Source organism: Nocardia sp. NPDC056952 (assembly GCF_042674185.1).
GTDB lineage: Bacteria > Actinomycetota > Actinomycetes > Mycobacteriales > Mycobacteriaceae > Nocardia.
Genome location: NZ_JBHURA010000003.1, coordinates 513,690 through 560,005, shown reverse-complemented (window position 1 = coordinate 560,005; position 46,316 = coordinate 513,690). Strand labels below are relative to the sequence as shown.

Here is a 46,316-nt window from a genome sequence, read left to right as displayed (position 1 = left end):
GCCGGGGTCGGCAGCGAGCGACTCGACTGGGGGCGTCCGACCGTGACCGGTCGGACGCCCCTTTCCCCTCCGTGTCAGAGACCGAACGTCTTACCGATGATGTCGCGCTGGATCTCGCTCGTCCCGCCGAAGATCGTGGAGACCAGGGCGCCACGGACGTGCTTTTCCATGTCGAACTCCCGGGCATAGCCGTAGCCGCCCATCATCTGCATCCCGGCCAGTGCGACCTGCTTGGACGTCTCGGTGGCCTTGAGCTTGGCCATCGATGCTTCGCGGGCGAAGGTCTTGGTCGGGTTGGCGTCGACCGCGGCGGCCACGCTGTAGACCAGCAGTTTGGTGCATTCGATCTCGGTCGCGAGGTCGGCCATGCGGTGCCGTAGCGCTTGGAAGGAACCGATCGGCCTGCCGAACTGCTTGCGCTCACTGATGAACTGCAGCGTGTCCTCGAAGGCACGCTCGGCAGCGCCGAGGCTCATCGCGGCCAGAATGAGCCGTTCGAAGTTCAGCCCGGTCATCAGCTGACGCCAGCCGTTGCCCACCTCGCCGACCACCGCGTCCTCGGGGAGCAGGCAGTCGGTGAAGTACAGGTCGTTGGTCTCCTTCTGGTTGCCCATCAGCTCGATCGGGCTGATCTTGAGCCCCGGCGTGTTGGCGGGCACATGGAACATGGTGAGTCCCTCGTGCTTGCCGCCACTGCGATCGGTGCGCACGACCAGCAGGATGTTCTCCGAGATGTGCGCGTTGGAGCACCAGGTCTTCTGACCGTTGATCAGCCAGCCGTCGTTGGTCTTCTCCGCCTTGGCGGTGATGTTGCCGACGTCGGAGCCCGCTTCCGGTTCCGACATCGAAATCGACTGCGACGCACCACGAACGATGCCGCGCAAGACCACGTCCTTTTGCGCCGCGGTACCGAACTTGGCGTAGGCACCACCGGTGATGAGGGTCGGCCCGATCGCACCGATCGGCAACATGCCGCGCAGGCTCTCCTCGAGCAGGATGCACATGTCGACCATCGTGGCGTCGGAGCCGCCGTACTCCTCGGGCACGGTCAGGCCGAGCCAGCCCAGTTCGGCCATCTTGCCGTAGACACCCGCGTTGTGTTGCTCGGCATCATGGTGGGTGAGCGCGTCACGCTTCTCCCGGGTGCCCGCCTCACGCTTGGCGAACGCGGCGACCGCTGCCGCGAAATCCTGCTGTTCCGGGCTGAATTCGACGCCCATGGTAATGGTTCTCCCTTGCTTCGTGGTGTGGATTGAAGATCAGCTGCCGGTAACGCATCGTGGTGACGCGACGGAGCCATGTTGACGATCAGATGTTTCGCCCATCGCCGCAGTGCGGCCTTGCCCGCCCTTGGCACCCAGTGCCGCCCAGCCGCTCGCGGCTGCACGAGCTCGTGCGACGGCTCGGGCACGGCGGCCTCGTCTTCGATCGGCCCGCGGCCGAGAACCGCACCGGCCACAGGAGGGCGAGTCTCCGAGAAACTGCTTGTCAACAGCCCCTGCGACAAGGGATTCAGTCATCGACGACTTCTTTCGAAAGGAATCGGATCAACCCGTCCAGCGCACCCGATCACCGGATCGACCAGGGTGGGCCCAGCGGTTTTCGCGCTTGGCCCGATTTCGTTGACAGGAACGCTCCAGCTCGGTTAAGTTAACACCCATTCTCAATAAGTTAATCACGATTCTAGCCGGATGCAAAGAGCCCACGGGTTTCCTGCCACCGGCGCAGAACTCCCGAGCGGAGAGAGGCTCCATGCTGCGCACCCGATTCACCGAGGCATTCGGTGTCGAGCACCCCATCGTGCAGGGCGGGATGATGTGGGTCGGCCGCGCCGAACTCGCGGCCGCGGTCTCGGAAGCAGGCGGTCTCGGCATCATCACCGGACTGACCCAGCCCACCCCGCAGGCACTGCGCGAGGAAATCGCTCGGACCAGGGATCTCACCGACAAACCGTTCGGCGTGAATCTGACGATCCTGCCTTCGATCACTCCGCCGCCCTACGCGGAGTACCGCCAGGCGATCATCGATGGCGGCGTTCCGATCGTCGAGATCGCCGGCGGCAACCCGGCGACCCACCTGCCCTACCTCAAAGACGCGGGCATCAAGGTGCTGCACAAGTGCACCAGCGTCAAGCACGCGCTCAAGGCCCAGCAGGTCGGCGTCGACGCGGTGAGTATCGACGGCTTCGAATGCGCCGGTCATCCCGGCGAGAACGACACACCGGGCTTGGTCCTGATTCCCGCCGCCGCGCGTGAGATCGAGATCCCGATGATCGCTTCCGGCGGCATCGCCGATGCTCGCGGATTGGTCGCCGCGATGGCACTCGGTGCGGACGGCGTCAATATGGGCACCAGGTTCCTGTGCACGGTCGAGTCGCCCATCGCGCACGTGGTCAAGGAACAGATCGTCGCCAACACCGAGCTCGACACCAAGCTGATCTTCCGGACCTTGAACAACACTGCCCGAGTCGCCGATAACGCCGTCAGCCGCCAGGTCGTCGAGATCGAGCGCGGCGGCGGCACGTTCGACGATGTACGCGAGCTCGTCGCGGGCGCTCGTGGCCGCAAGGTCTACGAGGACGGCGACCTCGACGCCGGCATCTGGAGTGTCGGCCAGTGTCAGGGCTTGATCCACGACATTCCCACCTGCGCGGAACTGGTGGCGCGGATCGTGCGCGAGGCCGAGACCCTCATCGCAGGACGCCTGGCCAAGTCCATCGTCGAAACGGTGGCCCGATGAGCGAGAGCATTCTGGTCACAGAAGTTGGCGGCGTCCTGCGCCTGACGATCGACCGCCAAGCACGGCTGAACGCGATCGATCTCGAGGCGATGACCGAGCTGGGCGATCTCATCAGCTCGGCCGCAACTCGGCCGTCCGTTCGGGTGATCGTGCTGACCGGCGCGGGTAAAGCGTTCTGCACCGGCGCCGACCTGGCCGCCGCGGCCGCCGCGGGCGGCAACGAGGCCTCACCGCAGGTCGTGATGGACACCGCCAACGCGCTGATCCGCGCGATCATCGCCTCGCCGCTGCCCGTGATCGCGCGGGTCAACGGGCCCGCCGCCGGTGTCGGCGCGTCGATCGCGCTGGCCGCTGATCTCGTCTACGCAGCCGACAGCGCCTACCTGCTGCTGCCGTTCACCTCCATCGGCCTGATGCCCGACGGTGGAGCAACCGCGGTCGTCGCCGCCGCCATGGGTCGTGCCAGGGCCGCGGAGATGGCGCTGCTCGGCGCCCGATTGCCCGCCGCCGACGCCGCCGCGGCGGGTTTGATCACCCGGTGCGTACCCGCCGCCGAACTCGACGATCAGATCGAGGCGGTTGCCGCCCAACTGGTCGCGGGTCCTCGCCGCGCGCTGCAACTGACGAAAGCTGCCATCAACGCGGCGACGCTGACCGAACTCGACGCCGCGCTCGCGCGGGAGAAGGACGGACAGATCGAGCTGCTGACCTCCGCGGACTTCCTCGAGGGAATGACCGCGATGCTGACCCGTCGCGCGCCGAACTTCACCGGCGCCGTGCATCCGATCGCCGAACCGGCCTAACCCTTTCCGCGCCTTCGAGGAGACGACGATGTCCACAGAACCCCTGCGCTCGCGCCGCAATCACTGGATGAACCAGATCGCGATCCATGCCACCACCATCCCGGATGCTCCCGCCGTGCGGTACCTGGGCAAGACCACCAGCTGGGGTGAACTGCACTGGCGAGTGGGACGGTTGTCCGACGCGCTCGATCGGCGCGGCGTCGAGCCCGGCGACCGCGTGATGATCCTGATGCTCAACAACACCGAGTACCTCGAATCGGTATTCGCGATCAACACTCTGGGCGCCATCGCGGTGCCGGTGAACTTCCGGCTCACTCCGCCCGAGATCGCCTTCCTGGTCGCCGACAGCGGCGCCTCGGTGATCATCACCGACGCGGTGCTTGCGCCTCTGGCCGCAGCGGTGAGCGCCCAGTCACCGGATCTGAGTACGCACATCGTGGTCGGCGCATCGACCGGCGACGGTGTTCTCGGCTACGAGGACCTCATCGCCGAGACCGGCGAACCGCACGAGCCGCGCGATGTCGCCGAGGACACCGCGGCCCTGATCATGTACACCTCCGGCACCACCGGAAACCCCAAGGGCGCGGTCCTGACCCACCTGAACATGAGTTCGCAGGCGCTCACCTGCATCCGTGCCATGCGCTACAGCGCCGACGACATCGCCTTCTGCGCGTCGCCACTGTTCCACATCGCCGGATTGGGCAGTGTCGCATCGTGTTTCGTACTCGGCGCGTTGACGGTGATCCATCCGCTCAAGGCGTTCGACGCGGGCGAGGTGCTCGATGCCTGGGAGAGCGAGCGCGCGACCTCGGTGTTCCTGGTGCCGGCCCAGTGGCAGGTGGTGTGCGCCGATCCGACTGTCGCACAGCGCGATCTGCGGCTGCGGGTGATCAGCTGGGGTGCGGCCCCGGCCTCGGACACCGTGCTGCGTGCCATGGCGGAGACCTTCCCGAACGCGCTCAACGTGGCGGTCTTCGGGCAGACCGAGATGTCGCCGATCACCTGTGTCCTCGACGGCGAGGACGCGATCCGCAAGCTCGGCTCTGTCGGCAAGCCGATCCCCACCATCGCCACCCGAGTCGTCGACGACGAGATGAACGATGTCGCCCAGGGCGAGATCGGCGAAATCGTCTATCGCGGACCGACTTTGATGCGCGAGTACTGGAACAACCCGCGCGCGACCGCCGACGCGTTCGCGGGCGGCTGGTTCCACTCCGGTGATCTCGTGCGCCTCGACGAGGAAGGCTTCGTCTATGTCGTCGACCGCAAGAAGGACATGATCATCTCCGGCGGCGAGAACATCTACTGCGCCGAGGTGGAGAACGTGCTGTTCGCGCACCCACTGATCAGAGAGGCAGCGGTGATCGGCCGCGTCGACGACAAATGGGGCGAGGTCCCGGTCGCGATCGTGGCGGTGGAGGACGGCGGCGAGATCAGCCTCGCCGACCTCGAACCGCACCTGAACACCCATCTCGCCCGCTACAAGCACCCGAAGGACCTCGTGGTGGTCGACGCCCTGCCGCGCAATGCGGGCGGCAAGGTCGTCAAGCACGAGCTCCGCAAACTGCACGGCTCGACGGGCCTGACACCCGCGGTCTCCAGCTGAGATAGATCCCGACTCCGTTGCGGGTTCCGGCGGTGGTCTCCTCGGCAGCCGAGCCGAGGTGACCACCGCCGTTTCGTCAATTGGTGCCGGATTCGTTCTCGGGAACCACGTACACGCTCGGCCGCTGTTCCGGGATCCGCCCCATTGCGGGCGATACCGTGCCGATCCTCCGAAATCATCCGCCGCACGATGACATCGCGGCCGACCTACTTCTCTTGACAGCTCGCTTTACGCACGATCAGCGCCGACTGCAGATACCAGAGTCCATCGGCCGACGAAGGATCGAAGCCCGTCAGTTTGCGGATACTTTTCAGCCGGTAATCGATGGTGTTCATATGAACGCTGAGCTGCCGCGCGGTTCGGCGACGGTTCAGATTGTTATCGAGGTGCGTGCACAAGGTTTCCATCAGAATCGGATTGTCGTCGAGTGGGCTCAGTATCGCTTCGATATGCCGGCGCACAGCAGACGGCCTGGTCAACTGATATTCGACTGCCAGATCAGCGAAACGGAACAGACCGGGCGGGCGCTGAATTCTTTGCACGAGATCCAAGAGGTCGCACAGCTGATCAACAGTTTCCGGAATCTTCGCCGGCGACGCCTCCGCGCAGGTCGCGGTCATGTCGACTCCGGCCGCCGCGGACAGCACGGTCAACAACGTGTCGAGGTCCCTTGTTTCAGCCGACGGAACGAGGATGACGCCACCGCGCATATCGAGCCGCGACAACGCGCGCACCGACCCGTGGCGATCCAGAGCCGCCCGGATATTTCGAAGCATTCGCCGGACGTCCATCTGCGTGACAAATGTGTCGGACGTTCCGTCACTACCGGACGGAAAATGCACCGCCAACACGGAATAGCTCTCGGCGACCTCGAAACCGCTGCAACGCGTCACCGTCGACGTATCCTGCCCGGCGAGCAACGCGACCGCCAAGGAGTTCCTGACCCGTTGATCCTCGACGACCTCGGCCGCGAGATGGTCGGTGTAAGCGAGTGATATCGCCGCCGTCACGCTGTCGAGCATTTCGGTCGCCAGTTGGCGCACGACCGAGAGCTTCTGTTCTTCGGAGCCGACCACACTCGAGGCGATCAGCTCCAAACTAGTTGTGAAACCCTGACCGATCGCCTGATCGATCACTTCGCTGGGAACCTCGGCACGAGCTCGCGGCGACCCGGAGGTGCGGTGCCGAACGGTGTCGCCGCGTCCGCGGGGCGGAACGGTCGCCAGGGCAGTGCCCGGTAGAACATCAACAGCGGCCAGGGCACCACCGGTGACGTCACCGGCGCGCGTAGCCATGCTCTCGAGCATTCGGGAGACCAACTCGTCGGCGAGCGCCCGGACTCTGATGGAGGACTCCGCCGTGGCCACACGGGGCCGCTCAGAATCGATTCTGGGTGAATAGTCGGTAGTCATCTTCGACTTCCTCACTGCGTTCAACGTCGCCTCACGGCAGCGATGGCTGGCAAGCAGTCTCCCACGTCCAAGGCGTCAATACAAGGTTATGTTACTGCCTATTCTGCAACTGATGAGCAGGTGTCTGTCGAGAATCAGCCCCCTGGACACATCCTCCTGGACACCCACGGCCGGTAATCACACACAGATCGGCGTCCGAACTGCACATTTACAATTGGCAAGCAGGAAGGGTCGCTGTTCGATACCCCCGAGCGAACCCCGTCAAACCCGAAACAGGTCGACCCTCAAACAGATAAGTTACTGTCAATTCATCAGCTTGCCGGATGCCTCCGGCGACTGTCACCGACCACCCCATCAGTGACGTTTGCGAAACGAGGACTCCCACCATGGACGAACCGGATCGACGCAGCATGTCTGCGTCCGGAAGCGATGCCGACACCTCGGAGGAAGGCTTGCCGCCCTACGAGCGGATCGGCGGCCGCCATGCCGTGGAGACGGTCGTCGAAGACCTCTACCGACGCGTCCTCGCCGATGAGCGGTTGTCGCCGTTCTTCGCCGGCACGAACCTCACCCGAATGAAGGGTCGGCAGGTCGAATTCTTCGCCGCACTACTCGGCGGACCGGTGCCGTACGTCGGCGCATCCATGCGAACCGTTCACCGAGGGCGCGGCATCACCCCAGTCCACTTCACCCTGGTCGCAGGCCATCTCACCGACGCGCTCATCGCAGCCGGACTCGACCGAGAACTGACAGACCACGTGATCAGCGCGGTCACACCCTGGCCGGTGACATCGCCACGTCTCGGGAGTCACCCACCCCGGCGTGACCTCGACACCGCACGCGCAGAAGAGGCCGCGCCCCGATCTCACCGCGGATCGACGCGCTCGAGCTTGCGACGAAGCAGTTTGCCGGTGGCATTGCGTGGCAACTCGTCTACGAACACCACGTCCCGCGGGACCTTGTGTCGCGCGAGGGCCGCTTTGACGTGATCCTTTATCTGTTGCGCGTCGCACGAAGCACCGGGTGCGGGCACAACGAACGCGCGCAGGCGTTTTCCGAAGTCGCGATCGTCTACCCCCACGACCGCCGCCTCGAGGATGTCCGGTCGTTCCACGAGCAGGTTTTCGACCTCGAGCGGAAAGACGTTCTCCCCACCGGAGATGATCATGTCGTCGTCGCGACCATCGATGAACAGCCTTCCCGCCGCATCGAAATGGCCGACATCGCCACTGGACTGCATTCCGTCGACGATCTCCTTGCCTGTGCCGTCGGTGTAGCCGCTGAAACTCAGTGCGCTGGCCACGAAAATGGTGCCGACCACACCCGGTTCGGTGACCCGGCGGCGGTCGTCATCGTAGATCGCGACCCGGCAGCCCACGGGTGGGCGGCCGACGGTGCCGGGCGCTTCCCGCATATCGCTGGGCGTGGCGACGGCTGCCACCGCGACCTCCGTCGAGGCATACAGGTTGTAGAGCACCTCACCGAACGCCAGCGCCGTACGCCTGCTCAGGTCGGGCGAGATGGCAGATCCGGCCGCGAAGATCACCTTCAGTGAGGAGGTGTCGTATTCGGCCAGCACGGACTCGCCCAGATCGATGATGCGCTGCAACATCGTTGGTACCAGCACCAACGTGCCCGCCCGATGGTGTTCGATATCGGCCAGCGTGCGTCGCGGGTCGAATTTGCGCTGCCGCAAGACGATCGTGCTTCCCAGCGCCCAACCGAGAATCAGCTGCGAGAGACCGGTGCCGTGGAACGCCGGCGCCGCGAGCACGGTCGTACTCGCCTTCGGCAAGGGGATCCGGTCGAGGAACTGCGCCGATTGCAAGGGCGACACTTTGGCCCGCGGCGCACCTTTCGGTGTTCCGGTCGTGCCGCTGGTGAGTACCACAATCCCGCCGGGCTGCTTGGGGCTCACCGGCGGTCGGGTGTGCCGGCCCGCTCGGACATCGTCCAGCGTGGGCTGCCCGTGGTCCACCCAGCCGTCGTCCATGGTCAGAATCATTGGCAACTTCTTGGGAAGGTCGTCGAAGCGGTGAAGGAACTCGGCGTCGAGCAGGATCGCACCCACGTTTTCGCGTTCGGTCACCGACACCAACTGCGGGCCCGCCATTCCCGTGTTGAGCAGCACGATGCGCGCACCCAGTTTGCCCGCGGCGAGCAGCGACAAGACCATCCCCCGATGATCCCGGCAGAGCGCGGCCAGCACCGTGCCACTCGCGATCCCCCGCGCGACAAGGCCGTTGGCCACCGCGTTCGACCTGCCATCGAGCTCCGCGAACGTCAGCGGCCCCAGCTCGTCGACGATGGCCGTCGCGGCGCCGTTGTGGCGAGCCGCGTGCGCGAACGCGGTGGCCACAGGACCGAGCACGGTCGCATCCCTGGCAGTACGCAGCAGCTCCACCGGATGTCGAAGCTCGATCGCGCCGCTTCTGCGCAGAACCCCGACGGCGGACAAGCCGTCAGCCATCGTTCTGACCAGGGCCGCGGGCATGCTCGGGATCACTGGCATGGACACCTCCGAAGGGGTCGGGTACTCGGGACAAGCGATCGGAATCCAAGCGCCGACAGCCGATGGCGATGGTAGCCGGTGCCGGAATCATTGGTAACTTAATACCGCTGAAATCGCCGAAAAGCATTGTGGAAGACCGGCCTCGGTGAGAACATGAGCGCGTGAATCTCTCACCCTTTCGATTCGGAGGCCGGCCATGACCCGTTCAGCAAGGGCTGGTCGTCCGCGGGATGCCTCCGACGACATCGCGCGCCGGCACCGCTACCTCAACGGTGTCGGCGCGTTGCTGGGCGGCCCGGCGAACGTGATCATGCAGCTGAGCCTGCCGCCGGTCGGGCGCGGCGTAGTGGAAAGTGTTGTCGAATCGGGCAGCTACGCGACGCGGCCGGCCAAGCGCGGTCGAACCACGCTCACCTACCTCGCGGTGGCGATGATCGGAACCGACGAAGATCAGGCGGCCTACCGTGCCGCGGTGGGCACCGCGCACCGGCAGGTGCGCTCGGGACCGCACAGCCCTGTTCGGTACAACGCCTTCGACCCTCAGCTGCAACTGTGGGTGGCCGCCTGCTTGTACCGAGGCGTCCTGGACACGGTGAACCTGCTCTTCGGCGGAATGAACGAGCAGGATGCCGACGAGATGTATTGCGATGCCGCCAGGTTCGGGACAACCCTGCAGATGCCGGCCGAACTGTGGCCGGCCGACCGCGCGGCCTTCGATCGGTACTGGGACTCCATGCTCGGCGATCTGTCCTTCGACGACGAAGTCCGCACCTACTTGCTCAACTACGTTGTCGAATTGGCGGCATGGCGTCGAAGCGTGCGCGTCGCGTTCGGTCGGGCGAATCGCTTCTTCACCACCGGGTTTCTGCCACAGCAGTTCCGCGACGAGTTGGGCCTGCCATGGAGCCCGCGCAGGCAGCGAGTGTTCGAAATCGTGATGCGCACGCTCGGCCGACTGCTCGAGGTGCTGCCGGACACGTGGCGAGCTCAGCCCTTCGAGCGCTACCTGGACGACATGCGTGAGCGTAGATCCCAGGGCAAGAATCTGATCTGAGCGGAGACACACGTCGCATCGGGTCCAGATCCTCGGACGCTTCCCGCACCGCCGCGGCGACTTCGTCGACCCCGCCGGTATTCGCACTAGCCCGTTCCGGACAGTCCTGTCCAGAACAGCGCAACGGTGGTGTCGACCGCGTCGATCTTGGGAATCGGGCGACCGGCGTCGAACCAGTAGCGGGCCGCCAGGTGGCTGGCGCCGACGAGACCGAACGCGCAAGCCCGGGCACGGTAGGGATCCATCCCCACCGCGTCGAGTTCGGCACCGACCAGTGCCGCACATTCGGCCATCGCCATCCGAACCCGACCCTCGACGCTCGGCTCACTCGGAACCGGCGTGTCGAACACGAGCGTGTATCCCGCACCGTCGTCTTCGTCGACGAAGTCGAAATAGGCCGACACCGTGCGCCGCACCTTGTTCTCGTACCCGGCGGTCGTTCGGAGCGCACCACGCAGGCCATCGACCATGTGGTCCAGATACCGTTGCAGCACAGTGGAATACAGGTCCACTTTGCCCGTGAAGTGGTTGTAGAGCACCGGTTTGCTCACCTGGGCCCTGACGCTGATCTCTTCCATACTGGCGCCGTGGAAACCATGGTCGACGAAGACGTCACGCGCGGCGCGGATGACGACCTCGCGGCGACGGGCACGGGCTTCGCCGCGATCCGCGCGGGTGAGGATGTGCGCGTTCCTCACTTCGCCGCGTATCGCGGTCATCGAGCCGTACTCGTTCCCACCGGCTCAGCAGGCGATGGGCGGTCGATCATGCTCGCCACAGCCGGTTTCCCGACCGGGAGACAACGATATTGGGGACGACGGCGTTAGCGGACAGACGAGTGATGGCCAGCACCAGTTCAGCGATGTCCCCGGTCGTCAGCATCGCCGCGCGGTCGAGTTCGTCGCGTTTCCACGCGGTCATATCGGTATCGACATAGCCGGGTGAGATAGCTGTCGCACTGACACCGTTCGCGGATTCCTCCAGCGAGATGGTTTCGCAGAGCGACACCAGAGCGGCTTTCGACGCCCCATAGGCGGCCAAGCCCGGCTCCCCCGCGACACCGGTGATCGAGGCCAGCGCAACGATTTTCGCACCTGCGCCGGGGTTGTCCTTCGCCGTCTCGCGCAGCAATGGCAGGCAGTGCTGCACAAGGGTCAGGGGGCCACGAACGTTGATGTCGAACATGCGGTGGTAGCCGGCGGCGCTCATCGTCGCGACCGGACCGGCGGTACCGGTGCCGGCGCAGTGCACCAGAACGTCCAGGCGACCGAACCGGTCGGCGTGCGTGCCGGCGAGGCGCAGCAACTGTTCGGGATCGTTCATGTTCGCGATCACCGTCACTACGTCGACACCGTGGTCGGTGCGCAGCTCTTCAGCGGTGCTGTCCAGCACCGCTCCATCGCGGGCAGCGAGCGTGAGGTCGTAGCCGAGTTCGGCCAGACGCCGCGCGACTTCCGCACCGATCCCGCGCGAACCGCCGGTGATCAGGGCACAACGCCGATGGGTCATCGCTGCGCCGATCCCGTGTCAGCCGACGCCACGATCATCGAGCGGCAACGATCGGCCTGCTGCCCGAACACATCGGCGAGCAGGGCAGCGCAGGGCACCGGTGACAGTCCCCCGCCGCGCGTTCTCCGGCCAGGCGGTGGTCGACGTACGTCGACGACGACAGCGGACATCTTTGACTCCTCACGCACTGTCGCCGACGGTCGGCGACAGGTCCAATAAGTTAGCCATGATTCTCGCATACACGGGAGACCCACTCAAGATCCGGGATACGCGGCGAGTATTCGAATCTTTGCCGCTATGTTAATGCACATTCCTGATAGTTTCCGTCGCAGGCGCCGCGCGTTCGATCGCCGCTCTCCGGCAGATCGCCCGCACGGGGACGCGCCCCAGGGCACGGTCATACGTCAGTACATGCCCCTATACAGCACATTAACCCTCTGAATCGGCCAGCGAAAGCGAGAGTCGATAGCCATCGACCAGAGTCGGCGATCCAGCTCGATAGCGCTCCGTCCAGCTAAGTTACTGCCTATCCCCTCTTGGAGGACCTCAGCAGGAGGTGACCACTGCCGAACCGGCGCATGCCAAGCAACCAGGAAGAGTAGGCAGGTCACGGCACTTATCGATGCTTCGGCTCCGCTTCATGCTCCCCGATCCCGAAGGACGCCGGGCGTCAATCCGGATTCCGTGGACACAGTGCCCACTCCCTGTTAAGTTACTGACTATTCTAGGCTGATGCAGCGAAGCGAATCGAGTGTTCTCGCTGCGGCCTGGGAGTCTGAACGTGCTCAATGAGGAGTAATGTCATGGATAGACTCAATAGGCGTAATGCGCTGAAAGCCGGCGGAGTGCTCGGCGTTGTCGGCACCATCGGATTGGGTGCGATCGCACGGGCAGATCCGTGGACGTGGTCGCCGGAAGGATCGGTGGCCGGATCCGGTTCCGGCGTCGACCCGTTGACGGTATGGGATCCCGAAGCCGACGAACTCGTCGCCGGACTCGTCGACCGAGGCGAAGTCCCCAAGGTCAACGAACTGTTGCGGACCTGGACCAAGAACGGTCAGGCGCTGCCTGCCGGCTTACCCTCGGAGTTGCGCGACTTCATGGAGTACGCCCGCCGACTGCCGCAGTGGACCGACACCGGCAAGTTGGATACCGCGATCGCGTTCAACAAGAAGCGCGGACTGTATCTCGGTGTCCTCTACGGGTTCGCCAGCGGCATGATGAGCACCGTCATCCCGAAAGAGGCGCGCGCGGTCTATTACTCCAAGGGCGGCCACGATCTCAAAGATCGCATCACCAAAACCGCGAAACTCGGTTATGACATCGGTAGCGCCAATGCCTATGCCCCCGATGGGGAAATGATCGTCACCTGCGTCAAAACCCGGCTGGTGCACGCGGCGGTGCGTCACCTGTTGCCGCAGTCCCCGCACTGGGTGCACTCCGCGGAGGAGGACAAGCCGATCAGCCAGAACGACATCATGGTCACCTGGCACAGCCTGCCGACGACCGTGATGAAGCACCTCAATTCCTGGAAAGTGCCGATCCCGGCACACGAATCGGACGCTTTCCTGCACTCCTGGCAGGTCGCCGGGCACCTGCTGGGCGTACGCGACGAATACATCCCCAAGTCATGGCCCGACGCCAATTCCCAAGCGGCGCAGATCCTCGACCCCATCATCGCGCCGACGCCGGAAGGCGCCAAGCTGGCCGATCGGCTCCTCAGCCTGGGCGCCAACATCGATCTGTCGATTCTGAGCAAGCCGGTACTCGGCGCGTTCACTCGATTCCTGCTCGGCGACAAGATCGCCGACGGGCTCTCGATTCCGCGGGAACCGGTCTGGGACCCCCTGCTGCAAGTCGCGTGGGGTCCGTTCATCGCCGTGCGCGAGGGCGCGCTCACCGTGGTCCCGCCGCTCCAGGATCCCTACTGGCTCCTCGACGAATTCCTGCGCAAAGCCGCGCTGATCTATCTGGCGGAACTGCGCTTGCCGATCAGCATCGAACTCCCGACGATGAACCGCGATATGAGCAAGCCACCGCGCTGATCTGCCGGCGAAATTCTGCACCAACCCATTTCCCGGGAGTTCCCACTCCCCAGCAAGGAGCATGAAATGCGCAACGCCCTTCGTATCACCGCAGCCTCGGTCGCGGTAGCAGGCCTCGTCGCAGCCGCAGCGGGCACGGCGGTAGCCGAGACCGGCTCATCGGCAGCAGACTCGGGCTCGGCAGCGGCGAGCTCGGCCGCGGTACTGGCCGGGCAAGGTGACATCATCGGATTGATCGTCCTGCTCGGCGTCACTCCGTTTCACATGCTCACCGGTGGCATCTGCGATCTGGCGACATCGACAGGTTCGGCGAGCCCGTGCACGCCGGGAGCCAAGCACTACTGAAAGGCTCTTGTCTCCGATTGACGCGACGACAGACCCATCGTCATCGCGACGATGAGAGAACCGAAAATGCGAGACAGTTCAGTCGAACGCGCAGCAGCACCGCCGTGGACGCCGAAGCCGGTCTCGGCATCCGGAATTCGCGAGGTGCTCGACTACTTCGGGAAGTGCCCTTCGTGCGGCTATCCGGCGCGGGCCAGCACGCACACCGTCTATTACAGCGACGGATCGACCACCGCGATGGTGACCGGCATGTGCGAGTCACCCTGCGGTTGGACCGGGCCCGTCGAGCTGACCAGGATGACCGATCGCCGCCGGTTCGGTCAGCCGGATTGACGACTTCACCATGATGGCGCAGACAGAGGTTCGGCGCATCGGGCGCGAGCATCGCACCGGGTGCGCCGAACCTGCTACCTCTCAGCCCCCTCTGACCTCTCTGGCCACGGCCGCACCGCAGACCCTCCGCTGACGCCGGCCGAGGCGCGCAGACGATGTTGCCCGATGTCGTGGCACCGCAATGTAGTCGGACTACGCTGACCGCCATTGCCGCCCATCGATGCATTGAGGGGATCAAGCGTGACCAGCAGTGAATTCGCGTACACCGGGTGCGACAACCTGGAGGCGATGACCGAAGCGGTCAATTACAACAAATTTCTGATCGACTGCGTAGATAAACATGTCACGTCGCCGGACCTGCGCATACTGGACTTCGGTGCCGGTCGGGGCACCTACGCCGATATGCTGGCCGAGCGGCAGATCATCCCGGATTGTCTGGAACCCGACGCCGAGCTGCAGAAGTTGCTGCTGTCGAAAGGCTACAAGGTCGTCGACTGCGAGGCCGAGCCATCCGAAGCCGAAATGTACGGTTTGATCTATTCTTTCAACGTTTTCGAGCACATCAAGAACGACCAGGAAGCGTCCGAACACCTGACCTCGCTGTTGCGGCCCGGCGGGACGCTGGTGATCTATGTGCCCGCGCTCGAGATGCTGTTCACCTCGATGGACACCAAAGTCGGGCACTACCGGCGTTATCGCCGAACTCAGCTCAACCGCATTCTCCGTAACGCGGGTCTGGAGATCGTGGAGTCGCGCTACTGCGACCCGATCGGCTTCTTCGCCACCCTGGCCTACAAGTTCGCCGGCAGCGACGACGGCACGATCAACACACGAGCGCTGAAGCTCTACGACCGCGTGGTGTTCCCGCTCAGCAAGCTCCTGCAGGCCGTCACCGGCAAACTGTTCGGCAAGAATGTGCTGGTAGTGGCCACGAAGGCCTGATACCCCGGGCGGCAACGGATCCCGATGACCTGTTCGATGGGCACCGGGATCCGTCGCCGCGCTGGGCTATGGACAGTTCGCCAGGCTCGGTGAGGCCGTCGGCTCAGTTGGTCCGGCTGCCCACCGACTGCGCCAGGAACGGCCACGACGAGCGCAGGTCGTCCTCCCAGTATCCCCAGGAGTGTGTGCCGACAGCCCGCTCGTCCAGCGTCACCGCAATGTTCAACTCGCGCAGCCGGTTCGCGAGGTTGATGGTGCAGAAGTGCACCGCTGCTTCGATGGGACCACCGAAGGCGATCTGGACCGGGAGCGGAATCCTGCCGTCCTGGACACGCGCGTCAGCCGGTGTGTCGTGGGGTGCGCCGGGGATCCCGGTACCGGTACTCAGATAGACCTCGGTGCCGCGCAGCCCTTCCGCGTTGACGAGCGGATCATTGGCTCGCCACAAGGGGCCGTTCCGTGGGCCCCACATGTTCTCGATGCTCTGCCCGCCACCCCAGTTCTCGACCGTGATCCGGACGAATTCCTGGCCGATGGGGTCCGAGGTCTGCGCGCAACCACTGTAGGAGGCGACGCTGTTCCAGAAGCCGGGCTTGGCGATCGCCAGGTTCAGCACCGAGGTACCGCTCATCGACACACCGACTATGGTGCGGTTGCCGTCGGCCCGGAGGAACCCCTCGATCACCGACGGCAACTCCTCGTTGAGGAACGTCTGCCATTTGTTGCGGCCGAGCACCGCGTCGTCGCGCACCCAGTCGGTGTAGTAGGAGCTGGCGCCGCCGACCGGGGTCACGACGTTGACGTCCTTGTCGCGCAGGAAATCCACGGCGTCGGTCTGCGCGTCCCAGCCGCTCTGATTCGGGCCGCCTTGGGAACCGTTGAGCAGATACATCGTCGGCCGCGGGTTCTCGGTATCGGCGGCCCGCATCACCTGCACCGGGATCGGCTTGTCCATCGCGGGCGAGAAGACGGTCACCAGCTGGCGTCTGCTGTCGATATCGACTGTCGAGACCACCCCGGCCGTCTCGGGTCGGGCGACGGCGACGCTCGCAGGCAGCACCAGCGCGGCCGAGGCCAGCGCGCTCACCAGCGCAGCATTTACCGCGGCCGTACGGATCGATCGACGTGTTCTTCTCACTAGCGCGAACCTCTCGTCTACCGGATGCACTGATCGAATCAGTGCGGGTCACCCCACGGCGGACGTGAGGCATGAAGAGAGGTTCGGACTGCACCTGCCCGCGGTTTGGTGGAGCGGCCGAAATTCCGCGGGCACAGGTGTGTGCGCGGGTCAGCGGCTGAGGAACTCCTCGATCGCGGGCCAGGTGGTGTCGGCGGCGGAAACCAGTCCGAGGTGTCCGCCGCTCACCTCCACGAACTCCACCTCGGCGGCGTTGGGCAGGACATCGAGGCCGCGGCGCACCGAGGCGGCGGGCACCACCACGTCGCTGGGGCTGCCCGCCAGCAAGACCCGGCAGGTGACCTTCGACAGTTCGATCACCAGATCCGATCGCAGTCGGATCGACCCGCCGGCGAGTTCGTTGCGCAGCACCAGGCTGCGGTAGATCTGCCAGTACGAGCGACCCGGGTAGCCGGGCATGGTAGCCATGAACCGGTCGGTGGCCTCCATCCTGGCCAAAGCTTCGGTGTCGAAGGCGTTGCGGGCCAGGAACATCGGTTTGGCGAGCTCGCGGTCGAAAGCCTGGATCCGGAAGCCGAGCCGCACGAATTCCTGCGGGATGCCGCCCATCACCTTGGTCGCCACGGCCATCTCGCGACCACCGGTGACCTTGGCGAGAAGGCGCAGCGGGATCAGGAACGCGGTGCGGGCCTGGTCGATCGGTGCGGCCAGGCAGGTGATGGAGGCGATCGGCAGGTCGGCGTGGGCGGCCGCGGTCAGCAGCGCGAGCACACCACCCAGCGACCAGCCGATGATGTCGACGCCACGGCCGTCGTGTTCCTCGCTGACCCGCGCGATCGCCTCGGGCAGGATGTCGTCGGTCCAGTCCTCGAGGCCGAGATCGCGGTCGGCGTACCCGAATTCGCCGTAGTCGATGACGTAGGGCTGCCTGCCCCGGTCGAGCAGGAAGCGCACCAGACTCTGCCCCGGCCGCAGGTCGAAGCAGGCGGTGGTCACCGCGAGCGGCGGCACCAGCAGCACCGGATTGCCCGTCGCCCGCGTGGTGCGGTCGTAGCGCTTCAGGTGACGGTGTGCGCCGTCGTACACCGTCGTCGACGGTGCGGGGCGGTAGGACTCGAGTCCGCCGCCGAACGACACCGACCACACATTGCGCACCGCGCGCGGCAGATCGGCAACGATCCCCATCGGTAAACCCCTTACCTCACCAGTTACTGCCTACCGGCAGACCCACAGTTTCTTATCTTACCAGTGAGTAAGTTGTAGCTTCAGGCTGCGTGACGAGCCTTGCTCGCCGTGCGCTGCCTGCCGTGACCGGCGGACGAGGCCGTGATGGGCCGCCCGAAGAGGACCCGCAGCACGACCCGTGCGAGGGCGCCGAACCCCCGACGGCCCGCGGGCAGCGCGAGTACGCTGCGCACCGTCCGGGTCTGCGACGGTGTCACCGCGACACCCCTGAATCGGTCGTCGAGCCAGTTCAGGCTCAGCGGCGTCGACAGCGGCAGCAGCGAGATGTGCTCGCTCGCCCGGTCGCGCAGGTAGGTCACGTGCGCGCCCTGCTCGCGGTAGCGCCGCACCAGCGCGTCGATATCGCCCACCGCGATGATCTGGTCGTGCACGGCTTGCAGCACCAGCAGCGGCACCGCGGGCGCCCGGTCCCCCAGTGTGAGATCGGCGAAGACGGCCAGCATCGCCTCCATGGCGAGCAACTCGGCGATGGGGGTGCCGCTGTGCCGGTCGACGTTGTAGCGGGCCAACCGCAGCACCGCGGCGGCGGTGGTCGACTCGGCGGCCTTGTCGAGCACCGCGCGGCCCTCGTCGCTGAAATGGGTGGCGACGAGTTCCTCGAACGCCGGATACACCCGGCGCAGCGCGGCGACGACGAGGGTCGGCAAGCCCGCGTGCAGCCCGCCGTTGAGCCGATGGAATGTCGAGACCAGATCGCCCACCGGGGAGCCGAGCACGGCGCCGGCGATGTCGAGCTCCGGCGCGTAGGTCGGCGCCATCTCCGCGGCCCAAGCCGTGGCCAGCCCGCCGCCCGAGTACCCCCACAGCCCGACCTGCGCCTGCGGGTCGAGACCGCCGGGCTCGAAGGCCAGTGCCGCGCGGATGCCGTCGAGTGCGCGGTAGCCCGGTTCGCGCGGCGCTCCCCACGCGCCGAGCATGCCTTCGTGATCCGGAATGGAGATCGCCCACCCCCTGGCCAGCGCGTCGGCGAAGCACAGCTGTTCGACGTGCACGAAGGTGCCGACGGCGCGAGAGCCGCGCTGCAACGCGTAGGAGGGAAACGACCGCGGCGAGATGGCGTCGATCGCGCACTGGAACGACAGCAGTGGGGCACCGGGCGCGACACCGCCCATCGGCGTCACCACCGTGGTGACGGACGCCTCGGGCATGCCGTTGAGATCGGTCGTGCGATAGAGCAGCTGCCAGGCCCGCACCTTCATGCCGATCACACCGAACGCGGCGAGCTCGACCGGCCGCGAACGCAGGATCGTGCCCTCGGCAAGGGTCTCGAACCCGGGCCGTGGCGCGAAGAACGGGTCCTTGTCCGGGAGCACGGCCGCCGTGGGCGCGGACCAGCTTTCGGCCCTCATGCGGTCCTGCGCGCGGGCTCGCTGCGGTAGCGCGAGACCGGTCCGTCGATGCCGAGCAGCTGCCACACGCGCTTGGCGACAGGATTCATCAGGCCGATGTCGGTCGCGAGCGCGCGGACATCGGTGAACACATCCCGCTTGATGTGGCGCGAGTGGTCGTTGCGCCAGTACGCGTCTCGTATCACCTCGCCCGGAATCCCGAACTTCTCGGCGAACTCCTTCGGCGGTGTCGCGATCATCGCCAGCATCACCCGCATGATGATCGGGAAGGCCACGGACAGCACGGTTTTCGACACGAAGTTCATCGTGGGCACGTTGATCCGAAGATATTCGTGCGCGAACGAGATGTGCCGGGCCTCCTCGGCCACGTGGATCTCCATCACCCGGTGCACCATCGGATGTGGATCGGTACCGCTGCGCAGCAACGCCTTCTGCAGGTGATCGATCGGCTCCTCGCCACCGAGCACCAGGGCGAAGAAGAATCCGGGGAAGAACTTCACCGCGGGCCAGATGATCAACGTGAGCTTACGATCGACCGAGCCCATGCCGATCACATCGCGGTAGCCGATGCGATTGATCATCTCCTGGAACATCATCGTGTGGTTGCACTCTTCGGCAGCCTCGTGGGTGATGTACCGGAATTCCGGATCACCGTTGGGCACCGACGGCAGGTACTGCATGAGCCCACGGATGAGCAGCTGTTCGAAGTCGATGCCGACCTTCGCGATGCAGGCTTGGCGCCACAATCCCATCGCGATCCGCTTCTCGACAGGCTGGGCTTTGTACCAGGGGTGACGGCCGAGCGGGTCCACGTCGGGCAGGATCCAGCGCGGGTCGTCGGAGTGCACGGCGAACTCGGGCGAGTCCCAGTCGATGTCGACATAGGGATCGAAGTGTTTGGTCACCGAGCCTTCGGACAGGCTCTGCAGGACCTCGTGGTAGCTGGACAGCGTCATCGGTGTCTCCTCGGTGCGGTTCCACTACCCAGTTTAGTGGTACCAGCGGTACCACACAAGGGTTGACGCTACTGCGTGTTACATCTAATTTTGCGCCGTCAGTTCGGCGATCGACGTGCGCGGATCGAGCGTGACGCCGACCTCGCGCAGACTGGCGTCGATGATCGCCCAGATGGCGATCTGGAGGTAGGACGACAGTTCCGCGGCGTCCATCGGCTGCATCGACCGGCTCAGCCACCGGTTCACACTGCCGTCGACGAAGCTCACCAGGCCGAACGACATCGGCTCGGCGACCGCCACCGGTGCCGACTGTGCCCGCAGCGCGCTCTCGAACACCTCGCGGACGGTACCCGCGATGGCGATCTTCGTCCCGGACACGATCGGCGAGTTGTGATCCTTACTGGCGCCGGACCCGGCGCCGAGGAAATAGTGCAGGCGCGGATTGGTCGCGATCCAGCCCACGTAGGCGTCGACAGAACGCGCGATCGCCTCGGTGACGGTGCCCTCGGGGTTCAGGGTGGGGGCGAGTACCGCCATCAGGTCGTCGATGATGCGGGTGCGCAGCTGCTCATCGAGGTCTTGACGGTCTTTGAACAGGCGATACAGCACCGAGCGCGGGACACCGGCCAGATCGGCGATCTCCTGGACGCCGACCGAGGCGCCTTGGGCCTGCACGGCCGCGAGGGCGGCGGCGAGGATGAGTTCGCGGCGGTCGGCGCGGTGACGGTCCCAGCGGCTGGCTCGGCCGTCGGTGCGCTGTGCGGTCACATCATCTCCTTCACCGGGCCCGTGCGGTGCAGATGCCGGTCCGGCGCTCTGCTGCATACAACGCTCTGCTGAATACAACGACGAACTGTAGTCCAGCGATTCCACCGATCCGGCCGCGCACGGGCACCGGCGATCGCCCGGGCGTCGGGCGCTTGCCCGACGCCCGGGTCGCTCACCCCTGTGCCGCGGCGTCGCGTGGCAGGCCGAGCATCCGTTCACCGATGACATTGAGCTGGACCTCGGTGGTGCCACCGTAGATGGTGGTGGCACGGCCCGCGATCAGCTGTTCCATCGCGTGGTCGCTGCGCTCACCGGGCACCGACACCACACCGGCGACACCGAGCTCGGCGACGACGTACTCCGAAATCGCCTGTCCCAGCGCCATTCCCAACAGCTTTCCGACACTGGACGTGGTGGACACGTCGATGCCGGACAGCTGCTTGAGCACCACCCGTGAACTGATCACGTCCACCGCTCGGCTCTCGGCCATGAGTTCGCCGAGCCGGTAACGCGCCACCGGCGAGAGATCGCGGCCGATCGCGAAGCGCAGCAGGTCGGTGTCGGTGGCGTAGGCCTCCATCTTCTGACTCAGCGCCACCCGCTCACCGGCCAGCGTCGTGCGGGCCACGTGCCAGCCGTCGTCGACCCCGCCGACCACGTTCTCGTCGGGAACGAACACGTCATCGAGGAACACCTCGTTGAACAGCGCCGATCCGGTCATCTCCCGCAGCGGGCGCACGGTGATCCCGGGGCTCGACATGTCGAGCACGAAGTAGGTGATGCCTTCGTGCTTGGGCTTGTCGGGGCTGGTGCGCGCGATCAGCATCGCCCAGTCCGAGAACTGCGCGACCGTGGTCCAGATCTTCTGTCCGCTCACCCGCCAGCCACCGTCGACCTTGGTGGCCTTGGTGGTCAGGCTCGCCAGATCCGAACCCGCGCCCGGCTCGCTGAACAGCTGACACCACACCAGCTCGCCGCGCAGTGTCGGCACGACCAGTTCCTGCTTCTGCCGTTCGTCGCCGTGCGGAACCAACGCGCCGACCGCCCAGGTTCCCATCAGCAACTGCGGCATCTGGATACCGGAGGTCTTGATCTCCTGCGCGATCACCACCTGCTCGAGCGGCGAGGCCGAGCGGCCGTAGGGCCGCGGCAGGTGCGGGAGGTTCCAGCCACCGTCGCCGAGCGCGACGAGCTGGTCGTCCTCGTCGTCGATCGCCGCGATCTCGGCCAGCTCGGCCCGGACCGACGCCCGGATCCGCTCGGCTTCGGCGGGCAGTTCCAACTCGCTCGACAGCGTCAGCCCCGACAGCGCGTAACCGGCCACCGCCTCGGCCCGTTCGTCACGGGCGCCGAGCAGCCCGCGCAGCGCGAGAGCCCGCCGGTAGTACAGGTGCGCGTCGTGCTCCCAGGTGAAGCCGATACCGCCGTGCACCTGGATGCACTCCTGGGCGACCTGCACCGCGGCATCCGGGATGATCAGCGACGCGACAGCTGCGGCGTACTCCGCGGTGTCGTCGTCGCGATCGAGAGCGTAGGCGGCGTCCCACAGCACGGCACGCGCCTTCTCCAGCGCGATGCCCATCTGGGCGCACTTGTGTTTGACGCCCTGGAACTGACCTATCGGCCGACCGAACTGCACCCGGGTCTTGGCGTATTCCGACGCGGTCGACACGCACCACGACATCACGCCGACCGCTTCGGCGCCGAGCACCACCGCAGCCACCGAACGCACGCGCGCCGAACTCACCTCGAGCACCCGGTCGAAGGAGACCTCGACCGAATCCGCCTGCAGTCGTGCCGAACCGCGCAGCACATCGATGCTGTCCTGCGCGCCGACGGTCAGTTCGATGTTCTCGAAGACGACCCACCGCTGTTCGCCGGCCACCGTGACGGGCGCGATGACGACATCGGCCGACACTGCCCCCAGCACACCGTCGGCCGTTCCGCTGACGGTCAACGTGCCGTCGGTGAGCGTGCCGGTCAGGTTCGAGGTCAGGGCCACCGCGCCGGTGCGCGACCCGTCGGCCAGCCCGGCAATCCGCGCCAGGCTCGGATTGCCCTCGGCGCGAATGTCATCCGCGGCGGCCAGCACCGCGGCGGCGAGCACGGTCGGCACGAACGGGCCGGTGTGCAGGCCACGCCCGAGCGGTTCGAGCGCGACAGCCAGCGTCAGCAGACCGGCGCCCTGACCACCGAGATCCTCGGCGATGTGCAGGCTGAGCAGATCCTGGGCGACGAGGCCATCCCAGAACGGCAGGACCTTGCCCGCGTCGGTGGACTCGACCGCGGCCCGGACGACCTCGGCGGTGATGGTCCGCTCGACGAAACCGGCGACCGCGTCGGCGAGGGCCAGGTGGTCCTCGCTGACGCCGACCCCGAGCTCATAACTGTTGCGCGCCATGGCTAGTTGGTCTCTTTCAGCTGGGCGGCCACCTCGTCGATGGTCCACGGTCCGTCGGTCTCGACGGTGCGCACGTCGTGCCAGCCGGCCAGCTCGACGATCGCCCCGCCCTGCACGGCGAACACCTTGCCGGTGATCGCGCAGTCGGCCTCGGCGAGGTGGGCGACCAGCGGGGAGATGTTGGCCGGGGAGAACGCGTCGAACTCACCCTCGGGCACCTCGGCCGCGAACAGCGCGCCCATGCCGGGGGTGGCCAGGGTCAGGCGGGTACGCGCGATCGGGGCGATCGCGTTCACGCGCACGCCGTAGCGTTCGAGTTCGTCGGCGGCGACCAGGGTGAGCGCGGCGATGCCCGCCTTGGCCGCACCATAGTTGCCCTGACCGGCGTTGGGCATGAACGTGCCCGAGGCCGAGGCGGTGTTGATCACCGAGGCCGATACCGGGGTACCGGCCTTGGACTGCGCCTTCCAGTACGCGGCGGCGTGGTGCAGGGTGGCGGCGTGGCCCTTGAGATGCACCGCGATGACCGAATCCCACTGTGACTCGTCCATGCCCGCGATGAACGCGTCGCGCAGGATGCCCGCGTTGTTCACCACGATGTCCAAGGTGCCGTACTCGCTGACCGCCTGGTCGACCAGCGCTTTCGCGCCGTCCCAGGTGGCGATGTTGTCGGTGTTGGCGACCGCGGCACCGCCGGCGGCGACGATCTCGTCGACCACCTGCTGGGCCGGGCCCGCGTCGGTGCCGGTGCCATCGTTGGCGCCGCCGAGGTCATTGACCACGACCTTGGCGCCTTCGCGGGCGAACAGCAGCGCGTGTTCGCGGCCGATGCCACGACCGGCGCCGGTGATGACCGCGACACGACCGTCGAGTTTTCCCATGAGTCTTGTCTCCTAGTTGATTTCGACGCGACCGTCGGTGATCGCGATCTGGCCCGCGGCTTCGGTTTCGAAGGCGTAGGCCCGCACGCCGGGATCAGCGGATTCGGTGGGCCAGAAGGTGGTGGTGATGTCCTGACCGGGCAGCACCGGCTTGGCGAATCGCACGGCCAGCCTGCGCAGGCGCGCGGTGTCGCCGCCTGCGAGTTCGGTCAGCGCGGCCCACGAGGTGAACGCCATGGTGCACAGACCGTGGTTGATGATGCCGGGAAGCCCTGCCATGCGGGCGATCTCGTCGTCGAGGTGGATCGGCATCGGGTCGCCCGAGGCCGGTGAGTAGCGGAAGGTCTGGTCGTCGTCGATGTGGGCGGTGACCGACGCGGCCGGATCGCCTGCCCGATCCTCGTCGGTGATCCGGTGGGTGGGCGCGAGCTCCCCTTCACCGGGACCGGCGTCGACCTTGCGGAAGAACGCGGTCATCCACTGTTCGTTGACCAGTTCGCCCGCCGCGTCCCGGGTTTCGGCGTAGATGACGACGGTGGAGCCGTTCGGACGGCCCACGTAGCCGATCGGCTTGGCCCGCACGACCAGTTCGTCACCGGCCCGGATCGGGCGGTGGAACAGGAAGTCCTGCTCACCGTGGACCAGCTTCATCAACAGCTCCACCGGCGCGACCGACAGCGCGGCGGGCGCCATCGAGGTGAACACCGGCACCACCGCGAACACCGGCGGCGCGATCTGGCCCGACCGGTGCGCGGGGACCGGATCGTTGGTCGCCGCGGCGTATTCCGCGATCCGCTCGGCGGTGACCGAGAACCGCTCTTCGTCGGTCCACTCCCCCAGGGCGGAGCCGTCGAAGACGACTCCGGCCGATTCCGAGGTGGTCATGCGGCCGAACCGACGAGCTCGGTGAACTTGGCCATCGACTCCTTCAGGTCGGCTTCGGCATGCTTGGCGACGGCCTTGCCGATCGGGCCGACGATCATCGCGCCCTTGAAGCTCGCGTCGAACGCGGCCGAGGAGCCGGTGTCGGTGGCGTCGACCTTCAACGCGAATTCGATGGTGACACCGGCCATGCCGGCGCCGGTGATGCGCAGGAACGAGTTCGGCACCACTTCGGCGACGGTCCACTCGATCTTGTTGGCCATGTTCATCACCGACACGACCTCGGTGAAGCGTGCGCCGGCGGCGAGCTCGGCGGGCAGATCGCCGCGCCAGCCCTGGTGGATGGTCAGCCATTCCTCCCAGTTGGCGAGATCGCTGAGCCGGGCCCAGGCCAGCTCGGGCGCGACGGGAAGTGCGGTGGAAACGGACACAGATGCCATGGGGTTACTCCTGGTGTGATTCGGTAGGGGAAAAGTCAGCGGTTGGCGGGGCGGTAGGCGGTCACCACGACCGCGCCACCGAGACCGATGTTGTGCTGCAGCGCGATTCGCGCGTCGGCGACCTGGCGGGCGTCAGCGGTGCCCCGCAGCTGCCAGGTGAGTTCGCTGCACTGGGCCAGACCGGTCGCGCCCAGGGGGTGGCCCTTGGAGATCAGACCGCCCGACGGGTTGACGACCCACTGGCCGCCGTAGGTGGTGGCGTTGTCGTCGACGAGCCGGCCGCCCTCCCCCGGCGCGCACAGGCCCAGCGCCTCATAGGTCAGCAGTTCGTTGGTGGAGAAGCAGTCGTGCAGCTCGATGACATCGACGTCCTCTGGCCCGAAACCGGCCTCGGCGTAGACCGCTTCGGCAGCGGTGCGCGACATCGAGGAGCCGACCAGATCGATCGCGGTCGGGCTGGTGAAAGTCGAGGCGAGGTCGGTGACCATCGACTGCCCGACGATCTCGACCGCGCGGTCGGCCAGGTTGTGCCGGTCGACGAAGTCCTCGCTCGCCAGGATCACCGCGCCGGAACCGTCCGAGGTCGGCGAGCACTGCAGCTTGGTCAGTGGGCCGTAGATCTGCTTGGCCTCGAGGACCTCCTCGAGGCTGTATTCCTTCTGGAACTGCGCGTACGGATTGTTCACCGAGTGCTTGTGGTTCTTGACGCCGATCTTGGCGAACTGCTCGGCCGTAGTGCCGTAGAGCTCCATGTGCTCCTTGCCCGCGGCACCGAACATGTACGGCGCGGGCGGCATCGCGAACTCCTGCAGCTCGGCCAGCGCCAGCAGGTGCTTCATCATCGGCTGCTCACGGTCGTCGTAGGTCGAACCGAGCGAGCCGGGCTGCATCTTCTCGAAACCCAAGGCGAGGGTGCACTCGGCGAGCCCACCGCGCACCGCCTGCGCCGCCAGGTAGAGCGCGGTCGAACCGGTCGAGCAGTTGTTGTTCACGTTGACCACCGGAATACCGGTCAGCCCCAGCTCGTAGACCGCGCGCTGACCCGAGGTGGACTCGCCGTACACATAGCCGACGTAGGCCTGCTGGACCTGGTCGTAGTCGATTCCGGCATCAGCGAGCGCCTTGGTCCCCGCCTCACGGGCCATGTCCGGATAGTCCCACTCTCGCGAACCCGGCTTCTCGAACTTCGTCATGCCGACGCCGACGACGAACACCTTCTGTGTCATGAACGCACTCCCGTGTGCCGTGTGTCCCGAATACCTGAGACACGGTGTCCATGTAATTTAGGTTGGACACCGCGTCCAGGTCAATACCCCGGCGAATACAGCCCGAACACGACAAGGGCCGCACCGAGAACGGTGCGGCCCTGGAGGGTCATGCTGCCGAGGTCAGGTCTGCTGACCGAACCGGCGTGGTTTCTTCGCGCCCATGATGTCGGTCCACCACGATTGCAGCGGGCTCGGTTCGGGCCAATGAACGGTCGGGTCTTCTTCCTCGGGGTCGGCGGATGGCACGTCGGACGGGTCGTCGTCGAGATCGCTGGTCATGCAGGTTCTTCCTCGAATCGAACGACGGCGCCGCAGCGGGGAGACGAGAGAAGGAATGAGCCGGAACCCGAGGCCGAGTGCGGCGACGACGCGTTGGTCGCCGCTGGTCCACGGCTGACCTGTATCTGTTCAACCGTACACGGCGCGGATAAACCGCCGGTATCAATTCACCGGCTCTCCACCACAATGCGAGTCACGTTCTGCAGCAACCCGTTTGGTGCACTCGGCGATTCGCACTGCTAACGTGTCCGCATCGCCGAAACGCCGGGCAGCGAGTCCGGTTTCGGCCGACCTCACGCGCGCGGTGCCCAATTGTGGTGCGGCGCACACGGTGTGAGGGCAGGCCGCGGCGAGAAGTCTCGTCGGAGAGACCGGCGAGGACCCGGCCACCACGGCTCTTCGGTCGGTACAGACGACAAAGGAACCGATGACTCCGACGCTCGCGGTCTTCTTGTTCTCCATCGCAACACTGGTCCTGCTCGGCGCGGTCGCTGTCGCGCTGCAGGCCCTGCGCAACGAACGTCAGATCCGCGGCCGCCTGGCGGCGGCCGAGCGCGACCTCCACGCCAAGAACACAGCGATGGAGCAGATGGCGCTGGCCCACGCGGAGGAACTCCGGGCGCGCGAACACGAAGCGGTACTCGCCGACCGCGCGGCCGAGGAGCGCGCCGCGGCACAGGTCGAGGCGGCACACGAGGCGACGCGTGCCCAGGTCTCCGCCGACGCCCGCGCCGCCACCAGCAACGCCGTGCGCGCGTTCGGCACCACCGTGGTCAGTCTCGGCGCCGACGTGGGCCAGGTCGTGAGCAACGCGCTGCGGGAGAACCGCAACGACGAGGTCTACGCGACGCTCACCCGGATCGACCACACGGTCCAGCAGATGATCCGCCAGGCCCAGGCCTACGTGATCGTCTCGGGCGGGCTGCCGGGCAGGCGCTGGCCGCAGCAGACCGTCGGTGACGTGGTGGGCGGCGCCACCGGGCGGGTGCGCGACTATCTGCGCGTGCGCACGGGCCACTGCGAACTGGTGGTCATGAGCCGGGCGGTGGAGCCGCTGGTGCACACGGTCGCGACCCTGCTCGACAACGCGCTGCGCTACTCACCGCCGTCGTCGTTCGTCGACATCTCCTACCAGCAGGGCCATCACGGCGTCACCGTGATCATCGATGACGCGGGCGTGCGGATGAGCCACGAGCAGATGGAGGAGGCGCGCCAGGTGCTCTCGGGCGAGCGCGTCGTCGACATCAACGCCCTCGGCCCGTCACCGCGGGTCGGGTTCCCCGGTGTCGCCGCGCTGGCGCGCCGCTACGGCTTCGCCGCCTATGTCGACGGACCCAATATCTACGGCGGCACCAGGGCGATGGTGTTCGTTCCCGCGGCCCTGCTCGTCACGGCCACCGAGGTGCACCGGCCCAAGCATGCCGAGGCGCCGGAACCGGTAGCGCCACCACAACCTGTTTCCGAGATCAGCGCGTCGGCGCCCGAGCTGGACGTAGCCGAGCTCGACCGCACCACCGGCGGGCTGCCCAAACGTACGCGCCGCACCGTGGCCCCGGCCGACGAGCGCGCCGACACCGGCGAGGTGCTCGCGCGCCCCGAGCTCGCGGCGGCCTGGCACAGCGGCTCCAGACACGGCCGCGCCGCGGCCGCACGCTCGACGAAAGGGCACGACAGCTGATGAGTACTCCGATCTCCAACAGCACCAACCGCCTCGCGTGGCTGCTGGACGACCTGGCGCTCGACGGCGTCCGCTTCGCGGTGTTGTTATCCGAGGACGGCCTACGCGTGGCGCACTCGGGCGCCATCTCCACCGACGACGCGGAGCGTTTCGCGGCCGCCGCGTGCGGGCTGCGCTCGCTGGGCAAGGTGCTCGGTGAGTTCTGCGGCGGACTCGCGAACACCGTGCGCCAGAACATGACCGAATACGACGAGGGCATGGTGCTGATCACCGCCGCGGGCGCGGGCACCCTGCTCGGCGTCGCGACCACCGGCGATGTGGACCTCGCGCTCATCGCCCATCGCATGAACGAGCTGGCCGCCAGGGTCGGCCACGAACTCGGCGCGTCGCCGAGGCACCGATCCTCGACTCAGGAGTACTCGCTGTGACACTGGATGTTTCGCCGGACTCGCGCAGTGGCCAGGACCGGGTGCCGCTGTACTCGCCGGAATTCGCCGCCGACCCGCAGAGCACCTACCGCGAGATGCGGCACCGCTTCGGTTCGCTGGTGCCGGTCGATCTGGTGCCAGGGGTCCCCGCCACCCTCGTGATCGGCTACCGCACCGCGGTACAGATTCTCAACGATCCCGACCATTTTCCCGCCGATCCGAAGATGTGGCAGCGCGACATCCCCGCCGACTGCCCGGTGCTCCCGATGATGCGCTACCGCCCCAACGCGATCCGCACCGCCGGCGCCGAGCACACCCGCCACCGGCAGGTCACCGTCGCCGGCCTGGCAGGTGTCGACCTGTACCAGCTGCACCGCACCGTCGAGCAGATCGCGATGCCGGTGATCAACTCCTTCTGCGCGGACGGCAGCGCGGATCTGCTGAGCCAGTACGCCTTTCCCGTCATCTTCGCCACCATCAACGCGATGCTCGGTGTCCCCGCCGATATCGGTGGGCGGGTCGCGACCGGGATGGCGCAGATGTTCGAGGGCGGCGACACCGCGGCCAGCGGTACACAGATGATGGAGGACGCGCTCTACGACCTGGTGCGGCTCAAGCAGAGCGAACCCGGCGACGACGTGACGACCCGGTTGGTGCAGCATCCGCAGCGGCTCACCGACGAGGAGTTGATGAACCAGGTGCTCACGATGTACGGCGCCGGGATCGAGCCGATGCTCAACCTGATTCTCAATACGGTGCGGCTGATGCTCACCGATCAGCGATTCGCGGGCAGCTTGCTCGGCGGCAGTCTGTCCACCCGCGACGCACTCGACGAGGTGCTCTACACCGACCCGCCGATGGCCAACTTCTGCACCACGTATCCGCGGCAGCCGATCCTGGTCGACGATGTGTGGCTGCCCGCGCATCAGCCGGTGGTCATCAGCATGGCCGCGTGCAACAACGATCCCGCGATCGGGACCGGCGATTTCCTCGACAACCGCGCGCACCTGGCGTGGAGCACCGGCCCGCACGGCTGCCCGGCGAAGTCCCCCGCCTACCTGATCGCCCAGGAAGCCATCGACCAGCTCCTCGACGCGCTGCCCGAACTCGAGCTCGCGGTGCCGCCGGAAGAACTGGTGTGGCGGCCGGGGCCTTTCCACCGGGCGCTGGCGGGCCTGCCGGTGGTGTTCCCGAGCACCGCACCGCTGGTGGTGCCCGGCAACTGAATCCCCTTTGCTCGGCCGACCCGTACGGGTCGGCCGAGCGAGTTCGGCGCTACTCGCCGTGGATGTAGGCCGGCAGGTGGCGGTGGCCGTTGGAGATGAAGCTGGGCACGGTGCCCAGTTCGGTCACGGGAGCGGCCAGCTTCAGGTCGGTGAACCGCTCGAACAGCGCGGGCAGCGAGACCAGCGCCTCGAGGCGGGCCAGCGGAGCACCGAGGCAGTGGTGCGCACCGTAGCCGAACGCCATGTGCGACTGCTTCTCTCGCGTGGGATCGAACTCGCCCGCGGTGTCGCCGTGCAGCTTCGGGTCACGCGCGGCCGCGGCGTAGCTCGCCAGAATCGGGTCACCCTTGGCGAGCTGGACGCCGTCGATGTCGATGTCCTCCACCGCGAAACGCAACGGCAGATGCGCGACCGGTGATTCGAATCGCAGCGTCTCCTCGACCAGATCGGGCCAGGTGATCGTGCCCGCGCGCAGGCTCTCGAGCACCTCGGGCCGGGTGAGCAGCGCGGTGATGGCCTGGTCGAGCAGGTTCACCGTCGTCTCGTGGCCCGCCGAGATCACCAGCAGCAACGTGCCGACGAGCTCTTCCTCGGTGAGCTGGCCCTCGTCCTCGTCGCGCTGGACGATCAGCAGGCTGGTGATGTCGTCGCCGGGCTGTTCGCGCCGCAGGGCCACCAGCTCGCCGAGAATCCGGTACATCTCCATGTAGTTGGCCTGCGACTGCTCCGGGGTGAGCGTGGTGTCGAAGATGCCGTCGACGCAGGTACGCAGGCCGGGGTTCAGTGATTCCGGCACGCCCATCAGTTCCGAGATCACCTGGATCGGCAGCGGGTAAGCGAACTGCTCGCGCAGGTCCACGGTCTGACCGGCCGGGGTGGCTGCCAGCTCGTCGAGCAGTTCGGTGGTGATGCGCTCGACCTGTGCGCGCATGGCCTCGGTGCGCCGCGCGGTGAACGCGGGCGCCACCAGCTTGCGCAGCCTGCGGTGATCACTGCCATAGGCGGTGAACATATTCGGCGCCGAAACCCACAGGTACAGCGGCCAATCCGGGGGGATCTCACCGGCGACGAAGGCGGGCCAGTGCTGACTGGCATCCTTGGAGACCCGGGGATCGACGAGCAGCTTCTCCAGCAGCGCGGCGTCGGTGATCGACCATGCCTGCACCCCACCCGGCAGCTCGACTCTGGTGGCGGGACCGTGCGACCTGATCTCGAGGATCTCACCCTGAATGTCTTGCCCAGTCGGGTCCATTACGACCCGATTCGTCACCGTTTCCATTGTGAAACCTCTCGATCACCCGGCGCCTCGCAGACCCCGTCTTCCGAGGTCGCAGCGAAACATCTTGCTGGACTAGCCCTTACGGGCCGTTAGCGATGCTACCGGCCGAACGTCTCTGTCGCAGTGAACACTTGGAATGGGGATCACACAGTGAGATCGAACTATCGGCGCTGCCGAAACGGTTACCCACGGGCCGGGCTCGGTGTCACTTGGGCACGAGAACACCCGTCAGATCGGCCTCGCGGATGGGGGTGTCCGGGTTGGCCTGCGCACCACACATCAGATCGATGGCGGCGACGGACAGGTCGACGGTGTTCGGGTCCGACGTCGCGTTGTCACCGCGCTCCTGCTCGAGGAACTTGACCACCGTCGTGCGCCGGTCCTCCGCGGACTGGGCGGTGTATTCGCTACACGGTGTGTCGCCGCCCTTGTTGACCGCCTTCTCCACCTGGTCACAGCCCGTGCCGAGCAGCACGATCGCGGCCGCGGCGAGCACGGTGGTTACAGCATTCCTGCGCAGTGTCGTCATGTAGCGGCTTTACCCGATTCCTGCCGTCGCACGCAGCGGTGAACGTTCACGGATTGACCTGACCGTTTCCGTGTGAATCTTGTACTGTCGCAGCCAGATCAGATGCTATGTCGCTGGTGGTTCTCCCCTGGGTGGGCGCGCCACTGTCAAAGTTGCAGAGGAGCAAGGCTCATGGCCGACGTGCAGACCCCGATGATCAGGACCGATATCCCCCATTCAGCACGGATCTGGAACTACTGGATGGGCGGCAAAGACCACTACGAGATCGACAAGATCGCCGGCGACGCCGGGCTGGCGGTCGACCCCGACATCTCGACCATGGCCGTGCAGTCGCGGCAGTTCCTGATCAGGACCGTCCGCTTCCTGGCGAAGGAACGCGGCATCAAGCAGTTCCTCGACATCGGCACCGGCCTGCCCACGATGCAGAACACCCACGAGGTCGCCCAGGGCGTCGCCCCGGAGGCCAAGGTGGTCTACGTGGACAACGACCCGCTGGTGCTCACCCACGCGCGCGCACTGCTCACCAGCACCACCGACGAAGGCGTCACCACCTACATCGACGCCGACTTCCACGACCCCGAACAGATCGTCGCCGACGCGCGCAATGTGCTGAACTTCAACGAGCCGATCGCGGTGATGTTCATGGGTGTTCTCGGTCACGCCAAAACCTACGACGACCTGCTGCGCATCGTGGGCACCGTGATCGGCGCAGTGCCCTCGGGCAGCTACCTGATCTACTGGGACGGCACCGACGACAGCCAGGCCTACGTCACCCTGTGCGAGAACTACACCGGCACCGGCGGCACACCGTACGTCCCGCGCCCGCAGGCCCAGATCCGCGGCGTCTTCGACGGGCTGGAGGTAGTCGAACCGGGCGTCGTCTCGATCACCCAGTGGCGTCCGGAAACCGCCGAAGTGGGCCAGGTCCTCCCGATCTCGGCGTACGGCGCGGTCGCCCGCAAACCCTGACCCGCGCCGCCGTCCACCACCTGCGACACGCCCCATCCGAGCCCTGCTCGAATGGGGCGCGGCCGTGCGTGAGCGGTGGATCACCTGCGGATTCGGAGGAAGCCCCAGGGACAAGATATGGTGATACAGGGAGTTACAGTTAGTTTTCTCCCACCGTCTCGACGTTCCGGAGAATCACATGGGCCCCCTGTCGGTTGCACTGCGCAACGTGGTCGCGCTCTTCGGTGACGGCGTCGAGCCGTACGCGCCGACGCCGTCGGACATCGTCTACGACGAACCGCACCGCAGGCTGCTGCGCTACCGGCGCTCCACCCCCGCCACCGGCGATCCCGTGCTGCTCGTGCCGCCGTTGGCGGTGACGATCTCCTGCTACGACATGCGACCCAGCCAGAGCCTGGTGCGATTCCTGCTCGAGCTGGGACGCGAGGTCTATGTGCTCGACTACGGCGAGATCACCTACGCGGACCGCGATCTCGGCTTCGAGGAGTGGGTCGACGACATCGTGCCCACCGCGATCGAGGCAGTCAGCGCGGACAACAGCCACTCCCCCGTCGACCTGATCGGCTGGTCCTTCGGCGGCACCATCAGTGTGCTCACCGCCGCCGGGCACGCCGACCTGCCGATCGGTTCGGTCACCGCGGTGGGAACCCCGTTCGATCAGCGCCGCAACGGGCAGATCTCCTTGGCCCGCAGATTCGGGCAGCTCACCGGCGGTCGCGAGGTCACCGTGCCGGTCCGCGTGGCAGGTGGCGTGCCGAAGTACGGGGTGCGGGCCGGTTTCCGTATCCAGTCGATCGACCGTGAACTCACCAAGCCCTGGTACATCGCCCGCAATATCGGCGATACCGAGGCACTGGCCCGCATGCAATCGGTGGACCGGTTCATGGACACCATGCCGGGCTACCCGGGCCGGTTCTATCGTCAGGCCTACCGGCAATTGATCATCCGCAACGAAATGTTCAAGGGCACAGTGCATCTGGGCCCGAATCGCGCGATCGATCTGACCGGACTCACCGCGCCGACGCAGCTGATCGGCGGCACCAAGGACGCGCTGGCCTCGTCGGCGTCGGTCGCGGCAGGTATCGGGGTCCTCACCGGCGCGGCCCAGGTTCGCTTCACCGAGGTCCCGGGAAGCCATCTCGGCATCATCGCGGGCCCGACCGCCCGCGACACCACCTGGGCGACGATCGCGGACTTCCTCGACAGTGCGCGGTTGTCGACCCGCACGCCGTCGCCCACGCACTGACTCAACGACAGACGGCCCCGGGGTCGATCGATCGCCCCCGCCGCTTACGCCGCGGGCATCACGCGCTGCGCATGGCGCGGTAGACCGCCGAGCCGACGAAGGCGCCGAGGTCATCGGGATTCCACTCGTCGCGGTGGGCGAACAGAGTGCGGACCGCGCTTTCGGCGGCCGAGACCCACAACTCCACCAGCGCGGGCAATTTGCGTTCGGCGTCGTCGACTCCCCAGGCCAGCAACGTCGGCCGGAGCAACGCCGTGCAGCGTTCGACTGCCAGCTGACGACCACGTCCGAAGGAACCGGCGACGGCGGGATCGGGGTTGCCGTAGATCAGGCGCCAGGCATCGGGGCGCTCGGCCGCCTTGTGGAGCAGGGTGCGGAAACCCTCCACGAACACCGTTTCGTCGGCGTTGGTCGCGCGCGGCGGTAGCACGTCGAGCACACCGGAGATCAGAAAACTCTCCTCGCGCTGGATCAGCGCGTCGATCAGCTCGACCCGGTCGGGAAAGCAAGCGTAGATCACCGGGCGGGTGACCTTCATGTAGTCGGCGACCGCGCCCATCGTGACCGCGGCGATGCCGTCGTCGGCGGCGATGGCGAGCGCCGCGTCGAGCACCTGCGGCCTGCGCCGCTCGGGGCCGAGGTGCGCGGCCCGCCCTCGCCGCTGCAGTGCCGTCTCGCTACCCATGCGCCCACCATAGCAACCACCCCGGCATTCCTACACCGATGTACGAAAATGCTACAGTGGCGAATGAACCGTCCGACTGTGCTGGACGCCCGCAAGAGGAGCGACGATGCCCCAGGATTTCTTCAACCCGAACACCGCCGACTTCGCGCAGTTCGATCCGCAGACGCGCCGGCTGTTGCGCGCGACGGTCGACTGGTTCGAAACCCGCGGCAAGACTCAGCTGCTCGACGACGACCGGTCCCGCGTCTGGCCGTCGGACTTCCTCGACTTCGCCAAGAAGGAGCGGCTGTTCGCCACCTTCCTCACCCCGGCGGCCGAGGCAGGCGGTGATCCGGACAAGCGCTGGGACACCTCCCGCAACGCCATGCTGAGCCAGATCTTCGGCTTCTACGGCATGACCTACTGGTACGTCTGGCAGGTCACCATCCTCGGCCTCGGCCCGATCTGGCAGAGCGACAACGCCGTGACCAAGAAGAAGGCCGCCGCCCAGCTCGACTCCGGGGAGATCTTCGCGTTCGGCCTGTCGGAGAAGGAACACGGCGCCGACGTGTACTCCACCGACATGATCGTCGACCCGCAGCCCGACGGTGGTTACACCGCGACCGGCGGCAAGCACTACATCGGCAACGGCAACCTGGCCTCGATGGTCTCGGTGTTCGGGCGCCGTTCGGACAAGCCGATCATCGACAGCGCCGCGGCACTGCGGGGCAAGCCGACGCAGCAGGATTACGAGGGGTATCTCTTCTTCGTCGCCGACTCCCAGCACGACGCGTACAAGCTCAGGAAGAATGTCGTCAACAGCCAGATCTATGTCGCGGCGTTCGATCTCGAGAACTACCCCGTCGCCGAGGAGGACATCCTCCACCGCGGCGAGGACGCGTTCCACGCGGCGATGAACACGGTCAACGTGGGCAAGTTCAACCTCGGCTTCGGTGCGGTCGGCGCCTGTGAGCACTCCTTCTACGAGGCGATCAACCACGCCGAGAACCGGATTCTGTTCGGGCACAGGGTCACCGAGTTCCCCCAGGTGCGGGCGCTGATCACCGATTCCTACGCGCGCATCGCCGCGATGAAGCTCTACAGCGCACGCGCGGTGGACTACATGCGCTCGGCCTCGCCCGATGACCGCCGCTACCTGCTGTTCAACGCCATCGAGAAGATGTCGGTGACCCGTCAGGGCCAGCGCGTGATCGAGGATCTCGCCGACGTGATCGCCGCGCGTGGGTTCGAGAACGACATGTACTTCCCGGTCGCGATGACGGCCATGTTCGGCCTGCCGCGACTGGAGGGCACCGTCCACGTGAACATGGCGTTGTCGCTGAAGTTCATGGCCAACTACATGTTCCACCCCGCCGACGCCGGTCTGGTCGCGATGCAGTCACTGCCGGGCGCCGCGGTGGCATCCAAGGGAGCCACTCGTGCGGTCGCCGGCGCCCTGACGTGGTCGAGCCGCAAGATCACCCCGCGTCTCGGCGCGGTCGTGAAGCCGCTGCGTGCCGAATTCGCCAGCGCCGCTTACGCTCCGGTGCCCTCCCGTCACGACACCGCCGACGACGAGTTCCTGTTCCGGCAGGGCCCGAGCAGTGGCCTGGGCCGCATTCGCTTCGCGGACTGGCGCCCGGTCTTCGAGAGCTTCCACGACGTTCCGAACGTGGCCGTGTTCCTCGAGCAGGTGCTCGCGCTGCAGGCCCTGCTCGCGGTCGCCGCACCGACGTCGTCGCAGCAGAAGGATGTGGACTTCCTGTTCGCGTTCGGTGAGCTGTTCACCGCGGTGCCCTACGCCCAGCTGGTGCTGGAGCAGGCGCGCATCGACGGCACCGATCCGGCGGTGATCGACCAGATCTTCGACGGGTTCGTCCGCACCTTCTCCGCGAACGCGCTCAATCTGCACAACAAGCCGACCGCCACCGCCACCCAGCAGCGCCGGGCCCTCGACCTGGTTCGCCGGCCGGTCTTCGACGAGTCCCGTTTCGAGCGGGTGCTCGGTAAGGCGCGCTCGCTGGCCGGGACCTATGAGATGAAGGCCTGATCCAGCAACCGGGGTCAGTCGGGCGGCGGCGCGTTCTCGGTGATGGTGGCCAGAGTCGCCGCCACCGACATATCGGGCTTGATGACGACGCCCTTCTCGCGGAGAAAGCCGTCGAACAACTGCACGACGGCATTGGTCGTCCGATCGACGAACAGTGCGGTCGGTTCCGGCAGCGGGACGGGGTCGGTGTCGAGCCACAGGTCGGTGACGGCCATGACGAACCCGACGATGCCGCGCAGCAGATGATCGATACCGTCGGTATCGAGCGCGACCGAGGACAGCACACTGCGGCTGCGCTCGGCCAGATCGTGCGACAGGCGCCGACCGATGTCCAACGGGCGAGCGGCGGGGTCGGCGCCCGAGACGCTCTGGGTGAGGACGAGGAACCGGAACACATCGGGATGTTCGGCGATGACCCCGGCGTAGGCGGTGAGGAACCGATGGATCGTGACCCGGGGCGGCTGCATGATGAGCGAGAGATCCGGCGCGACGGCCGCATAGATCTGCGCGACGAGCCAATCCGAGACCGCGCCGTCGAGCTCGGATTTGTCGGCGAACATACGGTACAGACGCGGTTTGGCGACGCCCATCTCGCGAGCCAGCGCCTCCATGCTCAGCTGAGGTCCGTCGCGGTCGATGCACCGCACCGCGCCCGCGATGACCTGTTCGCGGGTGAGCAACCGTACAGGCGACCGGCGAGCCGGTCTAGACGATGTAGTCACTGTTCTCCCTGATCCGCCCTTCGCGTACGGCCAGGATAGCGGCGACCGGCGAGGGACAGGCCGCCGTATCGCGGGCGGACTCCGAGGGGGTGTTGACAGCGGCCTTTCCGATCCTCAAGATATTCCCGGTACTACGCGTACCAGAAAATGGTACCGGCGGTACTATTGATTGTGCACGGAGCAACGAAGCCCCGTGCCGGAAGGAGTCTCGTATGACGCGCGAAACCGGAAACCACACTCCCGGGGCAGCGTCATCCAGAACGCATCTGGTGCGCAACGGCGACATTTCGCTCGCTGTCTACGAATTCGGCCCACAAGACGGCATTCCGGTGGTTCTCGTCCACGGTTGGCCCGATACCCATCACCTCTGGGACGGCGTCGTTCCGCTGCTGTCGGGCAAATATCGCGTGATCTCCTACGACACCCGCGGGTACGGGCAATCCAGCGCGCCGACCCAGGTGTCGGCCTACGAGCTGAACCGACTCGCGACCGACTTCTTCGCCGTGGTGGAGGCCGTCAGCCCCACCGAACCCGTGCACGTCGTGGCCCACGACTGGGGCTCGGTCCAGGTCTGGGAAGCCGTGTGTGAACCGGGCGCGGACCAGTACGTCGCGTCGTTCACCTCGATCTCGGGCCCCAACCTCGACCACCTGGCCACCTGGATGCGCCGTGGTGTGCTGTCGGGAACCCCGCGTGGGATCTGGGGCGCGCTCAGCCAGTGCCTGTCCTCGGCCTACACCACCTTCTTCATGCTGCCGATCCTGCCGGACCTGTTCTTCCGGCTCGTGGGCACCGAGAAGGTGTGGAAGCTGTTCCTTCGCGTGGTCGAGGGCACCTCCGCGGAGCAGATCTCGCTGGCGCCGACCCTGAAACAGGACATGATCTCGGGGCTGCGCTTCTACCGGGCCAACATCCTGGCCCGCATGTTCGGGCCACGGGAACGACGCACCACCGTGCCGGTGCAGTTGCTGGTCAACACCCGCGACATCGCCGTGCGCCCCGCGGGCTACGACGACACCGCGAAGTGGGCCGATCAGGTCACCCGCCACGACCTGCCGCGCGGGCACTGGCTGCCCTATTCCGACCCCGCCGCGATCGCCGAATACGCCGACGCGTTCATCCAGGCCCAGCCCAAGTAACGACGAATGAGAGAAAAGCACATGCTCGACTTCGACATCGTCATCACCGATGGTCTCTGGTTCGACGGCACCGGCGCCCCCTCCGCCCGGCGCAATATCGGCATCCGCGACGGCATCGTCGAGGCCGTCTCCGCGACCGCGCTACCGATCGGCGCCGACACCGAGGTGATCGAGGCAGCGGGTAAGTGGGTGCTGCCCGGCTTCGTCGACGTGCACACCCACTACGACGCCGAGATGCTGCTCAAGCCCGAACTGTCGGAGTCGCTGCGCCACGGCGTCACCACGGTCGTCGTCGGTAACTGCTCGCTCTCGACCGTGCTGGCCTCCAACGCCGACTGCGCCGACCTGTTCAGTCGCGTCGAAGCCGTGCCGCGCGACGCCGTTCAGGGCGCCCTCGACAAGCACCGCACCTGGTCGGACCCGACCGAGTACGCGAAGGCACTCGATTCGCTGCCCCTGGGCCCCAATGTCGCGGCGTTCCTCGGCCACTCCGACCTGCGCACGCACGTGCTCGGGCTCGGGCGAGCGGTCACCCGCGACACCAAGCCCACCGCCGCCGAAATCAAGCAGATGACCAGCCTGCTCGACGCGGCGGTCGACGCCGGCTTCCTCGGTATGTCGTCGATGACGAACAAGCTCGACAAGATCGACGGCGAGGAATACCGGTCGCGGTCGCTGCCCTCGACCTATACCCGAGGCAAAGAGGTGCGCGCGCTCAACAAGGTGCTGCGTAAGCGCGATCGGGTGCTGCAGAGCGCCCCCACGGTCGGCTTCAACCCCAACATCGCCAAGTTCTTCGTCGGCAGCGCCGGCATCGGCCGGCCCAAGCTGCGCACCTCGCTGCTGTCGGCGGCCGATTCCAAGGCCTACCCGCCGCTGGTGTGGTTCATGCTCTACGCCGCACCGCTGCTGAATCGCTTCGCCCGCACCGACTTCCGCTGGCAGCACCTGCCCGTGCCGTTCACCGTCTACGCCGACGGCATCGACCTGGTGGTGTTCGAGGAGTTCGGCGCCGGCGCCGCGGCCCTGCATCTGAAAGACCAGGTCGAACGCAACGAACTGCTCCAGAGCGAGCCCTACCGTCGCTGGTTCCGCAAGCAGTACGACAACAAGTTCACCCCGCGCATCTGGCACCGCAACTTCTTCGATGCCGAGATCATCGACTGCCCTGACCAATCGGTGGTCGGCAAGTCGATCGGGCAGGTCGGCAAGGACCGCGGGCTGCACCCCGTCGACGCCTACCTCGACATGGTGGTCGAGTACGGTCCCGCGCTGCGCTGGCGCACCACGATCGCCAACGATCGCCCCGAGTACCTGAACAAGCTCGCCGCGAGCCCCGGCGTGCAGATGGGCTTCGGCGACGCGGGGGCGCACCTGCGCAACATGTCGTTCTACAACTTCCCGCTGCGGCTGCTCGAAAGGGTGCTGCGGGCACAGGAAGCCGGCAAGCCGTTCCTGAGCGTGGAACGTGCCGTCCATCGCCTCACCGGCGAGCTCGCCGACTGGTATCAGATCGACGCCGGTCACCTACGCGAAGGCGGTCGAGCCGACCTGGTGGTCATCGATCCGGCCGGACTCGACGAGCAGGTGCACCAGCTCCACGAAGCGCCGCTGCCCGAATTCGGCCTCGACCGGATGGTCAACCGCAACGACCGCGCCGTCGTAGCCACGGTCGTCAACGGCCGCAAGGTCTTCGGCGCGGGCACCGTGGCGCCCGGTATCGGCGCGGACTGGGGAACCGGGCAGTTCCTGCGCGCAGGCCATGACAACTCCGCTCCCGTCGCACAGGAGACCCGATGAAGCGTCCCTTCCGTCGCGCGGCTCGCACCGCGCACGCCCCTGATGTCGCCCTGCAGGCCCGCAATGTGAAGTTCGACTGGACCTCGGCACCGCTGCACTGGATGCCGAACGAGCCGATCGCCTCGCACGTGGTGAACTCGCTGAACCTACTGCTGCCCGAGGGCGAGCGGATGTTCTGCGCCACCTACCGCGACGCGCTCCCCTACGTGCGCGATGCCAAGGTGCGCGAGGCCATGCTCGGATTCATCGGTCAGGAGTCGATGCACGCCGAAACTCATGCCAAGGTCCTCGACCAGGTGTTCACGGCCCACCACATCGACACCGCGCCCTACACCCGCCAGATGGAGTACGTGTTCCGTAACTCCCTCGGCGCACGCGAGGGCAGCCCGCAACAGGCGCAGACCCGGCTGGTCGAACGGTTGGCGTTCATCGCCAGCCTCGAGCATTTCTTCGCCTGGCTCGGCGACTGGATTCTCAACGCCGACCTGGAAAAACACGGCGCCGAACCGCGTGTGCTGGACCTGTTCCGCTGGCACGGCGCCGAGGAGGTCGAACACCGCAGTGTCGCCCACGATGTCGCGATCTACTTCGGCGCGGGCTATCTGCGCCGTGCGGCGATGATGCTGATCGTCATCCCGATCCTGCTCAGCCTGCTCGTGCGCGGCACCAAGTTCCTGGTCAATCAGGATCCCGAACTGCCGAAGATGGGCTACCCCACGCTGATCTGGAAGATCCTCGGGGCGATGTGGCGCGGTGCGTTGCCGGGTATTCCGGCGCTGCTGATCAGCGCCGGGTCCACCTTCGATCCGCGCTACGACCCGGCGAATGTCGGCTCCACCGAGCAGGCGATCGCCTACCTCGCCAAATCCCCGGCGGCCAGGGCGGCGGCCCAGTGACCGTATATCCCGCGCCCAAGGCGATCCCGCCGGACCTGTACGGCAAGCACGATCACGATCCGACCACCAAGGTGATCGATACCGTGGCCAACCTGCGAGTTCGCTGGTCGACGTTGATCAATCGCCGCCCGATCCTCACCAGGGCCGACGACGCCCGCTTCCCGGTGGTCGTCACCGATCGGGTGCTGGTGGCGCAGGACCAGGCTGTCGTCAATCTGGGCCTGCGCGCCCCCGACGGCGCTCCGCTGCCCCGGTGGGCGCCGGGCGCGCACATCGACATCGAACTCCCGTCCGGGCGCCTGCGGCAGTACTCGCTGTGTGGCGACCCGGCCGAAACCGGCGAGTACCGCATCGCGGTGCGCCGCATTCCGCACGGCGGCGGCGGGTCGATCGAGGTCCACGACGAGTTGCCGGTCGGCACCGAGGTCGTAGTCCGGGGACCGCGCAACGCGTTCCCGTTCGCGCCGCCCGGACGTGGTTCTTCGGCCGAACGCCTGCACTTCGTCGCGGGCGGTATCGGCATCACCCCGATCCTGGCGATGGCGCGCGCCGCCGACCGGCTCGGCATCGACTGGACGCTGGTCTATTGCGGGCGAAGCCGCGACACCCTGCCGTTCCTCGACCAGCTCGCCGAACTCTCCGGACACGTCGTGGTGCGCACCGACGACGAGCACGGAACACCCAGTGCTGCAGATCTTCTCGACGGTGTCGATCACGACACGGCGATCTACTGCTGTGGACCCACCCCGATGACGGCTGCCCTCGTCGCCGCTGTGCGCACGATGCCGGGCATCGAGTTCCACTCCGAAAGGTTCTCTCCCGCACCGGTTGTCGACGGCACCGCGTTCGAGGTGGAGTTGGCGAGCACCGGTGAGGTCGTGCCCGTCGCCGCCGACCAGACCATGCTCGACGCGCTGCTCGCGGTCCGCCCCGACCAGCCCTACTCGTGTCGCCAGGGCTTCTGCCGCACCTGCGTCGTCCACGTCACCGACGGCGCCCCCGACCACCGCGACGGCGCGCTGACCCCCGACGAACACGCCGCGGGCATCACGCTGGCATGCGTCTCGCGCTGTGCGGGAAAACGCCTGGTCCTCGACCTCTGAGCCCGAGTGGCCGGGCGCGACGGGCTTGCGCCCGTGTCAGTGAATCGACATCGAAGAACACTGCTGTACGCGTAGTGTGCGAGGTGCAATCCTGTTCGCACACAAGGAGTTTCCGTGGCGTACTCTCTGACGAAACGCCTGGCCGCGCTCTTCGGCGCGTCCTGCGCAGCCCTACTACTCGCGGTACCGGCGGCCGCGCCCGGTTCCGCCGACAACGCGGTTCTCGAAAGCCCGGCCACCGGATGTTCGACGACGCCGGTCCCCGACAATGTCCCGTTCGACGGCCGGTACTACCGCGTCCACGTACCCGTCGGGGTGTCCGCCGGTGCGCCGCTGGTAGTCGCCATCCACGGTGGCTACGACCGACCCGAAGGAATCGAGGCGGTGTCGGGCTGGAACGCCCTCGCCGATCAGCACAAGTTCATCGTCGTCTACCCGCGTGGCATCAAGACCGAGAACAAGCCGGACGGCACGCCCGGCTGGGGCTGGAACGCCGACGCGGCCGACGTGACCCATATCAAGAAGGTCGTGACCGAGGTCAGCACGAAATACTGTGCGGCGCCGAACCGCGTCCATCTGACCGGTCATTCCAACGGTGGTCAGATGGCCTCGCGCGCGGCCTGCACCGCGCCCGAGGTCTTCGCGTCGGGTGCGGTGTACGCACCGGCGCCGCCACCGACCGGATGCGATCCCGCGCGCGCGGTCTCGTGGGCCGTGTTCGCCTCGGCGAACGACACCACCGTCATCGAGCCCATCGCCTACAGCCACGTCATGTACTGGAGCTGGGAAAACCGTCCGTGCCAGAACGAGCAGCCCGGCGGCGGCACCGACGTCAAGGACTCCAGGCACTGGGACTGCGCGTCCGGCACCGAAGTGCTGTGGCGGGTTTACAACGGTGGCAGCCATTCCTGGCCGACAGGGGCGCGGCGCACAGAGATGCTGAACCGGATGTGGCAGTTGTTCCAAGCCAACCCACGCCCATAGCGACCTCGACGGAAGGGCTGGCCGCCGCGCTGCGGCTCAGCCGGCCAGCCCCTCCGGATCGACCAGCAAGCGCTTGAGCACCTTGCCGGTCTCCCCGCGCGGCAGCGCGTTGAGGAAGGTGACGTCGCGCGGAACGGAGAAGCGGCTGAGGCGGTTTCGGACGTAGGTGCGCACCATGTCCGGGTCGAGCCCGGAGCCTTCGTGCTTGACGAGGAACGCGGCCAGGCGCTGCCCGAATTCGTGATCCGGCACACCGACCACCGCGACATCGGTGACCTGCGGCAGGTGCGCCAGCGCCTCCTCCACCGGGCGCGGGAAGACGTTCTCACCGCCCGAGATGATCATCTCGTCGTCGCGGCCCGCCACGAACAGCCTGCCCTCGGCATCGAGGTAGCCGAGGTCGCCGGTGTCCATCATGCCGTCGGATTCCTCGGGCGGGGAATCGCTGACGTAGCCGTCGAACAGCATGTGGTTGCCGACGAAGATCCGCCCCACCACGCCGACCGGCACTGCCTTGTGCTCGGCATCGAGGATGGCGATCTTGGTGCCCAGCGGCGGGCGTCCGGCGGTGGTGGGTGCGGCGCGCAGGTCGTCGGGCCCGGCCACGCTGGCCCAGGAGACCTCCGTGGACCCGTAGAGGTTGTAGAGGACGTCGCCGTAGTCGTCGAGGAACCGGTCGACGGTGACCGCCGCGAGCGGCGCGCCACAGCTGATCACATGCCGCAGGCTGCTCAGGTCGTACCGCTGTCGCACCTGCTCGGGCAGGTCGACGAGGCGTTGCACCATCGTGGGCACCGCGATGAGCGTGTGCACCCCGTGTTCGGCGACGCGGCGCAGGCATTCCTCGGCGTCGAAGCCCTGGGTCAGCACCACTGTGGCCCGTACCGCGGTGCTCAATTGCAGCGCGGACAGCCCCCAGGTGTGGAACAGCGGCGCCGGGATCATCATGGTGCTGCCCGCGTGGATCGGGATCAGCGACAGCAGCGCGACCAGCGTGTCGAAACCCTTCGGGTGCGGGCGTCGCGCTCCCTTCGGGGTGCCGCTGGTACCCGAGGTGAGCACGATCTGGCGTCCGGGCACCGTCGGGACGGGGAACTTCGTGTGGCGGACCGCGATGAGATCTTCGATCGTGATCCGGGTCGGGTCGGCGGGCGCGTCGTCGGTGAAGAAGCGCGGCAGATCGGTGTGCAGGTACTGCACCAGATGCGCCAGATCGGTGTCGACGAACAATGCCGACAGCCGGTGCCGCTGCACGATGTCCTCGATCCGCCGCCCCGACAGTCCCGAGTTCAGCAGCGCGACGTCGACCCCGAGCTTGCCCGCCGCGACCATGGATTCGACCATGCCGCAATGGTTTCCGGCCAGCAGCCCCACCGCGTCGCCCGCGCGCAACCCGACCTCGTACATCGCGCCAGCCAGCGCGGTGGTCCGCTTGTCGGTTTCGGCGAAGGTGGCGGTGCTGGTGTCGTCGACGAGCGCGACCTGGTCCGGGCTGTGCGCGGCGCCGGCGGCGTAACCGCCGGCCAGGTTGAATCCCCACCGGTACAGCGAGCGCAGCTGCCGGGCCGAGGTCAGCGGCGGCGACACCTGACCCGACTGCACCCACCAGCGCACGATTTCGGACTTGCGGCGGATCGGTGCCCGGTTGCCATTGGCCACCACCGAGGTCCGCGCGCCACCCACGACGTCGGCCGCGCGCCGCAGCCCGTCCTTGACCCACCCGATGATCACCGAGTTCGTCACCCCCGCGAGCGTCGGGTGCAGCCGCGGCGCCGCGAAGACGGTCACGCTCACCCGGGTGCGCCGCTCGTCGCCGGTGAGCCGGACCAGGGCGAAACTGCCCGATTCGGGATTGTGCAGTTCGAAACTCTCGTACCAGCGACCGATGGTCAGTGCCAGCCCCGTACGCCGCACGCCCGCAGCCCGGTCCCCGATTCTGACCTCCCACACGGTGCTGCCGTCCGGCTGGAGCAGCCGATCGCAACCCCCGATCCCGGCCCACAGCCGCGGATAACTCTGCGGTTCGAGCAACACATCCCACAGGGCCCGGCGTGGGATGGAGAACTCCACGGACACATCGACGACATCACTGGGCATTGCTGCGCGCTTTCCTCAGCCCGGCCACATTGCCGGGTAGTGCCTGCTCGCCTCGGCCCCCGTGCCGTGGCGGTGCCCGTTGTCAGGCACTGCACCAGAAGTCATCCTCGGCCTGCCTGCCCGTGGGCAAACGAAATATCTACGGATTCTGGTCACCGAACGAACCGGATCACCCGGCAGCTGTGAGAGGTGCCAACGTGATGCCGCACGCACTGGCCGAGGAGTTCGCGGGAAGGACGGCACAATGGATGACGATGAAACAGTGGCAGCGCGACCCCAGCTCCGATGACGGCCCGCTCGGCGACGGAGGCCACGTCGGCATCGATGACCTGCGGATCCTCAGGGAGCAGTTCGTCGACTTCATGCTCGGCTACAAGTTCGCGATCGACGAGGTGACGACCAAGATCAACATCTTGCGTGAGGACTTCAACAACACCCACGAGTACAACCCGATCGAGCATGTGGGGTCGCGGCTCAAGTCGCCCGAGAGTGTTCTCGAGAAGGTCCGCCGCAAGAACTACGCGATGAATCTGGCGGCGATCCGCGAGAACGTGCTCGATATCGCCGGGGTCAGGGTGGTGTGCAGCTTCATCTCCGAT

At 66.7% G+C, this 46,316-nt stretch carries 41 protein-coding genes and 1 pseudogene (1 of these 42 only partly in view); 21 read left to right on the top strand and 21 right to left on the bottom strand.

Translation table 11 applies throughout. The features are described from left to right. Positions 1-74 precede the first annotated feature (74 nt). Positions 75-1,220, bottom strand: coding sequence for an acyl-CoA dehydrogenase family protein (locus ACFTS5_RS14260; protein WP_378630905.1), 1,146 nt, complete (start codon positions 1,218-1,220; stop codon positions 75-77). A 532-nt stretch (positions 1,221-1,752) separates the two neighbouring features. On the opposite strand from ACFTS5_RS14260, the gene ACFTS5_RS14255 reads away from it, so the two are divergent. From ACFTS5_RS14255 to fadD5, 3 genes are read left to right on the top strand one after another with little or no spacing between them, the layout of a single operon-like run. Beyond that, positions 1,753-2,739, top strand: coding sequence for an NAD(P)H-dependent flavin oxidoreductase (locus ACFTS5_RS14255; protein ID WP_378630903.1), 987 nt, complete (start codon positions 1,753-1,755; stop codon positions 2,737-2,739). Then, a complete protein-coding gene (locus tag ACFTS5_RS14250; protein WP_378630902.1) occupies positions 2,736-3,542 on the top strand; it encodes an enoyl-CoA hydratase-related protein in 807 nt (268 codons plus the stop codon). The genes ACFTS5_RS14255 and ACFTS5_RS14250 overlap by 4 nt, the downstream gene beginning before the upstream one ends. 28 nt (positions 3,543-3,570) lie before the next feature. Further along, positions 3,571-5,148: a fatty-acid--CoA ligase FadD5 gene (gene fadD5, locus ACFTS5_RS14245; protein ID WP_378630900.1), complete on the top strand. Its 1,578-nt coding sequence runs from the start codon at positions 3,571-3,573 to the stop codon at positions 5,146-5,148. 206 nt (positions 5,149-5,354) lie between these two features. Here the strand turns inward: fadD5 and ACFTS5_RS14240 are convergent, their stop codons facing one another. After that, positions 5,355-6,560: a PucR family transcriptional regulator gene (locus ACFTS5_RS14240; protein ID WP_378630898.1), complete on the bottom strand. Its 1,206-nt coding sequence runs from the start codon at positions 6,558-6,560 to the stop codon at positions 5,355-5,357. Positions 6,561-6,970: 410 nt separating this feature from the next. Here ACFTS5_RS14240 and ACFTS5_RS14235 point away from each other — a divergent pair. Then, positions 6,971-7,348, top strand: a pseudogene (locus tag ACFTS5_RS14235) (group 1 truncated hemoglobin); the annotation flags it as partial. Positions 7,349-7,425: 77 nt separating this feature from the next. On the opposite strand, the gene ACFTS5_RS14230 reads toward ACFTS5_RS14235, so the two are convergent. After that, a complete protein-coding gene (locus ACFTS5_RS14230) occupies positions 7,426-9,072 on the bottom strand; it encodes an acyl-CoA synthetase (RefSeq protein WP_378630897.1) in 1,647 nt (548 codons plus the stop codon). Positions 9,073-9,268: 196 nt separating this feature from the next. Here ACFTS5_RS14230 and ACFTS5_RS14225 point away from each other — a divergent pair, with 196 nt between their 5' ends. Then, positions 9,269-10,126, top strand: a complete 858-nt coding sequence (locus ACFTS5_RS14225) for an oxygenase MpaB family protein (protein ID WP_378630895.1) — start codon at positions 9,269-9,271, stop codon at positions 10,124-10,126. Between the two features lie 86 nt (positions 10,127-10,212). Here ACFTS5_RS14225 and ACFTS5_RS14220 read toward each other — a convergent pair whose 3' ends face one another. Further along, entirely contained in the window at positions 10,213-10,845 is a 633-nt protein-coding gene (locus tag ACFTS5_RS14220) for a TetR/AcrR family transcriptional regulator (protein WP_378630894.1), read from the bottom strand. A 46-nt stretch (positions 10,846-10,891) separates the two neighbouring features. Then, positions 10,892-11,635 (bottom strand): SDR family NAD(P)-dependent oxidoreductase, encoded by a 744-nt coding sequence (locus ACFTS5_RS14215; RefSeq protein WP_378630892.1) that lies wholly within the window; start codon positions 11,633-11,635, stop codon positions 10,892-10,894. 803 nt (positions 11,636-12,438) lie between these two features. Here ACFTS5_RS14215 and ACFTS5_RS14210 point away from each other — a divergent pair. From ACFTS5_RS14210 to ACFTS5_RS14195, 4 genes are all read left to right on the top strand, one after another. After that, a complete protein-coding gene (locus tag ACFTS5_RS14210) occupies positions 12,439-13,680 on the top strand; it encodes an oxygenase MpaB family protein (RefSeq protein ID WP_378630891.1) in 1,242 nt (413 codons plus the stop codon). Positions 13,681-13,746: 66 nt separating this feature from the next. Then, positions 13,747-14,025: a hypothetical protein gene (locus ACFTS5_RS14205; RefSeq protein ID WP_378630890.1), complete on the top strand. Its 279-nt coding sequence runs from the start codon at positions 13,747-13,749 to the stop codon at positions 14,023-14,025. A 66-nt stretch (positions 14,026-14,091) separates the two neighbouring features. Then, the gene (locus ACFTS5_RS14200) at positions 14,092-14,358 is read left to right on the top strand and encodes a hypothetical protein (RefSeq protein ID WP_378630889.1); all 267 of its coding nucleotides are present in this window, start codon (positions 14,092-14,094) and stop codon (positions 14,356-14,358) included. Positions 14,359-14,646: 288 nt separating this feature from the next. Continuing rightward, positions 14,647-15,300, top strand: a complete 654-nt coding sequence (locus tag ACFTS5_RS14195; protein ID WP_378630888.1) for a methyltransferase domain-containing protein — start codon at positions 14,647-14,649, stop codon at positions 15,298-15,300. Positions 15,301-15,403: 103 nt separating this feature from the next. Here the strand turns inward: ACFTS5_RS14195 and ACFTS5_RS14190 are convergent, their stop codons facing one another. From ACFTS5_RS14190 to ACFTS5_RS14140, 11 genes are all read right to left on the bottom strand, one after another. Further along, positions 15,404-16,387: an alpha/beta hydrolase gene (locus tag ACFTS5_RS14190; RefSeq protein WP_378630887.1), complete on the bottom strand. Its 984-nt coding sequence runs from the start codon at positions 16,385-16,387 to the stop codon at positions 15,404-15,406. A 201-nt stretch (positions 16,388-16,588) separates the two neighbouring features. Beyond that, entirely contained in the window at positions 16,589-17,623 is a 1,035-nt protein-coding gene (locus ACFTS5_RS14185; RefSeq protein ID WP_378630886.1) for an alpha/beta fold hydrolase, read from the bottom strand. 80 nt (positions 17,624-17,703) lie between these two features. Continuing rightward, positions 17,704-19,032, bottom strand: a complete 1,329-nt coding sequence (locus ACFTS5_RS14180) for a lipase family protein (RefSeq protein WP_378630884.1) — start codon at positions 19,030-19,032, stop codon at positions 17,704-17,706. Next, positions 19,029-19,988, bottom strand: coding sequence for a diiron oxygenase (locus ACFTS5_RS14175; RefSeq protein WP_378630883.1), 960 nt, complete (start codon positions 19,986-19,988; stop codon positions 19,029-19,031). Before ACFTS5_RS14175 ends, ACFTS5_RS14180 begins: the two co-directional genes overlap by 4 nt. An 84-nt stretch (positions 19,989-20,072) precedes the next feature. Beyond that, on the bottom strand, positions 20,073-20,756 hold the full coding sequence (locus ACFTS5_RS14170) for a TetR/AcrR family transcriptional regulator (RefSeq protein WP_378630881.1): 684 nt from the start codon (positions 20,754-20,756) through the stop codon (positions 20,073-20,075). Between the two features lie 172 nt (positions 20,757-20,928). Further along, a complete protein-coding gene (locus tag ACFTS5_RS14165; protein WP_378630880.1) occupies positions 20,929-23,157 on the bottom strand; it encodes an acyl-CoA dehydrogenase in 2,229 nt (742 codons plus the stop codon). Between the two features lie 2 nt (positions 23,158-23,159). After that, positions 23,160-24,038, bottom strand: a complete 879-nt coding sequence (locus ACFTS5_RS14160) for an SDR family oxidoreductase (RefSeq protein ID WP_378630878.1) — start codon at positions 24,036-24,038, stop codon at positions 23,160-23,162. 12 nt (positions 24,039-24,050) lie between these two features. Continuing rightward, positions 24,051-24,923 (bottom strand): MaoC/PaaZ C-terminal domain-containing protein, encoded by an 873-nt coding sequence (locus tag ACFTS5_RS14155; protein ID WP_378630877.1) that lies wholly within the window; start codon positions 24,921-24,923, stop codon positions 24,051-24,053. Beyond that, complete coding sequence (locus ACFTS5_RS14150) at positions 24,920-25,360, bottom strand: SRPBCC family protein (protein WP_101462898.1); 441 nt, start codon at positions 25,358-25,360, stop codon at positions 24,920-24,922. The genes ACFTS5_RS14155 and ACFTS5_RS14150 overlap by 4 nt, the downstream gene beginning before the upstream one ends. 35 nt (positions 25,361-25,395) lie before the next feature. Then, positions 25,396-26,586: a lipid-transfer protein gene (locus tag ACFTS5_RS14145; protein WP_378630875.1), complete on the bottom strand. Its 1,191-nt coding sequence runs from the start codon at positions 26,584-26,586 to the stop codon at positions 25,396-25,398. A 162-nt stretch (positions 26,587-26,748) separates the two neighbouring features. Then, a complete protein-coding gene (locus ACFTS5_RS14140) occupies positions 26,749-26,907 on the bottom strand; it encodes a hypothetical protein (RefSeq protein WP_378630874.1) in 159 nt (52 codons plus the stop codon). Between the two features lie 427 nt (positions 26,908-27,334). Between ACFTS5_RS14140 and ACFTS5_RS14135 the strand changes: the two genes are divergently transcribed. Genes ACFTS5_RS14135 through ACFTS5_RS14125 form a run of 3 tightly spaced genes read left to right on the top strand, consistent with a single transcriptional unit; the run spans position 27,335 to position 30,239 of the window. Then, the gene (locus ACFTS5_RS14135) at positions 27,335-28,585 is read left to right on the top strand and encodes a sensor histidine kinase (protein WP_378630872.1); all 1,251 of its coding nucleotides are present in this window, start codon (positions 27,335-27,337) and stop codon (positions 28,583-28,585) included. Next, positions 28,585-29,013, top strand: a complete 429-nt coding sequence (locus ACFTS5_RS14130; RefSeq protein WP_378630871.1) for a roadblock/LC7 domain-containing protein — start codon at positions 28,585-28,587, stop codon at positions 29,011-29,013. The genes ACFTS5_RS14135 and ACFTS5_RS14130 overlap by 1 nt, the downstream gene beginning before the upstream one ends. A 2-nt stretch (positions 29,014-29,015) precedes the next feature. Next, positions 29,016-30,239 carry a cytochrome P450 gene (locus ACFTS5_RS14125; RefSeq protein WP_101463719.1) on the top strand — a complete coding sequence of 408 codons (1,224 nt, stop codon included), beginning with the start codon at positions 29,016-29,018 and terminating at the stop codon, positions 30,237-30,239. A gap of 49 nt (positions 30,240-30,288) precedes the next feature. On the opposite strand, the gene ACFTS5_RS14120 is transcribed toward ACFTS5_RS14125, so the two are convergent. Further along, a complete protein-coding gene (locus ACFTS5_RS14120) occupies positions 30,289-31,518 on the bottom strand; it encodes a cytochrome P450 (RefSeq protein ID WP_378630869.1) in 1,230 nt (409 codons plus the stop codon). Positions 31,519-31,723: 205 nt separating this feature from the next. Beyond that, positions 31,724-32,047, bottom strand: coding sequence for a hypothetical protein (locus tag ACFTS5_RS14115; RefSeq protein WP_378630867.1), 324 nt, complete (start codon positions 32,045-32,047; stop codon positions 31,724-31,726). 171 nt (positions 32,048-32,218) lie between these two features. On the opposite strand from ACFTS5_RS14115, the gene ACFTS5_RS14110 reads away from it, so the two are divergent. Continuing rightward, positions 32,219-33,016 (top strand): SAM-dependent methyltransferase, encoded by a 798-nt coding sequence (locus ACFTS5_RS14110; RefSeq protein ID WP_378630866.1) that lies wholly within the window; start codon positions 32,219-32,221, stop codon positions 33,014-33,016. A gap of 178 nt (positions 33,017-33,194) precedes the next feature. After that, positions 33,195-34,262: an alpha/beta fold hydrolase gene (locus ACFTS5_RS14105; RefSeq protein ID WP_378630864.1), complete on the top strand. Its 1,068-nt coding sequence runs from the start codon at positions 33,195-33,197 to the stop codon at positions 34,260-34,262. Positions 34,263-34,320: 58 nt separating this feature from the next. On the opposite strand, the gene ACFTS5_RS14100 is transcribed toward ACFTS5_RS14105, so the two are convergent. After that, positions 34,321-34,947, bottom strand: coding sequence for a TetR family transcriptional regulator (locus tag ACFTS5_RS14100; RefSeq protein WP_378630863.1), 627 nt, complete (start codon positions 34,945-34,947; stop codon positions 34,321-34,323). A 106-nt stretch (positions 34,948-35,053) separates the two neighbouring features. Here ACFTS5_RS14100 and ACFTS5_RS14095 point away from each other — a divergent pair, with 106 nt between their 5' ends. Next, a complete protein-coding gene (locus ACFTS5_RS14095) occupies positions 35,054-36,976 on the top strand; it encodes an acyl-CoA dehydrogenase family protein (protein ID WP_378630861.1) in 1,923 nt (640 codons plus the stop codon). A 14-nt stretch (positions 36,977-36,990) separates the two neighbouring features. On the opposite strand, the gene ACFTS5_RS14090 is transcribed toward ACFTS5_RS14095, so the two are convergent. Next, the gene (locus ACFTS5_RS14090; RefSeq protein ID WP_378630860.1) at positions 36,991-37,698 is read right to left on the bottom strand and encodes a TetR/AcrR family transcriptional regulator; all 708 of its coding nucleotides are present in this window, start codon (positions 37,696-37,698) and stop codon (positions 36,991-36,993) included. 212 nt (positions 37,699-37,910) lie between these two features. On the opposite strand from ACFTS5_RS14090, the gene ACFTS5_RS14085 reads away from it, so the two are divergent. The 5 genes from ACFTS5_RS14085 to ACFTS5_RS14065 all read left to right on the top strand — a co-directional run bounded on the left by ACFTS5_RS14085 (position 37,911) and on the right by ACFTS5_RS14065 (position 43,620). Then, positions 37,911-38,837: an alpha/beta fold hydrolase gene (locus ACFTS5_RS14085; protein WP_378630858.1), complete on the top strand. Its 927-nt coding sequence runs from the start codon at positions 37,911-37,913 to the stop codon at positions 38,835-38,837. Positions 38,838-38,858: 21 nt separating this feature from the next. Then, the gene (locus ACFTS5_RS14080) at positions 38,859-40,637 is read left to right on the top strand and encodes an amidohydrolase family protein (protein ID WP_378631447.1); all 1,779 of its coding nucleotides are present in this window, start codon (positions 38,859-38,861) and stop codon (positions 40,635-40,637) included. After that, entirely contained in the window at positions 40,634-41,533 is a 900-nt protein-coding gene (locus ACFTS5_RS14075; RefSeq protein WP_378630856.1) for a metal-dependent hydrolase, read from the top strand. Before ACFTS5_RS14080 ends, ACFTS5_RS14075 begins: the two co-directional genes overlap by 4 nt. Next, the gene (locus ACFTS5_RS14070) at positions 41,530-42,636 is read left to right on the top strand and encodes a PDR/VanB family oxidoreductase (RefSeq protein WP_378630855.1); all 1,107 of its coding nucleotides are present in this window, start codon (positions 41,530-41,532) and stop codon (positions 42,634-42,636) included. Before ACFTS5_RS14075 ends, ACFTS5_RS14070 begins: the two co-directional genes overlap by 4 nt. Before the next feature lie 114 nt (positions 42,637-42,750). Next, positions 42,751-43,620 carry an alpha/beta hydrolase family esterase gene (locus ACFTS5_RS14065; RefSeq protein WP_378630854.1) on the top strand — a complete coding sequence of 290 codons (870 nt, stop codon included), beginning with the start codon at positions 42,751-42,753 and terminating at the stop codon, positions 43,618-43,620. A gap of 36 nt (positions 43,621-43,656) precedes the next feature. On the opposite strand, the gene ACFTS5_RS14060 is transcribed toward ACFTS5_RS14065, so the two are convergent. Next, a complete protein-coding gene (locus ACFTS5_RS14060) occupies positions 43,657-45,717 on the bottom strand; it encodes an AMP-binding protein (RefSeq protein WP_378630853.1) in 2,061 nt (686 codons plus the stop codon). A 200-nt stretch (positions 45,718-45,917) separates the two neighbouring features. Here ACFTS5_RS14060 and ACFTS5_RS14055 point away from each other — a divergent pair, with 200 nt between their 5' ends. Then, positions 45,918-46,316: the beginning of a GTP pyrophosphokinase family protein gene (locus ACFTS5_RS14055; protein ID WP_378630851.1), read on the top strand. It continues 447 nt past the right edge of the window; 399 of the gene's 846 nt are visible here — the first part of the coding sequence; the start codon lies at positions 45,918-45,920; the stop codon falls past the right edge of the window.

What these genes read in the sequence shown, in the direction of transcription:
- ACFTS5_RS14260 (WP_378630905.1), bottom strand. Translation starts at nt 1,220, where the DNA reads ATGGGCGTCGAATTCAGCCCGGAACAGCAGGATTTCGCGGCAGCGGTC.
- ACFTS5_RS14255 (WP_378630903.1), top strand. Translation starts at nt 1,753, where the DNA reads ATGCTGCGCACCCGATTCACCGAGGCATTCGGTGTCGAGCACCCCATC.
- ACFTS5_RS14250 (WP_378630902.1), top strand. Translation starts at nt 2,736, where the DNA reads ATGAGCGAGAGCATTCTGGTCACAGAAGTTGGCGGCGTCCTGCGCCTG.
- fadD5 (WP_378630900.1), top strand. Translation starts at nt 3,571, where the DNA reads ATGTCCACAGAACCCCTGCGCTCGCGCCGCAATCACTGGATGAACCAG.
- ACFTS5_RS14240 (WP_378630898.1), bottom strand. Translation starts at nt 6,560, where the DNA reads ATGACTACCGACTATTCACCCAGAATCGATTCTGAGCGGCCCCGTGTG.
- ACFTS5_RS14230 (WP_378630897.1), bottom strand. Translation starts at nt 9,072, where the DNA reads ATGCCAGTGATCCCGAGCATGCCCGCGGCCCTGGTCAGAACGATGGCT.
- ACFTS5_RS14225 (WP_378630895.1), top strand. Translation starts at nt 9,269, where the DNA reads ATGACCCGTTCAGCAAGGGCTGGTCGTCCGCGGGATGCCTCCGACGAC.
- ACFTS5_RS14220 (WP_378630894.1), bottom strand. Translation starts at nt 10,845, where the DNA reads ATGACCGCGATACGCGGCGAAGTGAGGAACGCGCACATCCTCACCCGC.
- ACFTS5_RS14215 (WP_378630892.1), bottom strand. Translation starts at nt 11,635, where the DNA reads ATGACCCATCGGCGTTGTGCCCTGATCACCGGCGGTTCGCGCGGGATC.
- ACFTS5_RS14210 (WP_378630891.1), top strand. Translation starts at nt 12,439, where the DNA reads ATGGATAGACTCAATAGGCGTAATGCGCTGAAAGCCGGCGGAGTGCTC.
- ACFTS5_RS14205 (WP_378630890.1), top strand. Translation starts at nt 13,747, where the DNA reads ATGCGCAACGCCCTTCGTATCACCGCAGCCTCGGTCGCGGTAGCAGGC.
- ACFTS5_RS14200 (WP_378630889.1), top strand. Translation starts at nt 14,092, where the DNA reads ATGCGAGACAGTTCAGTCGAACGCGCAGCAGCACCGCCGTGGACGCCG.
- ACFTS5_RS14195 (WP_378630888.1), top strand. Translation starts at nt 14,647, where the DNA reads ATGACCGAAGCGGTCAATTACAACAAATTTCTGATCGACTGCGTAGAT.
- ACFTS5_RS14185 (WP_378630886.1), bottom strand. Translation starts at nt 17,623, where the DNA reads ATGGGGATCGTTGCCGATCTGCCGCGCGCGGTGCGCAATGTGTGGTCG.
- ACFTS5_RS14180 (WP_378630884.1), bottom strand. Translation starts at nt 19,032, where the DNA reads ATGAGGGCCGAAAGCTGGTCCGCGCCCACGGCGGCCGTGCTCCCGGAC.
- ACFTS5_RS14175 (WP_378630883.1), bottom strand. Translation starts at nt 19,988, where the DNA reads ATGACGCTGTCCAGCTACCACGAGGTCCTGCAGAGCCTGTCCGAAGGC.
- ACFTS5_RS14165 (WP_378630880.1), bottom strand. Translation starts at nt 23,157, where the DNA reads ATGGCGCGCAACAGTTATGAGCTCGGGGTCGGCGTCAGCGAGGACCAC.
- ACFTS5_RS14160 (WP_378630878.1), bottom strand. Translation starts at nt 24,038, where the DNA reads ATGGGAAAACTCGACGGTCGTGTCGCGGTCATCACCGGCGCCGGTCGT.
- ACFTS5_RS14155 (WP_378630877.1), bottom strand. Translation starts at nt 24,923, where the DNA reads ATGACCACCTCGGAATCGGCCGGAGTCGTCTTCGACGGCTCCGCCCTG.
- ACFTS5_RS14150 (WP_101462898.1), bottom strand. Translation starts at nt 25,360, where the DNA reads ATGGCATCTGTGTCCGTTTCCACCGCACTTCCCGTCGCGCCCGAGCTG.
- ACFTS5_RS14145 (WP_378630875.1), bottom strand. Translation starts at nt 26,586, where the DNA reads ATGACACAGAAGGTGTTCGTCGTCGGCGTCGGCATGACGAAGTTCGAG.
- ACFTS5_RS14140 (WP_378630874.1), bottom strand. Translation starts at nt 26,907, where the DNA reads ATGACCAGCGATCTCGACGACGACCCGTCCGACGTGCCATCCGCCGAC.
- ACFTS5_RS14135 (WP_378630872.1), top strand. Translation starts at nt 27,335, where the DNA reads ATGACTCCGACGCTCGCGGTCTTCTTGTTCTCCATCGCAACACTGGTC.
- ACFTS5_RS14130 (WP_378630871.1), top strand. Translation starts at nt 28,585, where the DNA reads ATGAGTACTCCGATCTCCAACAGCACCAACCGCCTCGCGTGGCTGCTG.
- ACFTS5_RS14120 (WP_378630869.1), bottom strand. Translation starts at nt 31,518, where the DNA reads ATGGAAACGGTGACGAATCGGGTCGTAATGGACCCGACTGGGCAAGAC.
- ACFTS5_RS14115 (WP_378630867.1), bottom strand. Translation starts at nt 32,047, where the DNA reads ATGACGACACTGCGCAGGAATGCTGTAACCACCGTGCTCGCCGCGGCC.
- ACFTS5_RS14110 (WP_378630866.1), top strand. Translation starts at nt 32,219, where the DNA reads ATGGCCGACGTGCAGACCCCGATGATCAGGACCGATATCCCCCATTCA.
- ACFTS5_RS14105 (WP_378630864.1), top strand. Translation starts at nt 33,195, where the DNA reads ATGGGCCCCCTGTCGGTTGCACTGCGCAACGTGGTCGCGCTCTTCGGT.
- ACFTS5_RS14100 (WP_378630863.1), bottom strand. Translation starts at nt 34,947, where the DNA reads ATGGGTAGCGAGACGGCACTGCAGCGGCGAGGGCGGGCCGCGCACCTC.
- ACFTS5_RS14095 (WP_378630861.1), top strand. Translation starts at nt 35,054, where the DNA reads ATGCCCCAGGATTTCTTCAACCCGAACACCGCCGACTTCGCGCAGTTC.
- ACFTS5_RS14085 (WP_378630858.1), top strand. Translation starts at nt 37,911, where the DNA reads ATGACGCGCGAAACCGGAAACCACACTCCCGGGGCAGCGTCATCCAGA.
- ACFTS5_RS14080 (WP_378631447.1), top strand. Translation starts at nt 38,859, where the DNA reads ATGCTCGACTTCGACATCGTCATCACCGATGGTCTCTGGTTCGACGGC.
- ACFTS5_RS14075 (WP_378630856.1), top strand. Translation starts at nt 40,634, where the DNA reads ATGAAGCGTCCCTTCCGTCGCGCGGCTCGCACCGCGCACGCCCCTGAT.
- ACFTS5_RS14060 (WP_378630853.1), bottom strand. Translation starts at nt 45,717, where the DNA reads ATGCCCAGTGATGTCGTCGATGTGTCCGTGGAGTTCTCCATCCCACGC.